Origin of the sequence: Pseudomonas sp. PS01297, assembly GCF_029959305.1 — a bacterium.
GTDB lineage: Bacteria > Pseudomonadota > Gammaproteobacteria > Pseudomonadales > Pseudomonadaceae > Aquipseudomonas > Aquipseudomonas helleri.
The window spans coordinates 112,105-161,606 of sequence record NZ_JASCPQ010000003.1 but is presented as its reverse complement, the minus strand read 5'-3'; the positions used below and the strand labels follow the sequence as shown (position 1 = coordinate 161,606).

Genomic DNA, 49,502 nt, shown 5'->3' with positions numbered 1-49,502 from the left:
TTTTTTTTTTTTTATATAAACCCCCCGCCCCCCCCACCCCCGCTCCTACAGCCGGTTCAAACCGTCACGCTGCTCGCTTGTAACAGCTCGCGGGTGTACGGGTGTTGCGGGTTGTCGAACAAGGTTTGCGCATCACCTTGTTCCACCACTTTGCCGTCCTTGATCACGATCATGTCGTGGGCCAGGGCATGCACCACCGCCAGATCGTGGCTGATAAACAGGTAGGTCAGACCGTGCCGGGCCTGCAAGTCACGGAGTAAATCCACCACTTGTTTTTGCACGGTGCGGTCCAGTGCCGAAGTCGGTTCGTCGAGGAGGATCAGGGCCGGTTCCATGATCAGCGCCCGGGCAATGGAGATGCGCTGGCGCTGGCCGCCCGAGAATTCGTGCGGGTAGCGGTGGCGGCTCTCCGGGTCGAGCCCCACCTCTTGCAGCACGCGAATCACTGCGGCTTCACGTTCTTGTTCGGTGCCGATGTCGTGAGCCAGCAAGCCCTCGCTGATGATCTGCTGCACCGACATGCGCGGGCTCAAGCTGCCGAAGGGGTCCTGGAACACCACCTGCATTTGCCGACGCAACGGCCGAAGCAGGTCCTGATTTAGCAGGTTGAGCTGTTTGTTGCCAAAACGGATATCACCCTCGGACTCCACCAACCGCAAGATCGCCTGGCCCAAGGTCGATTTGCCCGAGCCGGACTCGCCAACAATGCCCAGGGTCTTGCCTTTTTTCAGCTCAAAACTGACCCCGTCCACGGCCTTTACGTAATGCCGCTCGCGGCTGAACAGGGGCTTGGGCAGGGGAAACCAGACTTTCAAGTCGTCGACTTCCAGCAGGTTGTGCCGATAATCGCAGGGCACCGGGCTGCCGCTGGGTTCGGCCTCGATCAGCATGCGGCTGTAAGGGTGTTGCGGGTCTTTAAACAAAGCCTCACAGGTGGCTTGCTCGACAATTTCACCGCCGCGCATCACGCACACGCGCTGGGCGATTTTGCGGACCAGGTTGAGGTCGTGGCTGATCAGCAATAACGACATGCCCAGACGCTGTTGCAGGTCGATCAGCAGTTCCAGAATCTTCTGCTGCACGGTGACGTCCAGTGCGGTGGTCGGCTCGTCGGCGATCAACAGTTCAGGCTCGTTGGCCAGCGCCATGGCGATCATCACCCGTTGGCGCTGGCCGCCAGACAGCTGGTGCGGATACGCATTGAGGCGTTTGTGCGGGTCGCGAATGCCCACCAGGGTCAGCAGTTCCAGGGTACGTTCACGGGCGGCACGTTTTTTCAGACCTTTGTGGGTGATCAGCACTTCGCTGATTTGCTTTTCAACCGTGTGCAGCGGGTTGAGCGAGGTCATCGGCTCTTGAAAAATCATCGCGATGCGGTTGCCGCGCAAGCTGCGCAACTGGCTGTCGCTGGCGCTCACCAGGTCGGTGCCGTTGTAGCGGATGCTGCCTTGGGTTTCTACACTCTTGCCCGGTAACAGGCGCAGGATCGAGTGCGCCGTCACCGACTTGCCCGAGCCCGATTCGCCCACCAGCGCCAGGCACTCACCCCGGTGAATATCCAGGTTGATGCCGTGCACCACTTCTCGTCCGGCAAAGCCGACGCGCAGGTCACGTATTTCGATCAGTGTGTCGCTCATCTCAACTCCTTGGATCAAACGCGTCACGGCAGGCTTCGCCGATAAACACCAGTAGCGACAAAATCAGTGCCAGCACACAGAACGCAGTCAGGCCCAGCCAGGGGGCTTGCAGATTGCGTTTGGCCTGGCCGATCAATTCACCCAGCGAGGCGGTGCCGGGCGGCATGCCGAAACCGAGAAAATCCAGGGCGGTGAGGGTGGCAATCGCGCCGGTCAAAATGAACGGGATGTAGGTCAGCGTTGAGGTCATGGCGTTGGGCAGAATGTGCCGACGCATCAACGCGCCATTGGTCAGCCCCAGCGCCCGTGCGGCTTTGACGTATTCCAGGTTGCGCCCGCGCAAAAATTCGGCGCGCACCACGTCGACCAAGGCCAGCCAACTGAACAGCGCCATGATGCCCAGCAGCCACCAAAAACTCGGTGCCACAAAGCCCGACAAAATGATCAGCAAGTACAGCACCGGCAGCCCGGCCCAGACTTCTTGCAGCCGCTGGCCAATCAGGTCCACCAGGCCGCCATAAAAGCCCTGCAAGGCACCGGCGGTAATGCCGATCAAGGCGCTGACGGCGGTGAGGATCAAGGCAAACAGAATCGAAATTCGCGCGCCAAAAATCACCCGCGCCAGCACGTCACGGGCCTGTTCGTCAGTGCCCAGCCAGTTGGTCGCGCTCGGTGGGCTGGGCGCCGGTTCCTTGAGGTCGTAGTTGACCGTGTCGTAGCTGAACGGAATGGGCGCAAAGAGCATCCAGCCGCCCTGGTCGGTGATCAACTTGCGCACGTAATCGCTGCTGTAGTCCGGCTCAAAGGGCAGCTCGCCGCCAAAGTCGGTTTCGCTGTAGTGCGACACAATCGGAAAGTACCAATGGTCTTTGTAGTGCACGGCCAGGGGTTTGTCGTTGGCGATCAATTCGCCGCCCAGGCACAGCACAAACAGGCCGACAAATAACCACAGCGACCACCAGCCACGGCGGTTGGCCTTGAAGTGGGCGAGGCGTCGACGGCCCAGAGGAGAGAGGGTAAACATCAGGCATTCCTCGCCGAGAAGTCGATACGGGGGTCGAGCAGGGTGTAGCAAATATCGCCGATCAGTTTGATCAGCAGCCCGAACAGGGTGAACAGAAACAACGTGCCAAACACCACGGGATAGTCGCGTGACACCGCGGCTTCGTAGCTCATGCGGCCAATGCCGTCGAGGTTGAAGATGGTCTCGATCAGCAAGGAGCCGGCGAAGAACACCTCGATCAACGCCTGGGGAATCCCCGCCACCACCAGCAACATGGCGTTGCGCAGCACATGGCCGTACAGCACGCGTTTTTCGGTCAGGCCTTTGGCCCGTGCGGTGACCACGTACTGGCGGCTGATTTCATTCAAAAAGCTGTTTTTGGTGAGGATGGTCAGGGTCGCAAAGCCGCCGATCACCAGCGCGCTCACCGGCAGCACCATGTGCCACAGGTAGTCGGCGATCTTGCCGAAAAAGCTCAGGCTGTCGAAGTTATCCGAGACCAGCCCCTGAATCGGAAACCAGCTCAGGTAACTGCCGCCTGCGAAGACTACGATCAGCAAAATGGCGAACAGGAACGCGGGCATGGCGTAGCCGACGATGATCGCGGTGCTGGTCCACATGTCAAAGGCACTGCCGTTGTGAATGGCCTTGCGAATGCCCAGCGGGATCGACACCAGGTAGGTGATGAACGTGGCCCAGAACCCCAGCGAAATCGTCACCGGGAGCTTTTGCAAGATGAGGTCGGTGACCGTGGAACCGCGAAAAAAACTGCTGCCGAAATCCAGTTGCGCGTAGTTCTTGAGCATCAGCCACAAGCGCTCGTGCATCGGTTTGTCGAAGCCGTAATGCTTGGTGATTTCTTCGATAAGTGCCGGGTCAAGGCCGCGGCTGCTACGGCTGGCGCCCGCGCTGTGGGCGGCCATTTCGCCGCCACCGCCGCCCACGGAAGCGCCACTGAACCCCTGCAAGCGGGCAATGGCCTGATCCACCGGGCCACCGGGAGCGGCCTGCACGATCAAAAAGTTGACCACCAGAATGCACAGCAGGGTGGGGATGATGAGCAATAAGCGACGACTGATGTAATGCCACATCTTAATGATTCTCTGCCGGAGTGTTGGAAGCAGGCGCGTTGACCTTGTTGAACTGCGCGTTGCTTTGCGCGGTTTTGCTGACTTCCCACCAGGTGTTCAAGCCCTCGTCGTACTTGGGCTCCAGTGCCGGGCGACCGAAGCGGTTCTGGTACACGGTCGGGGTGCCGATGGAGTAGTAGTTGGGGATCATGTAATAACCCCACTGCAAGACCCGATCGAGGGCGCGGGCGTAATGCACCATTTCCTCGCGGCTGTTGGCTTGCACCAGCCCGTCCAGCAGCGTATCGACCGCCGGGTCACGCAGTACAAAGGCGTTGGACGCGCCGGGCTGGGTGGCGCTGCTGGAGCCGTACATGTCGTACATTTCGCGGCCCGGCGAGACGATGGGCTGGCCGCTGCGCGGGAAGCCCACCACGATCATGTCGTAGTCACGGGCGTTGAGGCGGTTGATGTACTGCGCAGAGTCGATCTTGCGGATGTCCATGTTGATGCCGATCTGCGCCAGGGTGCGCTTATACGGCATGATCATGCGGTCGAAGCCGCCCTGGCCGTCAAGAAAGGTGAAGCTCAGTTGCTCTCCCTTGGCGTTGACCAGTTTGTTGTCTTTGGGTGTCCAGCCGGCTTGCTTGAGCAATGCCAGGGCTTGCAGCTGTTTGTCGCGGATGTAGCCGCTGCCATCGGTTTTCGGCGCCTGATAGACCTGGGTAAACACCTCGTCGGGGATCTTGCCGCGCAGCGGTTCGAGAATTTCCAGCTCGCGGGCATCGGGCAGTTCAGTGGCGGCCATTTCACTCTTCGGGAAGTAGCTCTGCTGGCGCACATAGAAGTTGCGCATCATCTGCTTGTTGGTCCACTCAAAGTCCCACAGCAGGCTCAACGCCTGGCGAACGCGGCGGTCCTGAAAAAACGGGTTTTGCAGGTTGAAGGCAAAGCCTTGGGCGGCGCCGGGCTTGTCTTTAGCAAACACCCCGCGTTGCAGGCGCCCGTCGGTCAGCGCCGGGCTGTCGTAGCCAATGCTGAAACCGGTGGCCGAGAACTCGCGGTTGTAGTCAAACGCACCGGCCTTGAGCAGTTGTCGGGCGATGTCGGTGTCGCTGTAAAAGTTCACCGTCAGGCGGTCGAAGTTGTACATGCCCTTGCTCACGGGCAAGTCTTTGGCCCACCAGTTTTTGTTGCGTTCAAAGGTGATGCTGCGGCCGGGGTCGACGTGCGACACCGCATACGGGCCGCTGCCCAGAGGCGGTTCGAAGCCGCCGCCAGTGGCGAAGTCGCGGGTCTTCCACCAGTGTTCTGGCATGATCCGCAGGCTGGCCAGGTCGAGGGCCAGGGTGCGGTTCTGGTTGTTCTTGAAGTCGAAGCGGATTTGCAACGGGTCTTCGACGACCACGTCTTTGACCTCGCCATAGACCATGCGGTAGCCCAGGCTGCCCTTGGTCATCAGGGTGTTGTAGGTGAAGGCGACGTCTTGCGCGGTGATGGGAGTGTCATCGGCAAAGCGGGCCTTGGGGTTCAGGTAAAAGCGCACCCAGAGGCCGTCCGGGTCGCGTTCCATCTTTTGCGCGATCAGGCCATAGACGGTGTAAGGCTCGTCCAGAGAACGGAACGCCAGGGGCGCGTACAACCAGTCATCCACCTGTGCAACGCCGGTGCCTTGGTCGATGTAAGGGACGATGTAGTTGAACTGGCCGATTTCCATCGAGGCCCGGCTTAGCGAACCGCCTTTGGGCGCGTCGGGATTGACGTAATCGAAGTGCTGGAAGTTGTCCGGGTATTTGGCTGCTTCGCCGTACACCGTCAGCGCCTGGCTGGGCGCGGCGCTCACACTCAGGCACAGGCATGACAGCGCAGGCACCAGCAGTGAACGAAGCAGGGGCAGGAAGAGTGAAGACATGATGGGGTTTCCTTGTACCGCGTGTGGAGCCCTGCAGGAGCGAGTCTCGCGATCTTTATTGAAGGTCAAAAGATCGCGAGGCAAGCTCGCTCCTACAGGGGGGCTATCACTTAGAAGTGGTAAGTCGCACGGGCGAAGAAGGTACGGCCCATTGGGTCACCGTAACGAGGGTCGTAACCGCTCTGGAAGTTGTAAGCCTGGTTGGAGAACGGCGGGTTGCGGTCAAACATATTTTTGACGCCTACATCCAGGTCCACGGTTTTGTTGAAGGTGTAGCCACCCGAGATGTCCCACAGGGCGTAAGACGCTACGCGTGAGTGGGTGTCGGTGTCGTAGTCGTTGTAACCGCTGGTGAAGCGGTTAACCAGCGAGGCGCGGTATGGGCCCAGGTTCCAGGTACCGCTCAACACGTGTTTCCAGCGGGCGATCACGCCAGTGCCTTCAAACGCACCGACGTTGTCGGTGTAGTTGCCGCCAATGGTGGTCTGGTAGTCATAGCGTGACACGTAGGTGCCTTGCAGACCCAGGCCGAACTGGCCATACGGGGTGTTCGGGAACTTGTAGTCGAGGCTGACATCGACACCGCTGGTTTTCACTGCGCCCAGGTTGGCAAGGCCGGTCTGAACGTAGTTGAGCGAACCGTCAGCGTTGCGGATGTAGCGATCGGCGTAGGTGTTCGGATCGTCAAAGACGGTAGATTCCGGGAACTCGGCGATCTGGTTGGCGATGTGGATCCACCAGAAGTCCAGGCCCATCGACAGGTTGCGCACTGGCTGGTAGACAAAGCCCAGGGTCAGGTTGCGCGCCTTCTCGGGGGACAGGTCGGTGTTGCCGCCGGTGCGGTTATGGAACTGCTGGCCGCAGTCGCGTGCCGCGTTGCCGCCGGGTTGCACCACGCCGCCGGTACACAGTTTAGGGTCGTTGTAGTAGCCCTGGGTGTAGGTGGTGTATTGCGGGTTGTACAACTCATACAACGACGGCGCCCGGAAACCCTCGCTGTACGCGCCACGCACCACCAGTTCTTTGATCGGCTGGTAGCGGAACGAGTATTTCGGGTTGGTGGTGCTGCCAAAGTCGCTGTATTTGTCGTGACGCACGGCAGCCGACAGTTCGAGGCTGTCCAGTACCGGCACGTTCAACTCGGTGTACACCGCCTTGACGTTGCGATCGCCCTTGACGCTGCCGTCCGGGTCGACGCCGAGGCTGGAGATATCCGCCGCGTATTGCTCATAGCTCTGATGGAAGTTCTCCTGACGGAACTCGCCACCGATGGCCAGACCAGAAGGGCCGGCACCGAACCAGTCACCGATTTCACGGCTCATGCGTCCGTCCAGTCCGGTCACCCGGCCGACCGACGAGGAGTACTGGCCGTGGTATTGGTTGGCGTCAATCAACGCCTGGCCAGCGGCGGTTTGAGGGCCGAACGGGTTGATGATGCCGTCGGCGATGCCATTGATCATGGCCGCGTCGCTGACATAACCGCCGGTCACGCTGGAGATCACTTTGTTTTCGTTGTATGAGGCGCCGGCGTTGTAGTCCCAGCCCTGCACGGTGCCGTCAAAACTCAGCACCAAGCGCTGGCTGGTGTTCTGGTCGCGGGACTGGCGCGCACCGGCAGCGGTTTCACGCCAGTTAAAGTCGATCGGTTGGGTCGGATCGAAGTTGGGGTTGGTGGAAGCCGGGGTAATGCCTTTGCCGGGGTAGAACGGTGACGACGGGTCCATCGTCATGCCGGTCAGTGGTGCAGGGCCGACCTGGGTGGAGTTGTTGTTGCGGGCAAAGAAGTATTCGAGGTTGACGTTGTCATCATCGGTGAGCTTGCCGGTGGCCTTGCCGAAGAACGAGGTTTTTTCGGTGGCGGGCAGCAGGTCGATGTAGTTGCGGGTGTCGAAGCGGCACACGCCCTGGCGCGAGACCAGGTCAGGGCCATTACAGTTGCCCGAGGACAGCGGGTTGGAACTGACACCGTTCTGGCTGTAGTTGGCCGGGTATGAGGTGCCGGAGGTCTGGTCCAGGCCACGGCCCGGTGCATAGGTGGTGGCGAAGGTACGGTCTTTGGCGCGCAAATCGTCCTGTTTGTTGTAGCCGAACACGCCCATGACGTTGAAGCGGTCTTTATCTAGGTCGCCATAGCCCCAGCTGGCGCTGAGGTCTTTGGAGCCGCCGCCACCGCTGGCGTCAGCGCCTTCGCCGCCCAGCGAGAGGGTGCCGTCGGTCAAGGATTTTTTGGTGATGAAGTTGATCACCCCGCCGATGGCGTCAGTGCCGTACAGGGCGGATGCGCCGTCGCGCAGCACCTCGACACGGTCAATGGCGGCAAACGGAATGGTGTTCAGGTCGACGGCCGAGCCATCGATGGCGTTGTTGCCCAAGCGGCGGCCGTTGAGCAGCACCAGGGTTTTGTTGGCGCCAATACCGCGCATGTCGGCAAAACTCGAACCGCCTGTGGCGGCGCCTACGGAACTGGCCGGGTTGCGAATCGACTGGTTGCCCGAGACGCGCTGAAGGATCTGCTCAGTGGTGGTCACGCCTTCGTTGCGCAGTTGATCGGCGCGCAGAATGGTGATGGGCACGGCGGTTTCTGCGTCGACCCGGCGGATCGCCGAGCCGGTCACTTCAACACGGTCCAGCTGCGTGGTAGGGGCGGGGGCGGCCGTTGCATCGGCGCTCACGGCGGCGCTGCTGACGGCACTGCCCGCGTCGTCGGACACGGTGGCTTCTGCTGCCTGCAACTGGCCTGCGCTCATCCCCAGAGCAACCAGATACAGCGGCACAAAACGATGGCGCTGCAAGCTTGCAACGAGCGGTTTGAGGGTGAAACCTGAACTCTTCATCTGCATGGTTATTTCCGACTTTTTCAGACGATTATTGGAATGGCCTTGTGAGCCCTCATGACTCCAGTTGGGTTGTGTCGACCCGTGGCAAAACACTTTTTTCAAGCAAGCCGCTCCCCTGCGCGGACTGACAGCGTTCGCGCGCGGCATGGTTACAGCGGGAAGTCGGTCTCTGTGGCCGCTGCCGCAGGCTGCGATGGGTTGCGAAGCGACCCGCTTGAAGGTCCCTCGGCCCTTATCGCAACCTTCAGCAGCGGCTGCAGAGGTGAGCGTTACCGAGCAGTCATCACCGAAATTTTGGTGATGCCCGAGCGCTCAATCGAGGCCATGGCCTTGGCCACTTGCCCGTAATTGACGCCTTCGTCAGCCTGGAGCTGAACCCGTACTTCCGGGTCCTGGGCCTTGACGTCCTGCAGGCTTTTTTCCAGCAGCTCGGGGGCCACTTCGTTCTTGGCCAGGAAGAACTTGCCGTCCTGATCCACGCTGACCACCACCGGGTCTTTCTTTTTCTCGGTGGCCACGGCGTCGGTCTTGGGCAGGTTGATCTTGATGGCGTTGGTCATCATCGGCGTGGTCACGATGAACACCACCAGCAGTACCAGCATCACGTCCACCAGCGGGGTGACGTTCATTTCACTGAGTACTTCATCGCTGTCTTGAGTTGAGAAAGACATCAGCTTGCCTCCCGCACAGCGGTGCGCTTGGTGGAAATAGGTTGGCGGTCGATGGCGAAAGCGCTGCGCTGGGCGAGGGCGTCGAAGTCGTGGGCAAAGTCATCCATGGTGGCCGAGGCCATTTTCAGGCGACGCAGGAAGAAGTTGTAAATCAGCACCGCCGGTACGGCCACGGCAATCCCCACGCCGGTGGCAATCAGGGCGTGGCCGATGGGCCCGGCCACGGTTTCCAGGCTGGCGGAACCGCTGGCGCCGATGCTTTGCAAGGCTTCCATGATCCCCCAGACGGTGCCGAACAGGCCGATGAAGGGCGCGGTGCTGCCGATACTGGCGAGAATCGCCTGGCCGCTTTCCAGGGTGCGGCGTTCTTTCTGGATTTGCTGGCGCAGGTTGCGCTCCAGGCGATCGGCGCGGTTGATGGTGTTGGCCAGTTGCTGGGTGGTGCGCGGCGTGTCATCAACAATCATGGCTTCAAAGCCACTGTTGGCGATGCGCGCCAGGGCGCCGGGGTACTGGCTGGCGTGTTCGGCGGCGGTGAGCAGGTCGGGGGCGGCCCAGAAGGCTTTGGTGAACTGGTTGTTCTGGGATTTTTGACGCAGGTATTGCGATGACTTGATGAGCAGCAAGGCCCAACTCACCACCGAAAAAAGCACCAAGGCCCAAAGTACCCCAGGGACAATCATGGAAGACAGAGACTCGTTCATGGCTATACCTCGCACTGCGGTTAAATAACGCGCTAATTAATAAGTGTCGGAACCCGGCGGGGTTATTCCGGCAATTTGAAAGCAATGGTTTGGGTGGCGAACCCTTCTATGGGCGTGTCCCCGCGTTTGGCCGGGACAAACTTCCAGTTGCGTACAGCGGCGACGGCGGCGTCATCCAGCGCTTGTTTGCCGCTGGACTTGATGACCTCCACCGAGCCTGCGCGGCCGTTAGGCAGCACCTTGATCCGCAGCCCTACCGAGCCTTCCCAGTTACGCCGCAAGGCGATGGACGGGTATTCCGGTGGCGGGTTGCCGAGGCTGGCCAGCCCCGAAATGGCCGCTGTTTCCTTGGCCGGGCCTGGCGCTGCGGCCGGGGCGGCGGGTGCAGCAGGCGCCGCGGGTGCTGGTGGCGCTACCGGAGCCGGTGGCGCGGGCTTGACCGGTTGCGGCTTTTGCACCGGCTTGGGCTTGACCACCGGCTTGGGTTTCTCGATGGGCTTGGGCTTCTCCACGGGTTTGGGCGGTGGCTTGAGCGCATCTTCATCTTCTGGCGGCGCCACGGGCTCCGGCGGTGGCGGTGGTGGAGGCGGCTCTTCGACCGGCGGGGCCGGTGGCGCAGGGCTGCTCAGTTCTACGGTCATTTCCGGGATTTCGGGTGGCGTAATCACCGGCTCCGCCTTGGCGCGCTGGAAAAACCACCAGGCGCTGCCATGCAGCAGCACAACCACGCCCACCAACAACAAAATGTGCGGCTTGCTCAGCCCGCCTGGCTGTGAGGTGTTGGGCACATGGGGGATATGTGTCCACTGTTGAACATGCTCAGCCGTCAATAGCGGGGCTGGCCGTTCTTTATGTTTTACCTCGTCACTCATTAAGAGTCCCTCGACAAAATGAAGGGCAATAAGGCTCCGTTCGCCCTTGCGTGCAGGGACGAGAACTAGTCGTTCAACGGTTGTTTCAATGGCGCACTGACAGGTGAATGTTTGCCTGTCAAAAGGCCTTAATCACTACGGAGATAAAGGGTCATGTTGAGCTCCTGTTGGTTAAGTCAACGGATCCGGATTTTTGTAAGAATTCGTTAAATTGTGTATTGCAACGGCTATGCCAACAGGTAGGAAAAAGCCGATTTATCTGATGGATATTTAAGCGCCAAGAGACAGTTTTGTGCCTTAAGCCGCGTTAATAAGTGCTGAACTTAAGTAACGCGGCTTAATAGCGGTTTTGAACTTGAGTTATAAACGTTGATAATCAATTTCTTTGTCTGACAATCTGACGAAAGTTAAGCGTTGTCAAAAAAAGTGCACCAAAGTAAGAGTGCGTGCCTATAAACAGTGCGGCCTTATAAGGTCAGGGTTAAACGCTCGATTAGCGCGCCCGGCAGTACATGGCTGTTCAGGCTGCGGCGCTCGTATGTGCCCGAGTCGATACACAACGTTTGCTCGCGGGTCAGGGCCAGCAAGTTGCTGCCGAGCAGGTTGTACAGGCTGTCATCGAACCGCATGGTTTCGATGGGCGCGACGATGCGCCCGTTCTCCACCCAAAAGGTGGCAAAGCGGGTCATGCCGGTCAGGCTGGCAGAGCCCACATCCGAATAGTTCAGGTACCACAAGTTACTGATGTACAAGCCGGTTCCCAGTTCGCGCAGCACGTCGCTACTGGCCAGTTCGCCGGGGGCCATGACCAGCGAGTGGGGCATTTCCCTGCGGTCGGCACCATTGGCTTGCATGCCGTATTCAGCGGCCGAGCGCGAGCTGACCAGTTGCCCGACCAGCTTTCCGGCCTGGATCAGGTCGATGTCCTGGCGTGCTGTGCCGTCCGGGCCGAAGCCGGGCTCAAAGCCGGTGGACGGTTGTTCGCGCAGGCTGACCAAGGGCGACAATTGCTGTTTACCGAGTTGCAGTTGCTGCAATGCGCTTTGGCGGTTGGCAAATGCCTTGGCTGAAAATGCGTCATAACTGAGCAAACCCAGCACTTCGTCCAGTGCCGCAGGGGCCAGATAAGCGCGGTACTGCCCCGGTTTGAGGCTGATGCGCGGTGTGCTCAGGTGCTTGAGTTGCTCACGGGCCTGAACAAACACGTCACTTAACGCTTGAGCATCCCACGTGGCTGAACCGTAGGTGCTTTTAACTGCTTCACCACTGGCATCAAACAGGCTCCAGTCGAACAGCGCGTTGGCGCATTGATGCCAACCGTAGGCACCCCAGCTATTGGCGAAGCCGCGATACAGCGTGCCACCGGCATAAATGCCGACCATGTCCAGGCCCTGGCTCAAGTCGCAGATCGTGTCGATAACCTGTTGCAACTCGGGAACCTGCCCCGGCACTTGGCGCTCTGTGCTCCATTCTTGCGTGTCGAGTAATAAATACGGGTCGGCAGGCAACACATCGAGCAGTGCGCGAAGCTCGGTCAGGGTGTGCCCGAGGGTGACGGCATCCTGTGCAAAATCGCCACTGAGGTTGAGTTGCGCGCTGCTGTGGCGTTCGCCGCGGATCAGCCGTACGGTCAATTCAAGTTGCAGCACCGGGTAAGCCTGGCGCACTTTGCCGTGGTTGAAACGCACGAACTGGCTGTCTTCGGCTTCAAACCACAGGGTGAACTGTTCATCAGTGTGCAACTGGCCCTTGAGCCAGTGTTCCAGCGCCTTGAACGCGCTGGCGAAACGGCAATTGCTCATCAGGCCTGGCCTCCGAATACATCTATTTGACTGAACACACAGGCCGCAGAAGCGTGGCCCACGGTGACGACCTGGTTGGGTTCGCCTTTGCCGCAATTGGGTGTGCCCATGATCTGGTGGGTCGAGGCATCGCCCACGGCGCTCAAGTTGCGCCAGAACTGCGATGAAATGCCCCGATAATTCGGGTTTTTGACCACGGCCCCCAGCTCGCCGTTTTCGATTAACTGGCCCCATTCGCAGCCGAACTGGAACTTGTTGCGCGCATCATCGATCGACCACGAGCGGTTGCTGGCCATCAGGATGCCGTGCTCAATGCCGCCAATCAGTTGCTCCATCGACTTGTCGCCCGGTTCGATATTGAGGTTGGCCATGCGGTCAATCGGTGCCCGGTTCCAGCTGCATGCGCGGCTGTTGGCGACGCCCGGCAAGTCGCTACGGGCCTGAGACAGCGCGCCGCCCATGGGCCGCTGCAAAATTCCCTGGCTGATCAGCAAGTGTTTTTCGGCCGGCAAGCCTTCGTCATCGTGGCTGTAGCTCACCAGTTCGCCGGGCACGCCGGGGTCGAAGCTGACATTCAGCAGGTCAGAGCCATAACGGTAATGGCCAAACATGTCGGGCGTGACAAAGCTGGTGCCGGCGTAGTTGCGCTCATCACCGAGGATGCGGTCCAGTTCCAGCGGGTGACCGATGGATTCATGGATCTGCAGGATCATTTGATCCGGCATCAGCAGCACGTCCCGCGGGCCTTGCGGGGTGTTCGGGGCCAGTAGCAGTTGCAGGGCCTGGTCAGCGACGCGACGGGCCTGCTCGCTCAGTGCCGATTGAGTGACCACATTGGCGCCGCCTTGTTGGGCAAGGCTGTAGGTGCGGCGCTGGCTTTGCTGGCCGTCAAAAGCATTGACGCCCACCTCGGGGTACAGCTGCTGTTGGCTGCGCAAAATGTCATTGCCCTGGTTGTCCAGGTACAGCTGTTGTTCTTGCACCACACGCAAACGAGCAGACCAGTGCACCAGTCGCGGGTCGCCGGGTACGCTCTGCGAGGTTTCCATCAACAGGGCCAGCCAGTCGGCGGTGTCTGGCAACGGCAGGTCCAGATCGGGTGAGCGGTAATGCGCCTGGACATCCCGTGTTTGCGGGGCCGGGTAGTGCAGCAAGCTGCGCCCCAGCAGTGATTTGGCCGTATGTTGGGCGCGCTCAAGTGCCTGTTGCAATCCCGATAGACTGGTATCGCTGGTGGCTGCAAAAGCCTGTTGGCCATCAATGTGTACGCAGACCATGACCCCGCAACTATGGCGCAGTGAAGGAGGTTCAATAACATTGCGCGATACGCCCAATGTTTGCGCTTGTTGTTCAACCAGGCGCAATGAAATAAAACCGGGCATATCGGCACATGTTTGCATGAATCGTCTGAGTGACGATTGTGCGTGACTCATGATGAGTGTCCTTTCAAGTGCAAAGCACCGCGTGTTAATGGCGAGGGCTTTGGGTTAATAAGTTAAGAAAAGGGGGCCTTTAAAGTGCCGTGGAAGTTAGGTAACTAATATTTCATCTTCGCGGGCATTTTTTTCACTTAACAAACCGTCGGACTGGTGTTGCCACAACCGGTAATAGAGGCCTTTATGTTCCAGTAAGTGTGAGTGACTGCCGTCTTCAACAATCAGGCCTTTATCCAGCACCACGATCCGATCCAGATGCGCAATGGTCGATAGCCGGTGCGCAACAACCAGCACGGTTTTGTCCGCCATGATGTCGTCCAGGCTGCTTTGAATCAGGCTTTCAGTTTCGGAGTCGAGGCTGGCGGTGGCTTCGTCGAGTACCAGAATCGGCGCGTTCTTGAGCAAGGCGCGGGCAATGGCGATGCGCTGGCGCTGACCGCCCGACAACTTGACCCCGCGCTCACCGATCAAGGCGTCATAGCCGTCTTGCATGTGCAGGATGAAGTCATGGGCGTGGGCACGTTTGGCCGCCAGCACAATGGCCGATTCGTCGGCATCAACGTCGCCATAACCGATGTTTTCCCGCAGGGAGCGGTGAAACAGGCCCGGCTCTTGCGGGATCAAGCCGATGTGGCTGTGCAGCGATTGCTGGGTCATGCCCTGAATATCTACGCCGTCGACTTCGACCTGACCTTTTTGCGGGTCGTAGGCGCGCAGCAACAGGTTGAGCAACGTCGATTTGCCCGAGCCTGAAAGGCCGACAATCCCGACGCGCTGGCCGGCTGCAATGTTCAGGTTGAAGTGTTTGAAGATCGGCTTGTCCGGGCTGTAGCCGAAGTTCACGTCACGAAAGCGGATAGCGCCTTTTTCGATGCGTGCGGGCAGGGCATCGGTGCGGTCCGGCATTTCGTGGGGCTTGAGCAGGGTGTCGATGCTGTTCTGGATGTTGCCGATAAACTCGAAAAAGTGCATGAACTGCATGCTTAGAAAGCTGCACTGGGCCACGATCATCAGGCCCAAGGTGGCCACCATCACCAATTGGCCGACGTCGATCTTGCCCAGGTGCCACAGATACAGAGCAACGGCCACTAGGCCAACGCGCAACACAATCGACAGGCTGTCTTGCAGCAGGCGGATTTTCTCCTGATAGAAAAACGAGCGCTGCGCCGCGTGTTTTTCTTGGGTCTGGTAGCGGTTCAGGTAATCGAGTTCAAAGTCCTGGCGGGCAAACAGGCGGATGCTGGCCAGATTGCTGACCGCATCGACAATTTTGCCGGTGGTCACACTGCGTGCCTTGGCATGATCTGCGGCCAGTACTTGCGCCTTGCGTGACAGTACAAACGCCAGCAACGTATAGGCCAGCACCCACACCAGCAGGCCCAGCCCCAGCCAGGGTGAGGCCAATGTCAGCAGCACCAGGCTGGTGACCAGTACCACCAGAATGGGGAGCATTTCGACGACCAGTGCCCAAGTGATCTCCAGCAGGCCAATGCTGCCTTCGCCGATACGGTGGGCCAGGCTGCCGGCAAAATGCTCACCGAAATAGCGGGCCGAATGGCGCTGCAAATAGGCGAACAGATCACGCACGATGCGTATTTTTTGCTGCGGCCGGACCATGATCATGCACAGCGTGGCGCCACGGGCGCAGAGCATTTGCGCCACGGCCAGGCCAAACAGCAGGCCCAGCGCGGGCAAGCTGGCCTGCCACAGGTCGGCATGGTCCCACAGGCCGTCACTCACAGCACCGGTGATGCGGCCGATGGCATAAGGCATGAGGGTGGCGGTTATTGCCGCGCCGATTTGCAGCGCCGCGATTGCCCAATACCAGCGCGGGTACAGGCGCACGTAATGCCACACATAAGCCCAAGGCCGTTTGGGAGGAACGGTAATAGCGTCAAATTCAGACATGTCTGACCTTTTTTCAAAGCAAAGCGTTCCGCGTTGGCTGTTCGCGAAGAGACGGCCAATGAGGGGGGCGAGCAGGTGAAAAGCGCTTATCGGGTGATAGCGCAGCTCAGGCTATGTATCGATGCCGGGCGGGGTACACGAGGCGAACGCGCAGGCGTAAAGGCGGGGGAGTATTTGCAGCGAGTGCACATCAGACATCGTTGTTATTCCTTTTGTACAGCTGATCAATGGCATGACTTTTGGTCTGCCGTTGCACTGAATGTGGACAGTTTTTACGTCCGCGTTCGCAATTGGTGCGGGTTACGCACCCCGGAAGCTGTGTTTTCAACCGGTGAATTGCCAACGCCCAATGACAAGGAAAATCTGTGCCAGTTTTGGTAAAACTTTGTAAAAAATTAAAGTGTGCCTCGCGATCTTATCAACGATCAAAAGATCGCGAGGCAAGCTCGCTCCTACAGATTGGGTCAGGGGGTTACGCTGCTCGCTTGTAACAGCTCGCGGGTGTACGGGTGTTGCGGGTTGTCGAACAGGCTTTGCGCGTTGCCTTGCTCCACCACTTTGCCGTCCTTGATCACGATCATGTCGTGGGCCAGTGCATGCACCACCGCCAGGTCGTGGCTGATAAACAGGTAGGTCAGGCCGTGTTTGGCCTGTAAGTCACGGAGCAAGTCCACCACTTGTTTTTGCACGGTGCGGTCCAGCGCCGAGGTCGGTTCGTCGAGCAAGATCAACTCCGGTTCCATGATCAACGCCCGGGCGATGGAGATGCGCTGGCGCTGGCCGCCCGAAAATTCGTGCGGGTAGCGGTGGCGGCTTTCCGGGTCGAGCCCGACCTCTTGCAGCACGCGAATCACCGCGGCTTCACGTTCCTGCACGGTGCCGATGTTGTGGGCCAGCAACCCCTCGCTGATGATCTGCTGCACCGACATGCGCGGGCTCAGGCTGCCAAACGGGTCTTGAAATACCACCTGCATGTGGCGCCGCAACGGGCGCAGTTGGTCTTGGTTGAGGGCTCCGAGTTGCTGGCCGTCGAGTCGGATAGACCCCTGCGATTCCACCAGCCGCAGCACTGCCTGGCCGAGGGTGGATTTGCCTGAGCCCGACTCGCCGACAATGCCCAGGGTGCGGCCTTTTTTCAGCTCAAAACTGACCCCGTCCACGGCCTTGACGTAATGCCGCTCGCGGCTGAACAACGACTTGGGCAAAGGGAACCAGACCTTGAGGTCGTCGACCTGCAGCAGGTTGCTTTGATTGTCAGCTGGCACCGGGCTGCCGCTGGGCTCGGCCTCGATCAGCATGCGGCTGTAGGGGTGCTGCGGGGCTTTGAACAGCTCCTCGCAGGTGGCTTGCTCGACAATTTCACCGCCGCGCATCACGCACACCCGCTGGGCGATTTTGCGCACCAGGTTGAGGTCGTGGCTGATCAGCAGCAACGACATGCCCAGACGCTGTTGCAGGTCGATCAGCAGTTCAAGAATCTTCTGCTGCACGGTGACGTCCAGCGCGGTGGTCGGCTCGTCGGCGATCAACAGTTCAGGCTCGTTGGCCAGCGCCATGGCGATCATCACCCGCTGGCGCTGGCCGCCAGACAGTTGATGGGGGTAAGCATTGAGGCGATGTTGCGGGTCGCGAATCCCTACCAGTTCCAGCAGTTCAAGGGTTCTGGCTCGTGCTTCGCGTTTTTTCAGGCCCTTGTGGGTGATCAGCACTTCGCTGACTTGCTTTTCGACGGTGTGCAGCGGGTTGAGTGAGGTCATCGGCTCCTGGAAAATCATCGCAATGCGGTTGCCGCGCAAACTGCGCAGTTGCGCAGGGCTGGCGCTCACCAGGTCGATGCCGTTGTAGCGGATGCTGCCTTGGGTTTCGACGTTTTTGCCGGGCAGCAGGCGCAGGATCGAGTGCGCCGTCACCGACTTGCCCGAGCCCGATTCGCCCACCAGTGCCAGACACTCGCCACGGCGGATGTCCAGGTTGACCCCGTGCACCACTTCACGCCCGGCAAAGCCGACGCGCAGGTCACGTATTTCGATCAGTGTGTCGCTCATCTCAACTCCTTGGATCAAACGCGTCACGGCAGGCTTCGCCGATAAACACCAGTAGCGACAAAATCAGTGCCAGCACACAGAACGCAGTCAGGCCCAGCCAGGGGGCTTGCAGATTGCGTTTGGCCTGGCCAATCAGCTCTCCCAGCGAGGCGGTGCCGGGCGGCATGCCGAAGCCGAGAAAATCCAGGGCGGTGAGGGTGGCAATTGCGCCGGTCAAAATGAACGGGATGTAGGTCAAGGTCGAGGTCATGGCGTTGGGCAAAATGTGCCGACGCATCAGCGCGCCATTGGTCAAGCCCAAGGCCCGGGCGGCTTTGACGTATTCCAGATTGCGCCCGCGCAAAAACTCGGCGCGCACCACGTCGACCAAGGCCAGCCAGCTGAACAGCGCCATGATGCCCAGCAACCACCAAAAGCTTGGGGCGATAAAGCCCGAGAGGATGATCAGCAGGTACAGCACCGGCAACCCGGCCCAAACCTCTTGCAGGCGTTGGCCGATCAGGTCCACCAGGCCGCCGTAAAAGCCCTGTAAGGCGCCTGCCGTGATGCCCACCAGCGCACTGATGGCGGTGAGGATCAAGGCAAACAGGATCGAAATCCGCGCGCCAAAGATCACCCGCGCCAACACGTCACGGGCCTGCTCATCGGTGCCCAGCCAGTTACTGCTGCTGGGCGGGCTTGGGGAGGGCACCTTGAGGTCGTAGTTGACCGTATCGGAACTGAACGGGATGGGCGCAAAGAGCATCCAGCCGCCTTGCCCGGTGATGAGTGTCTGCACGTATTCGCTGCGGTAATCCGGCTCGAAAGGCAGTTCGCCGCCGAAGTCGGTTTCAAGGTGGCTGGAGACAATCGGGAAATACCACTGGTCTTTGAAGTGAATGGCCAAGGGTTTGTCGTTGGCGATCAATTCGCCGCACAGGCAGACCACAAACAGACCGATAAACAGCCACAGCGACCACCAGCCCCGACGGTTGGCCTTGAAGTGGGCGAAGCGCCGACGGCTCAGGGGAGAGAGGGTAAACATCAGGCGTTCCTCGCCGAGAAGTCGATACGGGGGTCGAGCAGGGTGTAGCAAATGTCGCCGATCAACTTGATCAACAGCCCGAACAGGGTGAACAGAAACAACGTGCCAAACACCACCGGGTAATCGCGGGATATCGCCGCCTCGTAGCTCATGCGGCCGATGCCATCGAGGTTGAAGATGGTTTCGATCAACAAGGAACCGGCAAAGAACACTTCGATCAGCGCCTGCGGCACGCCGGCCACGACCAGCAACATGGCGTTGCGCAGCACATGGCCGTAGAGCACGCGTTTTTCGGTCAGGCCTTTGGCCCGCGCAGTGACCACGTACTGGCGGCTGATTTCATTCAAGAAGCTGTTTTTGGTGAGGATGGTCAGGGTCGCAAAGCCGCCGATCACCAGCGCGCTTACCGGCAAGACCATGTGCCACAGGTAGTCGGCGATCTTGCCGAAAAAGCTCAGGCTGTCGAAGTCGTCCGAGACCATGCCCTGGATCGGAAACCAGCTCACATAACTGCCGCCCGCGAACACCACGATCAGCAAAATGGCAAACAGAAACGCGGGCATGGCGTAGCCAATGATGATCGCGGTGCTGGTCCACATATCAAATTTGCTGCCGTTGTGGATGGCCTTGCGAATGCCCAGCGGGATCGAGATCAGGTAGGTGATGAGGGTGGCCCACAAGCCTAGCGAGATCGACACCGGGAGCTTCTGCAAGATCAGGTCAGTGACCTTGGCCCCACGGAAAAAGCTGTTGCCGAAATCCAGTTGCGCGTAGTTCTTGAGCATCAGCCACAAGCGCTCGTGCATCGGTTTGTCGAAGCCGTAATGTTTGGTGATTTCTTCAATCAGGGCCGGGTCCAGGCCCCGGCTGCTGCGGCTGGCACCGGAACCCCCAGCGGCGATTTCGCCACCACCCGCGCCAACCCCACTGCCGCTGAAGCCCTGCAAACGGGCAATGGCTTGTTCAACCGGGCCGCCGGGTGCGGCCTGAACAATCAGAAAATTCACCACCAGAATGCACAGCAAGGTGGGGATGATGAGCAACAAACGTCGACTGATGTAATGCAGCATCTCAATGCTCCTTCAGCTGCGCATTGGTTTGCGCGGTTTTGCTGACTTCCCACCAGGTGTCCAGACCTTCATCGAACTTGGGTTCGGTGGCCGGGCGGCCGAAGCGGTTCTGGTACACGGTCGGGGTGCCGATGGAGTAGTAGTTGGGAATCATGTAGTAGCCCCATTGCAGCACGCGATCGAGGGCGCGGGCGTAATGCACCATCTCCTCGCGGCTGTTGGCTTGCACCAGCCCGTCGAGCAGGGTGTCGACCGCCGGGTCGCGCAGCACAAACGAGTTGGACGAGCCGACTTGGGTGGCGCTGCCTGAGCCGAACATGTCGTACATCTCGCGACCCGGCGAGACGATGGGCTGGCCGCTGCGCGGGAACGCCACCACGATCATGTCGTAGTCGCGCGCGTTGAGGCGGTTGATGTACTGCGCGGAGTCGACCTTGCGAATCTCCATGGTGATGCCGATCTGCGCCAGAGTGCGTTTGTACGGCATGACCATGCGGTCAAAACCGCCCTGGCCATCGAGGAAGGTGAACGTGAACGGTTCCCCTTGGGCATTCACCAGTTGGTTGTTCTTGGGCGTCCAGCCTGCCTCCTTGAGCAGTGCCAGGGCTTGCAGCTGTTTGTCGCGGATGTAGCCGCTGCCATCGGTTTTCGGCGCCTGATAGACCTGAGTGAATACTTCATCGGGGATCTTGCCGCGCAGCGGTTCAAGAATTTCCAGCTCGCGGGCGTCGGGCAGGGCGGTGGCGGCCATGTCGCTTTTCGGGAAGTAGCTCTGCAGACGCACATAGAAGTTGCGCATCATTTGTTTGTTGGTCCACTCAAAGTCCCACAGCAGGCTCAGCGCCTGGCGCACCCGGCGATCCTGGAACGCCGGGTTTTGCAGGTTGAAGGCAAAACCCTGGGGCGCGCCCGGTTTGTCCTTGGCAAACACACCCCGTTGCAGGCGCCCGTCGGTCAGGGCCGGGCTGTCGTAGCCGATGCTGAAGCCGGTGGCCGAGAATTCGCGGTTGTAATCAAATGCTCCGGCTTTGAGCAGTTGCCGGGCGATGTCAGTGTCACTGTAAAAATTCACCGTCAGGCGGTCGAAGTTGTACAAGCCCTTGCTCACGGGCAAATCCTTGGCCCACCAGTCGGGGTTGCGTGCAAACGTGATGCTGCGGCCCGGGTCGACGTTGGACACGGTGTACGGGCCGCTGCCCAAGGGCGGTTCGAAGCCGCCGCCATTGGCAAAGTCGCGGGTCTTCCACCAGTGTTCGGGGAGGACATGCAGGCTGGCCAGGTCCAGAGCCAGGGTGCGGTTCTGGTTGCTTTTAAAGTCGAAGCGAATTTGCCTCGGGCCTTCGATGACCACGTCTTTGACTTCGCCGTAGAGCATGCGATAGCTCAGGCTGCCTTGGGTCATCAGGGTGTTGTAGGTAAAGGCGACGTCTTGCGCGGTGATGGGTGTTCCGTCGCTAAAACGGGCGTTGGGGTTGAGGTAAAAACGTACCCAGAGGCCGTCAGGGTCGCGCTCCATCTGTTGCGCGATCAAGCCGTAGACCGTGTAGGGCTCGTCCAGTGAGCGAAAGGCCAGGGGCTCATAGACCCACTGATCAACTTGCACGACACCGGTGCCCTGGTCGACGTAGGGCACGATGTGGTTGAACTGGCCTATTTCCATCGCGGCCCGGCTCAGCGAGCCGCCTTTGGGCGCGTTGGGGTTCACAAATTCAAAATGCTTGAAGTCGGCGGGGTACTTGGCTGCCTCGCCATAGACCGTCATGGCCGGGCCGGGCGCAGCACTGACAGCCAGGCACACGTACGACAGCGCGGGCACCAGCAGCGAGCGGAGCAGGGGCATGAAAAATGAAGACATGATGGGGTTTCCTTGTGCCGCGTGTGGAGCCATCTACTGTGTTGAATAAACCAGCAGTCTTGCGATTGGCAAGGCTGCTGGAGTCACTGTGGGAGCGGGCTTGCTCGCGATTCAGGCGATAAGGTCCTGATCCAGCATCAGGTCGATGCCATCGCGGTCAAGCCCGGCTCCCACACAATCAACGTCGTGAACGAATCAGAAGTGGTAAGTCGCACGGGCGAAGAAGGTACGGCCCAGTGGGTCGGTGTAGCGTGGATCGTAACCGCTCTGGAAGTTATAGGCCTGGTTGGTGAACGGCGGGTCGCGGTCAAACAGGTTTTTCACGCCCACGTCCAGATCGACGGTTTTGTCGAAGGTGTAACCGGCCGAGATATCCCACAAGGTGTACGACGCCACGCGGCTGTGGGTGCTTGGGTCGAAGTCGTTGTAGGCGCTGGTGAAGCGGTTGACCAGCGAGCCACGGTAAGGCCCGAGGTTCCAGGTGCCGCTCAATACGTGTTTCCAGCGCGCTATTACGCCGACACCCTGGAAGTCACCCACGTTGTCGGTGTAGTTGCCGCCAATGGTGGTCTGGTAGTCGTAGCGAGTGACGTAGGTCCCTTGCAGGCCCAGGCCAAATTGACCGTAAGGCGTGTTAGGGAATTTGTAGTCGGCGCTGACATCGACACCACTGGTTTTAACCGCACCCAAGTTGGCGTTGCCGGTTTGCACGTAGTTGATCGAGCCATCGGGGTTACGGATGTAACGGTCGGCATAGGCGTTTGGATCGTCAAATACTGTCGATTCCGGGAACTCGGCAATCTGGTTGGCGATGTGGATCCACCAGAAATCCAGGCCTACCGACAGGTCACGAACCGGCTGATAGACAAAGCCCAGGGTCAGGTTGCGCGCGGTTTCTGGCGACAGGTTGGTGTTGCCGCCGGTGCGACGGTGGAACTGCTGACCGCAATCGCGGCCCGCATCGCCGCCCGGTTGCACGGTGCCGTTGGTGCACAGTTTAGGGTCGTTGTAGAAGCCCTGGGTGTAGGTCAGGTATTCCGGGTTGTACAGCTCATACAGCGAGGGCGCACGGAAGCCTTCGCTGTACGCGCCGCGCACCACCAGCTCTTTGAGGGGCTGGTAGCGGAACGAGTATTTCGGGTTGGTGGTGCTGCCAAAGTCGCTGTATTTGTCGTGACGCACGGCGGCCGACAGTTCCAGGGTATCGAGCACCGGTACGTTCAGTTCGGTGTACACCGCCTTCACGTTACGGTCTGCCGAGACGCGGGCGTTAGGGTCGACGCCGAGGCTGGCCAGGTCGTCTGCGAAGGCTGCGTAGCTCTGCTGGTAAGCCTCGTGGCGATACTCGCCACCGATGGCCAGCCCGGCCGGGCCTGCGCCGAACCAGTCGCCGACTTCGCGGCTGGCACGGCCATCGATGCCCGACACGCGCCCTACCGAAGAGATGTACTGGCCACGGTACTGGCTGGCGTCGATCAGGCGCTGTCCGGCTGCGCTTTGCGGGCCGAACGGGTTGATGATGCCATTAGCGATCCCGTCGAGCATGGCTGAGTCGCTGACAAAACCGCCCGTGAGGCTTTCGGTGACCTGGTTCTGGTTGTACGACGCGCCGAGGTTGTAGTCCCAGCCCTTGGCCACGCCGTCAAAGCTCAGCACCACGCGCTGGCTGGTGTTCTGGTCTTTGGTTGAGCGCCCGCCCGCAGCGGTTTCGCGCCAGTTAAGGCCCACCGGTTGGCTGGGGTCAAAGGACGCGCTGGTAGAGCCGGGCGTGATGCCATTGCCCGGGAAGTACGGCGACGTCGGGTCCAGGGTGACGCCGACCAGGTTCGCCGGGGCAATGTTCACCGAGTTGTTGTTGCGCGCCCAGAAGTACTCCAGGTTGACGTTGTCGTCATCGGTGATCTTGCCGGTGGCGCGGCCGAAGAAGGAGGTCTTCTCGGTTTCAGGCAACAGGTCCAGGTAAGTGCGCGTGTTGTAGCGGCACACACCCTGGCGCGCGACCAGGTTGGGACCGTCGCAGTTGCTGGCGGACAGCGGGTTGGTGGTCACGCCATTCTGGCTGTAGTTGGCCGGGTAGGAGACGCCCGAGGTCTGGTCCAGACCGCGGCCGGGGACGTAACTTTTCGAGAACGAACGATCTGTGGCTTTCAAGCTGTCCTGCTTGTTGTAGCCGATCACGCCAAACACGTTGAAGCGGTCTTGCTCCAGGTCGCCGTAACCCCAGCTGGCGTTCAGGTCGTGACTGTTGCCGCCACCGCTGTGGCCGGGGGCTTCGCCGCCGAGGGTGAGGGTGCCGTCAGTCAGGGACTTTTTGGTGATGAAGTTGATCACCCCGCCAATCGCGTCGGTACCGTACAACGCCGAGGCGCCGTCGCGCAGGATCTCTACGCGGTCAATGGCCGCGAAGGGAATCGTGTTGATGTCGACGGCAGAGCCATCGATGGCGTTGTTGCCCAGGCGGCGGCCGTTGAGCAGCACCAAGGTTTTATTGGAGCCGATGCCGCGCATGTCGGCAAAGCTTGCACCGCCCGATGAGGAACCCACGGAACTGGCCGCGTTGATCGTCGACTGGTTGCCGGTGACCCGTTGCAGGATTTGCGCCGTGGTGGTGACCCCTTCATTGCGCAGTTGTTCGATGTTGAGAATGGTAATGGGCACTGCCGTTTCGGCGTCTACCCGGCGAATAGCCGACCCGGTGACCTCGACGCGTTGCAGTTGTGTGGTGGGTGCAGCTGATTCATCTGTCGCAGGTGTTTCTGCGGCCTGAAGCTGGCCAGCGCTCATCCCCAGAGCGACCAGGTACAACGGCACCCAACGATGCCGTTGCAGGCTTGCAACCAATGGCTTTACGTTAAAACCAGAACGCTTACTCTGCATGGTTCCATCCGACTTTTTTAGATGTTTATTGGAATGGCCTTGTGGGCCCTCATGACTCCGGTTGGGTTGTGTCGACCCTGGCAAATCACTTTTTTCAAGCAAGCCGCTCCCCCAGTGCGGACAAACAGCGTCCGCACGCGGCCTTGGTAGTGCATGGTTACAACGGGAACTATTAACTAAGGCATGACAGCTCAATGTTAAGTTTTGTTAACTTTGATAAAGCAACCGGTGTGCCAATACGTTTAATTGATGTGAGTCATGTGAACTTTTTTATATTTTTTTATATAAATAAGCAGTGCGGGGTATGCAGAGGGTTTTGAGCGGGGTTTTAAACAGGAACGGGTAGCGTGCACATTGTCTGACAATCAGGCGGGCCGTGGCTTTGCTGTTAAAAATGGAACACCTTTGAAACACTTGTTTGACAGCTATGAGTACAGTGAAGTTATTGGGTTATAGCGTTAGTGTTAAAGGTTCTATGGTGCTAAGAGCGAGTTTGCCTCACGATCTTTTGAATGTTTAAAAGATCGCGAGGCAAGCTCGCTCCTACAGAGGGGTTTAAAGTTCGGTAATGGTTTCGGGTTGGTCACTATCGCTTAATAAACCATCCGACTGGTGTTGCCATAAACGGTAATACAGTCCTTGTTGTTCCAGCAGTTGTGCGTGGTTGCCATCTTCAACTATCGAGCCGTTATCCAGTACGACGATGCGGTCCAGGTGGGCGAGGGTGGACAGTCGATGGGCAACGACCAATACGGTCTTGTCGGCCATGATGTCGTCAAGGCTGTTCTGGATCAGGCTTTCGGTTTCGGAATCGAGGCTGGCGGTGGCTTCGTCCAGCACCAGAATCGGCGCGTTTTTAAGCAACGCCCGGGCAATGGCGATGCGCTGGCGTTGCCCCCCCGACAGCTTGACCCCGCGTTCGCCAATCAAGGCGTCGTAGCCTTCGGGCATTTGCAGAATAAACTCGTGGGCATGGGCCCGTTGCGCGGCCTGGGCGATTTGTTCGTCGCTGGCCTGCACGTCGCCATAACCAATGTTCTCGCGTAGTGAACGGTGGAACAGCCCCGGCTCTTGCGGGATCAAGGCGATGTGCGTGTGCAGCGATTGCTGGGTCATCCCCAGCACATTCAGGCCATCAACTTCGATGGTGCCGCCCTGGGGATCATAAGAGCGTAACAACAGGTTGAGCAGGGTGGATTTGCCCGAGCCCGACAGGCCGACAATCCCGACCCGTTGCCCGGCCGGGATGTCCAGATTGAAGTGCCGGAAAATCGGTTTGCCGGGGTTGTAGCTGAAATCCACATTGCGAAAGTGGATCGAGCCTTTATCGATCTGCGCCGGTTGGGCGTCTTGGCGATCCGGCATTTCGTGGGGTTGCAGCAGGGTATTGATGCTGTTTTCGATGTTGCCGACAAACTCGAAAAAGTGCATGAACTGCATGCTCAAGAAGCTGCACTGCGCCACGATCATCAGGCCCAGCGTGGCCACCATCACCAGTTGCCCGACATCAATCTTGCCCCGGTGCCATAGGTACAGCGCCAGTGCTACAAGGCCCACGCGCAGCACGATGGACAGGCTGTCTTGCAGTAGGCGGATTTTTTCCTGGTAGAAGAATGAGCGTTGCGCAGCCTTTTTTTCGGTGGACTGGTAGCGGCTCAAATAGCCGATTTCGAAGTCCTGGCGGGCGAACAGGCGGATGCTGCTGAGGTTGCTCACCGCGTCGACGATTTTGCCGGTGGTGACGCTGCGGGTCTTGGCGTGGTCATTGGCTAGCACTTGGGCTTTGCGTGACAGCACGTACGCGAGCAATGAGTAACTCACAACCCACACCAGCAGGCCCAGACCGAGCCAGGGCGAGGCGAGGGTAAGCAATACCAGGCTGGTGGTCAGCACCACCAGAATCGGCAACATCTCGACGATCAACACCCACGTGGCATCCAGCAGGCCGATGCTGCCTTCACTGATGCGCTGGGCCAGGCTGCCGGCAAAGTGTTCGCCAAAATAGCGCGGTGAGTGCTGTTGCAGGTAGGCAAACAGGTCGCGGGTGATCTGCACCTTCTGTTGCGGGCGCACCATGATCATGCAGAAGGTCGCGCCGCGGGCAAACACCATCTGCGCCACGGCCAGGCCGAACAACAGGCCGAGTGCCGGGAGGCTGGCCTGGAACAAATCGGTGTGGTCCCACAGCCCTTCACTGACGGCGCCGGTGATGCGCCCTATGGCATACGGCATGAGGGTGGCTGCCATGGCGGCGCCGACCTGGAGCAAGGCAATAGCCCAATACCAGCCGGGGTTTTGGCGGATGTAATGCCAGACGAAAGCCGCCGGCCGTTTAGGTGGAACAGTGATAGCACCAAACTCAGACATGACTTCCCTTTACGTAGTCGCAGAAATGCAAGCGCGCAAACGTAAGAAAGAAATGTGCCAAGTTGTTACTGAGGACAGAAAAAGACAATTTCGCCACGCACATCTTTGTAGCCGCTGCCGAAGGCTGCGATAAGGGCCGAAGGACCTTTGGGGGGCTGCGCCCCCATCGCAGCCTGCGGCAGCGGCTACAGGATGTGGTGATTAACCCACGTTGATCAGGCTTTGCCGGCAGTGCAGGGTCAGTCTGGCGCCACCGCCTTTACGGCTGCCGACTTCAAGGTTAAATCCGTGCAAATTGACGATGGCGGCCACGATGGACAGACCCAGGCCAAAGCCACTGTGTTTGTCGTCACAGCGGTAGAAGCGTTGGAACACCGCCTCACGTTCGGCCTCGGGAATACCTGGGCCGGTGTCGAGGACTTCAATCAGCGGGCTGCCGTCTTCGTTGGCAGCACGCAAGGTCACTTCGCCGCCCGGCGGGGTGAATTTGATCGAGTTACTCAACAGATTGGCCAGTGCCTCAAACAGCAAGGCGCGGTCACCGGTCATGCCGGGAAGCGCGGGCGGGGTGTCCAGAGTCAACGTGACCTGGCCTTCTTCCGCCAGTGGCAGGTAAAAATCGTACAGTTCCTGCAGCAAGGCCAACGGGTCCAGCGGCAGGAAACCTGAGCGCCGCTGGTGGTCTTCCAGTTCGGAAATCCGCAACAGCCCGCGAAAGCGTGCCATCAGGGTGTCGGTTTCACCAATCACTTCGTCCAGTTGCAGCGCCTCGGGCGAGCCTTCTGCTGCTTGCTGCTGGATCCGGTACAACTGCGCGCGCAGGCGGGTGAGCGGGGTGCGCAGGTCGTGGGCGATGTTGTCGCACACGCCTTTGACTTCGTGCATCAGCCGCTCAATGCGGTCGAGCATGGCGTTGACGATGGCGGCCAGCATGTCCAGCTCGTCACGCCGGTTGGACAGCGGCAAACGGTAGGTCAGGTCGCCCGAGACAATCGCCTCGGCACTGGCCTGAATGGCTCGAATGCGTTGCAACGGACGCCGACGCAGCAGGTGCCAGCCCGCAATGCCGGGGATGATGGTCAGCGACAGGCCCCAGAACAGCGCGTGCAAGATGATCCGCGTCACCGCGAACAAAGAGCCGTTATCGCGCACCAGCACCAGTAGGCGACCATCCTGGGTTTGGGTGGCTACCGCGTCGCAACTGTCGCGCGGCAGGTCAGGGTCGTCGGAGTTAATGCAGTTGGCCAGTTCGTGGATCTGGCCATCGAGGGGCAGGTCCGGCGGAATGGCCAGGATCGGCCCGCTGATGGGTCGATGTTGCGCATCGAACAGCCCATAAGCATCTACTGTTCGAAGATCGAACGTCATGCTGGTGGCGAGCGCGTCATCCAGTTGCTCGCCTTTAAAGCGGGCAAACAGGTGTTGGCGCTGCATCAGCGAATGCTTGGCCAGGTTGCCCAGGTAGTCCGAGACCTCGTAATACAGCACCCCCATGAGGATGCAGCTCCAGGCCACGAACAAAAAACTGTACAGCGCCAGCAGTCGGCTGCTGGAGGAGCGCCAGCCCTTAGAGGGGTTCGGCAATGACATAACCCGAGCCTCGAACGGTACGAATCAGGGGCACCAGGCCCGGCGGATCGATTTTCTTGCGCAGACGACCAATGTGCACGTCGATGAGGTTGGTGCCAGGGTCAAAGTGATAGCCCCAGACTTCTTCGAAAATCATCATGCGCGAGAGGATTTGCCCGGTGTTGCGCATCAAAAATTCCAGCAGCTTGTACTCGGTGGGCAGCAGGCTCAGTTGCTGCTCGGAGCGGCTGGCTTCACGGGTGATCAGGTTGAGCTCAAGGTCAGCGACCCGCAACGACGTTTCGTGCTTGTCGACCGGGCTTTTACGGCGCAGCAGAACTTCAACCCGGGCGGCCATTTCGTCGCTGGCAAAGGGTTTGGTCAGGTAGTCATCGCCGCCGGCGCGCAAGCCGCGTACCCGCTCGTCCACGTCGGAGAGGGCGCTGATCATCAGAATCGGTGTGCTGACCCCAATAGTGCGCAACGTGGTTACAATCGCCAGGCCGTCCAGCTCGGGGAGCATGCGGTCCAGGGTAATCAGGTCATAGTCGCCACTCACAGCGCGAACCAGGCCCTCACGGCCATTGGCGACCCAGTCAACTTCGAGCCCATGGCTACTCAGCTCAGCCACGATCTCTTTCGCCGTTACGGCATCATCTTCGATGGTCAAAATGCGCGTCATACCGTCACCTGATTGGCCTTTGTCAACAGTGAGCACATTTTGCCCACAAAAAGCTGAAACGTTTCTTAATTATTCTTCATGTTCAGCCCGGCGTCAGGATAGGGTAGCCGAGATCGTGTTTGATGCCCGTACACTGTCGCGTTGAGGTATAACCCGTCAGCGCTTTTGACTTAGGACCCTGTGTTATGCAAACCCCCACGCAACGGCCGCTGTGGCAGATCTATCTGATCTTTCTGGCGCCGATGGTGCTGTCCAATTTTCTGCAGAGTTTTTCCGGCACCCTCAACGGGATTTACGTAGGGCAATTGCTCGGTACCCAGGCGCTGGCAGCGGTCTCGGGTATGTTTCCGATTGTGTTTTTCTTTATTGCGCTGGTCATTGGCCTGGGTGCCGGTGCCTCGGTGCTGATCGGTCAGGCTTGGGGCGCACGCGAGACCTCGATGGTCAAACAGATCACCGGTGCCACGCTGACCTTGGGCGCGTTGGTCGGGTTGCTGGCAGCGGTGCTTGGCAGCCTCTTTGCGCGCCCGGCGATGCAAGCGCTGGGCACGCCGGTTGACGTGCTCGACGAAGCCGTTGGCTATGCGCGGGTGATGATGCTGATCATGCCGTTGCTGCTGGTGTTTATCCTGTTCACCCAGTTGCTGCGCGGGGTCAGTGACACCGTGTCGCCGTTGCTGGCGCTGATGGTTTCTACGGCCGTGGGCTTGCTGCTGACCCCGGCGCTGATCCTCGGCTGGGCCGGTTTGCCGCAGATGGGCATCCAGAGCGCGGCGGTGGCGGGGCTGTTCGGTAACGTGCTGGCGATGGTGTTTCTGGTGTTGCGCTTGCGCCATAAAAACCACGTGATGGCGCCGGATCGCGAGTTGTGGCTGGCGTTGCGCCTGAACCGCGAGATCCTCGCCAAAGTGCTGCGTATCGGTTTGCCGACGGGCCTGCAAATGGTGGTGCTGTCGCTGTCGGAGCTGGTGATTCTGGCGCTGGTCAATAGCCACGGCTCGCAAGCCACAGCGGCGTATGGGGCGGTGACGCAAATCGTCAACTACGTGCAGTTCCCGGCCCTGTCGATTGCCATTACCGCGTCCATTCTTGGCGCTCAAGCGATCGGTGCCGGGCGCATCGAGCGTATCGGGCCGATCTTGCGCACCGGTTTGCTGATCAACCTGTGCCTGACCGGCACCTTGATCCTGCTGGGGTATGTGTTGTCCGACTGGTTGCTGGGGCTGTTTATCACCGACGCGCAAGCGCACATGCGCGCCGAGCACCTGCTGCACATCATGCTCTGGAGCATTCTGGTGTTCGGCTTTCAGTCGGCCATTGGCGGCATCATGCGTGCCAGCGGCGTGGTGTTGGTACCGATGAGTATCACCGTGTTTTGCGTGCTGTGCATTGAACTGCCGGTGGCGTATGCACTCAACGCGCACTTCGGCCTGGAAGGCGTGTGGATGGCTTTTCCGGTGACGTACATCGCGATGCTGATCATGCAGACTGCCTATTACCGACTGGTTTGGCGGCATAAACCGATTCAGCGGTTGGTCTAGGGCTGGCTTTTTGACTGGCGCTGCTTAAGATGGCCGACACTTGACTGTCATCGGCCTGGGATCGGCGCCAATGTTGAACAAAGACACCATCTCTATCCAGTTGGTGCGTGAAGCGCTCTTGCAAAGCTGTGCAACCACCGGCGCCATGCACGAAGTGCTGCAAAAGGTCGGCATTGACCCGGCGTTGCTGGACGCGCCGCAAGCGCGTGTACCAGCCATTGCCTATGCACGCATGTGGCGGCTGCTGGCGCGGCGGCTGGATGACGAGTTTTTCGGCATGGACCCGCGCAAGCTGCGCGCCGGCAGCCTGGAGTTTATGTGCCGCTCGGCCATGGCCCAGCCCACCCTCGCGCAGGGCGTGGAACTGGTGTTGGGATTTCTATCGCTGATGCTTGAGCGGTTGCCGGCGCGGCTGGTACGCCAGCAAAGTGTGGCCGAAATTGTTTTGCATGAGTCTGAAGGCCAGTCCAGCCGTGCCTTCACCTACTTTGCCTACTGGATGATCGTGCACGGCGTGACCTGTTGGCTGGCGGGGCGGCGGATCCCGATTCTGGCCATAGAGTTGCGCTGTGCGCAGCCTGATTACTGCGGCGACTATGAGGTGATGTTTTCCGAAAACCTGCGTTTTGACCGGCCACGCACGCGGATGATTTTTGCGGCGGATTACCTGGATGCGCCGATCAAGCGCAGCAACGAAGAGTTGCAACGGTTTTTGGCCCAGGCCCCCGCCAATATCCTGGTCAAATACCGCGATCCGCAAAGCCTGGCGAGCCAGATCAAACAAGACCTTCGACAGCTACCCGCCGAGCAGTGGCCCGAAACCCAAGGCATGGCGCAAGGCCTGCACCTGTCGGCGTCTACTTTGCGCCGACGTCTGGCCGAAGAGGGGCAAACCTTCCAGGGGCTCAAGGACGGCGTGCGTAAAGAGTTGGCGATTGGTTGGCTGGCTGAACCGGACCTCAGTTTTGCGGACATCGCCCTGCGTTTGGGCTTTGCCGATACCAGCTCGTTTTACAAAGCCTTTCGCAAATGGTCCGGTACCAACCCGGGGCACTACCGCAGTCTGATTTTGAGCGGTAGCTGAAGGATTACTTGTTTGCCTTGATGGTTGCTACATCTGCGGCCTTGACCTTGATGTGCTTGCCGGCGATATCCTCGAACTCATAAAAGCCGCTGGTACTTTTGGTGTTTGGCATGTCTTTGGTCAGGTACTGCGTGCCGTTTTGCAAGGTCACCACAGTGGGGGTTGCGCAACCAGCCAGTGCCAAAACCGCCACCATGACCACTGGCAAACCGATAATGCTGATCTTCATACGACGTGTACCTTGAACTGTCTGCGAATTAAGTGTTGAGCCCGCTGAGCGCTACGTCTGGCTCTGCGTTGGGTATTGAAGCGCAATCATATACAAGACCAAGCGTGTGGCTTGCATGATTACCTGTCGGTTCCCTGTCAGTGCAGCTCGGTGCGTCTCCTCCTTGAGTGTGGTGATTATTAGACGCCTTTTTCAGACTTGGTTCGCTTAGACCTACGATTAAAACGGAATTTTCGTGTGGGTAGCTTCCTTAAAGCGCTTTACTGCATATATTTAACCCGCACCTATTTCTAAAAGGACTGTAGTGGATGTCTCGTGGGCCATTGGAAACGTCGAAAACCTCCCCGTTTGTGCGCGTGCGGGCCTTGCGTAACCGTGTGGGTTTGACGTTTGTCGCCTGTTTGTCGGTGCTGGCGGGGATGACCGATGCCATCGGTTTTCTGGCGGTCGGTGATTTCATTTCGTTTATGAGCGGTAACACCACGCGGCTGGCCGTGGCCATAGCGCAAGGTGATACCCAGGTGATCGTGCGCCTCGGGTTTGCGGTACTGGCGTTTGTCGCCGGGAATGCGCTGGGGGTGGTTTTTGCACGCTGGGGCGGCCGCCGGGCTTTGCCCTTGATGCTGCTGATTTCGGCGTTGCTGTGCACGGCGGCTTTGTTGCCGTTGCAGTCGCAAGTAACGGTATTGCTGACGGCAGTGCTGGCCATGGGCATGGTCAATGCGGCGGTCGAGCAGGTGAATGGCTTGCAGGTTGGGCTGACTTATGTGACGGGGGCGTTGTCACGTTTTGGCCGCAGCCTGGGGCGCTGGATATTGGGTGAGCGGCGGCCCAACTGGCATTTGCAGGTGGTGCCGTGGACGGGCATGTTGGCCGGTGCCGTCGCGGGGGCGGCGCTGGAGTCGCAATTTGGCATACGGGCCATGTTGTTCAGCGCGGGGCTGGCGGCGTTCCTGGGGTTGGTATCGCTAAAAATCCCGCGTAGCTGGCAGCGTGATTACATGCCGCGATAGCGCGTTCTTGTAGCAGTTGACGAGCCTTGCGAGGCTACGTCCGGTTGCGCAGCAGCCGTAAAGCCTTGGGGCCAAGATCAAAAGATCGCGAGGCAAGCTCGCTCCTACAGGCGGGAAGAGGGGCGTTCTTGTCTACACCTTGGATAATCCGGACTTAACTAAATAAAAGTACATCCCGTATATCTCGAAAAATTTTGGAACAATCTGCTGTCAGATCCTGGCTGTGGCTTTGTCAGTTAGCATGTAGTTTGCCCGACGTTGTTATTAATGCATTGGCTTAAAACAAAGTTAAAGGCCAATTGCTACTGTTTTGTTCAAGGGGCTAAACATGCTGAGTATTGCGTCAGGAAAAACGTTTATCGCTGCATGCTTTGTTTGCGTTGTTTCAACCAGCAGTGTGGCCAGTACGGCACCTGCGGACCCTCTGCATATTGCCGGTCACTATAAGTGCACGGGATTTGACAGTCATGACGGCCCTTTAAAGGGTGATCTTGTATTGACGCTTGATGATGAGGCCAGTCAGTTTGAGAAAGGTTTTGGCACTTATCGATTAACGCTCAATGTTGGAACTGAGCAAGTACCCATTACTTACTCGGGGTATGCCGCTGCGCAAGGGCAGTTATTGTCGATCTACTTTGCCAATGACAGCGCTGAGGCGCCAACAGACCGCGGTGTGGGGCTTGGCGTCATCACCCACGATCAGGACAGTCAAGGTCATTACACGACGACCCTGCATAAATCCTATTACCTGCCCGACTATATGCGCGGTAGCCAAGAGGGTTATGGGCCTGGTGGTCGAGGCACTGAAACGTGTATTAAAACGCCGTCTATTTAAAACCCATAAAAAACCCCGGAGGTTATCCGGGGTTTTTTATGGGCGGGCGTTATCAGCTGTAGCTGTTAACTTTAACCAGGGCTTGCTCGGTTTGAGCTTTTTCCCAGGTCAGTGTCAATGTTTGCAGCACGCGCGCAATAAACTCTTTATCGGCAGCGGCTTTTTTGCCCACGTAGCCTTGGCCACGACGGTACATCTTGAGATGAGCTCGCATGTGTGGGCGCTCTTTCTCGAATTGGGTTTCTTCCTTGCACGCAACAACCGGTTCAATACGTACAGTGCCTTCATCGCACACCCACAGAATGTGGTCGTTCAGCGTGTCTTTCTGAGCAGCGAAGAGTCGAGCCAGCTCGTTAACAGTCGGTTGATTATTCAGGTTCATAGCTAACTCCTTGACCACTCGTTGATCTGTCTAATTGATTCGCGCAACTGCACATGCAGCGCTACGTAATATCCATCTAAAGCAGATCTGGCCTTGAGTCCGGCAGATGTAGTAGTGAAATAAAACACTACAACATGCTGCGTACAGCGAGGGAGAGCAACGTTAACCAGGATGCTTGAGCGACATGTCGCATCACCACAAGCCTCTTGAGGACGTTTCGCTAGCCTCTCACGCCTTAAACTCGGACGATCAAGCCAGGTCAGCTTCATCAATTCTGCCTTGTGGGCAGTACCTATCCCGGAACAGCCCGACAGCTCGTCGAGCATGCTTGCAACAACCCTTTCCAGCGCTTCCGGTGGGGAAGACGTCTGCATAATGCGATGGGAAATTCGTGTCGTCAACAAATATGTAGTGTTTATTTTTAAGCACTACATATGTGACTGGCGGGTCGTATTTGAGCAAGCCGGTCATCCCCGGCAAGCGCTTGCGCCCGCTGTAGCAGGCTTAAAGAGGGCGCGGTTTTTTGATTGGCCAAAACAGTCAGCCAGCTTGAGCGGTTTGACTATTGTTGTAGAGCCTTGCCGAGGCGACTATCAGTGGGACTTTTCACGGTTCCCACTCCAACAATAAAGACCGAGGGATTCTGCTGATGCGCGACTATCTGACCGCGATGAATGACTTTGACTACCAACGGACGGTGGCTGGTGCACTGAACGGCCATTTATCTGCCCTCAATGCCTGCGTTGAGTGCTGCGACCGGCACGCTTTGCCAGGGCGTATTGCACTGTTCTGGGAAGGGCGCGACGGCAGTAGCGCCACGTACACCTTCACTGATTTGCAGGACAAGGCCGCGCGCTTTGCCAACTTCTTGCTGGCCCAGGGCGTGAAGCAAGGCGACAAGGTGGCGGGCTTGTTGCCGCGTAATGTCGAGTTGCTGGTGGTGGTCTTTGCCACTTGGCGCATCGGCGCGATCTATCAACCTCTGTTCACTGCCTTCGGGCCCAAGGCCATTGAGCACCGTCTTAACAGTTCAGGCGCTGCGCTGGTGGTCACCGACGCGGTCAACCGGCCCAAACTCGATGAAGTCAACGACTGCCCGGCCATCGTCACGGTGGCTGGCGCTAAAGGCCAGGGACTGGTGCGCGGCGATTTCAGTTTCTGGGCCGAGCTGGACAATTATCCGGCGGTCTGTGAGCCGGTGCTGCTGAGCGGGGAAGACCCGTTTCTGTTGATGTTTACCTCGGGCACCACCGGCCCGGCCAAGCCGCTGCTGGTGCCGCTCAAGGCCGTCGTCGCATTCCAGAGTTACACCCGCGATGCGGTGGATCTGCGCCCTGAGGACTCCTTCTGGAACCTCGCAGACCCAGGCTGGGCCTACGGGATTTACTTCGGGATCACCGGGCCGTTGTCCATGGGCCATCCGATCACGCTTTACGACGGGCCGTTTACCGTTGAAAGCACCTGCCGGGTCATCAAGAAATACGGCATTACCAACCTCACGGGCTCTCCGACCGCCTACCGCATGCTGATCGCTGCTGGCGAGGCGTTTTCAAGCAAGATCAAAGGCCAGTTGCGGGCTGTCAGCAGCGCCGGTGAGCCGCTCAACCCGGAAGTCATTCGCTGGTTCGGCGAAGAGCTCAACGTCACCATTCACGATCACTACGGGCAGACCGAAGTGGGCATGGTGCTGTGCAATCACCATGGCCTGGAGCACCCGGTGCATATGGGTGCAGCCGGCTTTGCTTCGCCCGGCCACCGGATTGTGGTGCTGGATGACAACCATCAGGAACTGCCTGTTGGGCAGCCGGGGATTCTGGCCGTCGATCGCAGCCAGTCGCCGATGTGCTGGTTTGGTGGCTATGAAGGTTTCACTACCAAAGCGTTTGTCGGCAATTACTACTTGAGTGGCGACACCGTGGAGTTGAACCCGGACGGCAGTATCAGCTTTGTAGGGCGCAGCGATGATGTGATCACCACCTCGGGCTATCGCGTCGGCCCGTTCGACGTAGAAAGCGCCTTGATCGAACACCCGGCTGTGGTCGAAGCCGCGGTCGTCGGCAAACCCTGCCCGGAGCGTACCGAAGTGGTCAAAGCGTTTGTGGTGCTGAGCCCTCAATACCTCGGCGATGCGCAACTGGCCGAAACCTTGCGCTTGCACGTGCGCCAGCGGCTGGCGGCGCATGCCTACCCCCGTGAAGTTGAATTTGTCAGCGAATTGCCGAAGACCCCTAGCGGCAAGTTGCAGCGCTTTATTTTGCGCAACCAAGAAATCGCCAAGGCTGAACAGGCGCTAAGCGCCAAGGTTACAGCCTGAAATCCAGTCGTCAGGAACCCTTATGCAAATTGAAAACAAGGTATTTATCGTCACCGGTGGTGCGTCCGGTTTAGGCGCCGCAACGGCCCAAATGCTGATTAAAGCGGGCGCCAAAGTGATGCTGGTTGATCTGAATGCCGATGCTGTGGCCGCACAGGCGCGCGCGTTAGGCGCGCAGAGCACGGTCGCCGATATCAGCCAGGCGGAGGCCGCTCAGGCTGCCGTGGAGGCCACCGTTGCCGCGTTTGGGGGGGTTAATGGCCTGGTCAACTGCGCCGGTATTGTGCGCGGTGAAAAAATCCTCGGTAAAAACGGTCCGCATGCCCTGGAGAGCTTCAGTCAGGTGATTAACGTCAACCTGATCGGCAGTTTCAACATGCTGCGTCTGGCGACTGCAGCCATTGCCGAAACCGCTGCAGATGCTGACGGCGAACGCGGAGTCATCATCAACACCGCGTCGGTGGCAGCCTTTGACGGGCAGATTGGTCAGGCCGCTTATGCTGCTTCCAAGGGCGCCATCGCCAGCCTGACCTTGCCTGCCGCACGCGAGCTGGCCCGTTTCGGTATCCGTGTGATGACCATCGCCCCCGGCATTTTTGAAACGCCGATGATGGCCGGCATGACCCCTGACGTCCGTGATTCGCTGGCCGCCGGTGTGCCGTTTCCGCCGCGCTTGGGCAAGCCTGCCGAGTACGCATCGCTGGTACGCCACATCATTGAAAACAGCATGCTCAATGGCGAGGTTATCCGTCTCGACGGTGCCTTGCGCATGGCCGCCAAATAAGAGGTGAGAAATGACTTTAGCCAATGATCCGATTGTCATTGTCAGCGCGGTACGAACGCCCATGGGCGGGTTTCAGGGCGACTTCAAAGGCTTGACCTCACCGCAGCTTGGCGCTGCAGCCATCAGTGCGGCGGTTGAGCGTGCGGGCATTGAGCCGAGTAATGTGGATGAGGTGCTGTTTGGTTGCGTGCTGTCTGCCGGGTTGGGCCAGGCACCTGCGCGTCAAGCCGCTTTGGGCGCCGGGCTGGACAAGGGCACGCGCTGCACCACGCTGAACAAAATGTGTGGCTCGGGCATGCAGGCAGCCATTCTGGCCCATGATCAACTGCTGGCGGGCAGTGCCGAGGTGATTGTCGCGGGCGGCATGGAGAGCATGTCCAACGCGCCATATTTGCTGGACCGGGCACGCAGTGGGTATCGCATGGGCCACGGTCGGGTGCTCGATCACATGTTCCTCGATGGCCTCGAAGACGCTTACGACCGAGGCCGCTTGATGGGCACCTTTGCTGAAGATTGCGCACAGGCCCATGGTTTTAGCCGCGAGGCTCAGGATGATTTTGCGGTGGCGTCGCTGACCCGTGCCCAGCAAGCGATCAAGGACGGCAGCTTCAGCGCCGAGATCGTGCCGGTGCAGGTCACGGTGGGTAAAGAACAGCGCCTGATCAGCGATGACGAACAACCTCCCAAGGCCAATCTGGCGAAAATCCCGACGTTGAAACCGGCGTTCCGTGAGGGCGGTACGGTGACAGCGGCCAACTCCAGTTCGATCTCTGATGGTGCGGCGGCTTTGGTGCTGATGCGCCGCTCCGAAGCGCAGAAACGTGGCCTCAAGCCGCTGGCGGTGATCCATGGGCATGCAGCGTTTGCCGACGAGCCGGGGCTGTTCCCGACTGCGCCGATCGGCGCGATCAAGCGGTTGTTGAGCAAGACCGGCTGGGACCTGTCCGAGGTCGACCTGTTTGAAATCAATGAAGCGTTTGCGGTGGTGACTCTAGTGACCATGAGCGAGCTGGACATCCCCCATGACAAGGTCAACGTCTACGGCGGGGCTTGCGCGCTGGGGCATCCTATCGGCGCTTCGGGCGCACGGATTCTTGTGACATTGCTCTCGGCCTTGCGCCAGAAACAGTTGAAGCACGGTATTGCAGCTGTCTGCATTGGCGGCGGCGAAGCCACGGCGATTGCCGTGGAATGCCTGTATTAAGGAGTTTTATGCTGCCTACATCTGAACACATACAAATTCGCGAAGCGGCCCGGCAGTTTGCCCAAGAGCGCTTGAAACCCTTTGCAGCAGAGTGGGACAAGCAGCATCGCTTCCCCCGTGAAGCGGTCAACGAAATGGCCGAGCTGGGCTTTTTCGGCATGTTGGTGCCCGAAGAGTGGGGCGGTTGCGACACGGGCTATCAAGCCTACGCGATGGCCCTGGAAGAAATCGCCGCCGGTGATGGCGCCTGCTCGACGATCATGAGCGTGCACAACTCGGTGGGCTGCGTGCCGATTCTGAAATACGGCACTGAGCAGCAGAAGCGTGAGTTCCTCATGCCTTTGGCCAGCGGTGGCATGCTCGGCGCGTTTGCCTTGACTGAACCGCAAGCCGGTTCTGATGCCAGCGACCTGAAAACCCGCGCACGCCTTGAGGGCGATCATTACGTGCTTAATGGCTGCAAACAGTTCATCACCTCGGGGCAAAACGCCGGGGTGGTGATTGTGTTTGCGGTGACGGATCCGGCAGCGGGCAAGCGCGGCATCAGCGCGTTTATCGTGCCCACCGACTCACCCGGCTACAGCGTGGCGCGGGTAGAAGACAAGCTCGGGCAACATGCCTCGGACACCTGCCAAATCCTTTTTACCGATCTCAAAGTGCCGGTGGCCAATCGCTTGGGCGAGGAAGGGCAGGGCTACAAAATCGCCTTGAGCAACCTTGAAGGCGGGCGCATTGGCATTGCTTCGCAGGCGGTCGGCATGGCCCGCGCAGCCTTTGAAGCGGCGCGTGATTATGCCCGTGAGCGGGTGACCTTCGGCCAGCCGTTGGTTGGGCATCAGGCGGTAGCGTTTCGCCTGGCAGATATGTCGACTGAAATCGCCGTCGCCCGGCAAATGGTCCAGTACGCGGCGGCCCTGCGCGACAGCGGCCAGTCGGCCCTGGTCGAAGCGTCCCAGGCCAAGCTGTTCGCCTCGGAGATGGCCGAGCGGGTGTGTTCCAAGGCGTTGCAAACCTTGGGAGGTTATGGCTATTTGAACGACTTCCCGCTGGAGCGGATCTATCGCGATGTGCGGGTGTGCCAGATCTACGAAGGCACCAGCGATATTCAGCGCATGGTCATTTCGCGCAATCTTTGAATTGAGGACGTTAACGATGAGCTACGAAACCATTTTGTTGGACATTCACGGGCAAGTGGGCCTGATCACGCTGAACCGGCCGCAGGCGTTGAATGCGCTCAACGCGCAGTTGGTAAGCGAAGTGAATCACGCTCTGGACGGCCTGGAAGCGGATAACAACATTGGCTGCATCGTGATCACCGGCTCGAAAAAAGCTTTTGCTGCCGGGGCCGATATCAAGGAAATGGCGGAGTTGACCTACCCGCAGATCTACCTTGAAGACCTGTTCTCGGACAGCGACCGGGTATCGACCCGACGCAAGCCGATCATTGCGGCGGTGGCCGGTTTTGCCTTGGGCGGCGGCTGTGAGTTGGCGATGATGTGCGACTTTATTCTGGCCGGTGACAATGCCAAATTTGGCCAGCCGGAAATCAACCTCGGCGTATTGCCGGGCATGGGCGGCACCCAGCGCCTGACCCGCGCGGTAGGCAAGGCCAAGGCCATGGAAATGTGCCTGAGCGGGCGTTTGATGGATGCAAATGAGGCCGAGCGTTCGGGCCTGGTGGCGCGGGTAATCCCGGTGGATGAGTTGCTGGATGAAGCCCTGAAAGTGGCCGCGACCATTGCCAAAAAATCCCTGCCGGTGCTGATGCTGACCAAGGAAAGCGTTAACCGTGCGTTTGAAGTTAACCTGACCGAAGGCGTGCGTTTTGAGCGGCGGGTTTTCCACTCGCTGTTCGCCACCCATGACCAGAAAGAGGGCATGGCGGCGTTCGTCGGCAAGCGCGAAGCGCAGTTCAAGAACAGCTAAGGCCTTAAAAGCCCCTCACCCCAACCCTCTCCCGGAGGGAGAAGGAGCTTTACCGAGGGGTTTTCAGATTCAGCGCAGTACCGCCAGAGTGCAGAAAACCTTCAATTTCCCCCAGTCAGTCCCCTCTCCCGGAGGGAGAGGGCTAGGGTGAGGGTGGCGGGCAACACGCATCAGATCAGGTAGTTCTTCAGCTCGCGGGCAATCACCATGCGTTGGATCTCGCTCGAGCCTTCGTAGATCTGGGTGATCCGCGCGTCTCGGTAATAACGCTCCACCGGGTAGTCTTCCAGGTAGCCATAACCGCCATGAATCTGGATGGCTTTGGAGCAGACGAACTCGGCTATTTCCGACGCGAACAGTTTGGCTTGCGAGGCTTCTGACAAACACGGTTTGCCAGCGCTGCGCAGGCGCGCGGCGTGCAGGATCAACAGGCGGGCGGCGTTCAGGCGGGTTTGCATGTCGGCCAGCATATTGGCCACGCTTTGGTGCTCGATAATCGCTTTATCGAACTGGACTCGATCACGGGCGTAGCCCAGCGCTGCTTCAAAAGCTGCCCGTGCAATGCCCAGCGCCTGGGCGGCAATACCGATGCGTCCGCCTTCCAGGTTGGACAGAGCGATGGCCAGCCCTTTGCCGCGTTCGCCCAGCAGATTGGCTTCGGGCACGCTGCAGTTGTTGAGGGTGACGGCGCAGGTGTCTGATGCGCGAATGCCCATTTTGTGTTCGGTACGATCGACGATAAAACCCGGTGTTTCGGTGGGCACAAGAAAGGCCGAGATGCCTTTTTTGCCCAGCTCCGGGTCGGTCACGGCAAACACAATGGCCAGTTTGGCGCGCTTGCCGTTGCTGACAAATTGCTTGGCCCCGTTGATGATCCATTGGCCGTCATGCAGTTCGGCGCGGGTACGCAAGTTGTGCGCCTCGGAGCCCGCTTGCGGTTCTGTCAGGCAGAAACAGCCGATGGCCTGGCCGCTCGCCAAGTCGGCTAGCCAAGTTTGTTTTTGCGCTTCGCTGCCATAGTTGAGAATCGGCCCGCAGCCTACCGAGTTGTGGATGCTCATCAGCGCACCCGTCGCACCATCCCCGGCCGAAATTTCTTCGACGGCCAGCGCGTAGGCGACGTAGTCAATATAGGTGCCGCCCCATTCCTCGGGGACGACCATGCCGAGCAGGCCCAGCTCGCCCATTTTTGACACCAGCGCGTCGTCTATCCAGCCTGCTTTTTCCCAGGCTTGTGCGTGGGGGGCAATTTCACCACGGGCAAAATCACGCGCCATGTCACGAATCATCACTTGTTCTTCAGTCAGTTCGAGGTCTTGCATGACTTACACCTCCCTCTTTTTGAAGTCGGTGAAGAAACTGGCGACGTGCTTGGGGTCCAGTTCGCTCAAGGTCGGCGGGTTCCAGTGCGGAGTCTTGTCCTTGTCGATAATCAGTGCACGCACGCCTTCGATCAGGTCGCCGCGATCAAACCACTGGCGGTCCAGGTGCAATTCCAGCTCGAAGCATTGCTCAAGGGTCAGATGACGGCCGTGGCGGAGCATTTCGAGGGTGACGGCCATGCCCAGCGGAGAACGGGTTTCCAGCAGGTTGGCAGTTTCGGTGGCCCATTCGCGGTGTTGCGGTGCAGTCACGGCGCGCAGGTGAGCGACGATCTCGGGCACGCTGTTGTGGGCAAACACCTCATCAATCAAGGGCCGCAAGTTGGCCAGCGGCGCGTCGGGCAAGGTTTGCACGGCAAAGGTGGCCAGCAGCGCCTGGAGGTCTTCAAGGGGCGATTGGCGCCACTGGAGGTGGTTGAGGCTTTGATCCAGTTCAGGCAGTTTGCTGCTGTCGGTGTACCAGTCGGCCAGCCCGCAATACAACGCATCGCTGGCGCGGATTTGCACGCCGCTGACGCCCAGGTAGGTGCCGATCTGGCCAGGGGTGCGGGTCAGGAAGTAACTGCCGCCGACGTCAGGGAAGTACCCAATGGCCACTTCCGGCATGGCCAGACGGCTGCGTTCGGTGATCAGGCGCAGATCGCAGCCTTGTGCCAGGCCCATGCCGCCACCCAAAACGTAGCCATCGAGCAACGCGAGTAGCGGTTTTGGGTAGTGGTGCAGCGTGCGGTCAAGGGCGTATTCCTCTTCGAAGAACACGGTGTGCAGGGTGTCTTTGCTTTTGTAGCTGTCGTACAGCGAGCGAATGTCGCCGCCCGCACAAAAGGCTTTTTCGCCAGCGCCGCGCAATACCACGGCCTTGATGTTGGCATCGCCTGCCCAGGCATCGAGCTGCTGTTGCAGGCTGCGGACCATGGGCAGGTCGAGGGCGTTGAGGCCGCTGGGGCGGTTGAGGGTCAGGTGGCCAATATGGTTGCGGACCTCGGCCAGTACCGTGCTTTGGGTCGGCTCGACATCCTGTGTCGGCGAGGATGAAACCTGAGCAGTCATCACTAACTCCCTGCTGTGCTTTATTTTTAGAATGTGTTCGCGGGCGAACGATGGTCGATGCTAACAGTGCAAATTTGCTGATGACAACCCGGATGTGTGCAGGCTTGGCATGCATTTTTGCATGGCTAACAAGCAGGATTGCGCGCCTGCTATTGCGCCAACCAACCGCCATCGACGTTCCAGGCCGCGCCGCGCACCTGGCTGCCAGCTTCACTGCACAGAAACAGCACCAACTCGCCGAGTTGCGGCGGGGTGACGAACTCCAGAGACGGTTGTTTCTCGGCCAGCAGGTCATGCTGGGCCTGGTACGGGTCGATGCCCTGGCTGATGCGCTGGTCGATTTGCTTTTGCACCAGCGGCGTGAGTACCCAGCCGGGGCAGATGGCGTTGCAGGTGATATTGCTGGTGGCGGTTTCAAGGCCGACCACTTTGGTCAGGCCGATGACCCCGTGCTTGGCAGCCACATAGGCGGCTTTGCCGACCGAGCCGACCAAACCATGAACCGAGGCGATATTGACGATGCGGCCCCAGCCGCGCTTGCGCATGCCGGGCAGGGTGAGGCGGGTACTGTGGAACACCGAGGACAGGTTGATCGCGATGATCGAGTCCCACCGCTCAACCGGGAATTCTTCGACGCTGGACACGTGCTGAATGCCCGCGTTGTTGACCAGTATGTCGATGCCGCCGAATTCGCGTTCGGCGTAGTGGATCATGTCGGCGATTTGCGCCGGGTCGCTGACATCGGCCGGGTGGTGCCCCACCTTGCCGCCAAACTGCTGCAGTTCGGCAATGACTTTGCTGGCGTCGCCAAAACCATTGAGTATCAGGTCGGCGCCCGCCTTGGCCAGGCTTTGCGCGATACCCAGACCAATACCGCTGGTGGAACCGGTAACCAAGGCGGTTTTACCTTTCAGGCTCATGATCAATTCCTCAGGTGAGACACGGTGATTTCATCGATGAGGAAACTTAGCACGCGTTTCGCGACTGCGGATACGAAACGGCCCACCAAAAGGTGGGCCGTTTTCACGCAGAGCCTGGGGGATTAGTCCTGGCGGCTGGTGACTTCCAGCAGGTGGTAACCGAACTGGGTTTTAACCGGGCCTTGCACCACGTTGATTGGCGCGCTGAAGACCACGGTGTCGAATTCTTTAACCATCTGGCCTGGACCGAACGAACCCAGGTCGCCGCCTTGACGGCTGGACGGGCAAGAGGAGTTGGCCTTTGCAACTTCGGCGAAATCAGCGCCGCCTTCGATTTGTGCTTTCAGTTCGTTGCACTTGGCTTCGCTGGAAACCAGGATGTGACGGGCAGTGGCTTTGGCCATGGGGAGTTACTCCTTTCAAGAAAGTGGTGAGCCTACCGGATTCAGTGGCTTTTTTCTCGGCAAAGTTCCCATGGATTAAAGATCCCGACTTCAGCCTCAAAGGCCTTGGTTCTTCAAGCGTTGCGCATGCTCGATATACAGCGCCACGGGGTTGGCCTTGCGGCGAGTCATGCCGGCCATTTGATTGATGGTGTCCAGGTGGTCCATCTCATAATCCGATTGAATGACCGTGCCCAGGTGCGAGCTGAAGCGGCCTACCAGGCCGTCATTGGCTTTGCTTTCACGGGTGAAGAAGCTGGAAAACACGCGGCAGGCGTTGTGCATGGGATCAAACAGGTTCATAGATTCCGAGAGTAACGAGCCTTTGATAATGCCGCTCCAGGAGTAATAGAACACGTCATTGACCTGCGCTGCCCCCATTCCGCCCCACGTTGCTGGCAGGCCTTGCGGGTATTTTTTGTTGAAGTCGGCAACACCCTTTGAGGTCAGCGCATTGAGGGCTTCAAGTGAATGCTGGGGCAGTTTGGGTTTGCCGCTGAGTATCGACATGAAGGTGCTGAAGGCGGTGATCAGGGCTGCCGCCGCAGTCTCTGGCAATTGGCCGGGAGTGAAGGCCAGGCGCAGTCGATCGGCAAGCTCGGAGCCGTGATTGGGGCCGCTGACGGAGGTCACCGAGGCCACCGATTCAGGGTCGACAGCAGCGGCATAGCGTGCGGTGAGGGCGCCCTGGCTGTGCCCGATCAAATTGACCCGCTTGGCGCCCGTTTGCTGGCGCAGGTCATGGATGTGCGCGAGCAATTGTTCGCCACGGGTTTCGTTGTTGTGGGCGGCGGACACGGAGGCCGTGAATACGTGGGCGCCTGAATCGTGCAGCGCTTCCTTGATGCCGTTGAAGTAATGCAGTGGCCCGATCCGTTCAAAGCCGAACAGTCCATGGACCAATAAAAGGGGGTAGCGAGTGCTGGGGGTGCGGTGCATGTTGTTTCTCCAGAGAGTGTTTTGAGGTCATAAAAACACCTTAGTCGACAACATGAAGCGGGCAGATTGGGTTGCAGGGTATTACCGTCGGCCGCGCCAGGCTGTGGGCCTACAGGCAGAGCGGGCGCTGGATGATTCCAGGTGCGCGAGGGCGGTAATCGTTTAAAGTCGGGAGTGTTTCAGACGGCATCTGTCGGCTTGCCTGTCAGACGGGATCGACTTCGCGCAACCGTGGGCAGTGCCCAGCGGTGCGCATTCAGTCAGGCAGGACGATTTTTAGCTGGCGGCCAGCAGCGCACGGCGTTGCAGTTGCAGTTGGCTTGCCGCATCGCGCAGTAACTGCTCGGTGGCTTCCCATCCCAGGCAGCCGTCAGTCACAGAGACGCCGTAGCGCAGGTCGTTGCCCAGCGCTTGGCAACCCTCGAAAAGATGGCTTTCGAGCATCACGCCAATCAGCGAGTGATCACCTTCCAGGCGTTGCGCCAATACGTCTTTGAACACGTGCGGCTGGCGCAGAGGGTCTTTGCCGCTGTTGGCGTGGCTGCAGTCAACCATCAGGCGCGCAGGGATGGCGTTTTTTTCTAGACCGGCGCGGGCCTTGGCCACGCTGCTGCGGTCGTAGTTCGGGCCGCTGTGGCCGCCGCGCAAGACCAAGTGGGTGTCCGGGTTGCCGGAGGTCATGATGATGGCCGGATGCCCTTGGCTGTCGACACCGAAGTGGCGGTGGCCGTGGGCGGATGAACGCATGGCGTCGCACGCGATGCCTACGCCGCCGTCAGTACCGTTTTTGAAGCCTACAGGCAGGTCCAGGCCGCTGGCCATTTCGCGGTGGATTTGGGATTCGGTGGTGCGCGCACCAATCGCCGCCCAACCCAGCACGTCATCTAAGTAGCCGGCCGCCATGGGTTGCAGCAGTTCGGTAGATACGGGCAAGCCCATGCGCAGCATTTCAATCATCAGCTCGCGCGACAGAGTCAGGCCGTGGGCCATGTCGTCGCTGCCGTCCAGATGCGGGTCGTACGCCAGGCCTTTCCAGCCGATGGTAGTGCGGGGTTTTTCGACGTAGGCACGCATCACCAACAACAGGTCATCGCTCAGGTCGCGAGACAGGGCGGCCAGTTGGCTGGCGTATTCCAGTGCCGAGACCGGATCGTGAAGGGAGCAAGGGCCAACGACCACTAACAGGCGGGAGTCTTCGCCATTGAGGATGGCGCGGATGGCTTGGCGCTGCTGACTCACCAGCAGGCTGAGTTCTGTGCTGAGTGGCAGTTGCTGCTTGAGCTGTGAGGCGCTGGGCAGGCGCTGGGTCAGGGCAGCTTTGGTGTCGGTGTGAGCGGTGTTTGGCAGAGCAGATACAGATGCGTTCATGATGTGTGCTTCCTGGGCAGGCGGCGGGTTTTCCCGCGCGCTCAGCCCTACTGGGGTGTTCGACAATTGGCCAGACTGGCTGTGAGTTCATGCGTGCCACCGATGTGGGTCCGTTCGGAGGCGGCAGGCTGTCCCGAACGGCGGCTGATAAATCGCCAGGCAGTGCAAAGGTCGAAGCGGTAATAAGTGGCGTAGTTCATGTGTGCATTCCTCAAATAAGTCATTTTTGCAGGGGCTAAAAAAACAAAACCCCCGGTCGGGTAGCCGACCGGGGGTGAGAATTCTCTGGTAGGCGACCCCTTGAAAGTGGCCGCCGGATGGGTATCAGGCGCGCCAGTGGCTAAACCAATACCCAAAATAAAATCGTGCAGTCGAGTGTGCATTATGCGTGCACACAGCAGCAGCCTGGCACTGGGTAGCGACCTGCTTGCTAATGGCTGTGTGTACGTTATGCAACATGTGTGTTCTCCACTGAATGGTCAGGAGCTTACTCGAGAGCGGTAGCGCGATTCAATTAAAAATTGCTATCGGCATCATGTCTTTAAACCTGCGGCTTTGGCACCGTATCTGCGACAGAGCGAGGTGGATGAGCAGATAGTGCTACTCTGATTGCAGGTTCCTCGCTTGTACCTTAGAACAGTTGATCCGTTCAATCAGGTTTGTCTTTTTCACTACCTGTTGATTCGCTGATAGACGGAGCAATGATGCCGTCCTTCATTCCCAGAAGAACAGCCACCTTGTGGGCCTCTCCACGCTTCCCTTTTTTTCGGCCCGCGAGCACTTGATAGGTCGTTGCTGCGTCGACGCCGTGTTCTCGAGCGAACTCTTGAACAGATTTTCCTTGATGTTCAAGCCAGGCCTTGGCTTGTGCGGCAGTGCGGATTCCGGGCATAGTTCAAAACCGTTCAAAAAGGTTCAATTCCAGCGAATTATACCATCCTTATGGGTGTTTAAAATGGGATCTAGTATTCAAATGAGTGAAATCGGTTCGCGTTTGAGGCAAGAAAGAGAACGTCTTGGCCTTTCGCAGAAAGTTTTTGGTGAGATCGGAGGCGTTGAGGCCAATGCCCAAGGTAAGTATGAACATGGTGATCGTGCGCCAAAAGCCGATTATTTGTCACGTGTAGCGCAGCGGGGTGTAGACGTTTTTATATGTATTGACCGGTACACGTACCCCAACGCTGGTCGATAATTTGACTCAACTGGAAGAAAAAGTTTTGGTCAATTACCGGGGCCTTCATAAAGATGATCAGGATGCCATTCGCCAGTTGACTACCACCCTGGCGAAAGTGTCGGTTACTCAATCAGTGAGAAAGCTTCAAGAACCTAATGATGTATAAGTCGTTCTAAGTGAATCGTTTTTGTATTGTTCGACGAATGGGATTGAGCCACGCGAGAATGATAGAGAGGTCGACGCAACTATTTTTTGTTAAGGTAGGCGGCACCAACTTAGACGCAATTTGCGAGGTGTCGACTTGATTCGGGTTCTGGTGGTCGATGATCACGATCTTGTGCGTACGGGCATTACACGAATGCTGTCGGATATCGATGGTCTGCAGGTCGTCGGTCAAGCCGAGTCTGGCGAAGAGGCACTCGCCAAGGCGCGCGAGTTGAAACCGGATGTCGTCCTGATGGATGTCAAAATGCCCGGAATTGGTGGCCTGGAAGCGACGCGCAAAATGATGCGCAGCCATCCGGACATCAAAGTCGTCGCGGTAACAGTGTGTGAAGAGGACCCGTTCCCGACGCGTTTGTTGCAGGCAGGCGCTGCGGGTTATATGACCAAAGGGGCTGGTTTGGCCGAAATGGTTCAGGCCATTCGCCTGGTGTTTGCCGGGCAGCGCTATATCAGCCCGCAAGTGGCTCAGCAGCTGGCGCTCAAGTCTTTCCAGCCTGCCAGTGATTCTCCTTTTGATGCCTTGTCTGAACGCGAGATCCAGATCGCGTTGATGATTGTCGGCTGTCAAAAGGTCCAGGTCATTTCCGACAAGCTTTGCCTGTCGCCCAAAACAGTCAACACCTACCGCTATCGCATTTATGAAAAACTCTCGGTCAAAAGTGATGTTGAACTGGCCTTGCTGGCCGTTCGTCATGGCATGGTTGATGCTGGCTGACGATGACTGACGTGTTTGATTCCAGTGCATTTCTGTCGACGTGTAGCGGCAGGCCCGGCGTGTATCGCATGTTCGACAGTGAGGCGCGCCTGCTTTATGTGGGCAAAGCCAAGAACCTGAAAAAACGCCTGGCCAGCTATTTCCGCAAAACCGGGCTGGCGCCTAAAACAGCGGCGCTGGTTAGCCGTATCGCGCAAATCGAAACCACGATCACCGCCAACGAAACCGAAGCGTTGCTGCTTGAGCAGACGCTGATCAAGGAATGGCGCCCGCCGTACAACATTCTGCTGCGCGACGATAAGTCTTATCCGTATGTGTTTCTGTCGGATGGTCAATACCCGCGCCTGAGCATTCATCGCGGTGCCAAGAAGCAGAAGGGCAAGTATTTCGGGCCTTACCCCAGCGCGGGGGCGATCCGTGAAAGTTTGAGCCTGTTGCAAAAAACCTTCATGGTCCGTCAATGCGAAGACAGCTATTTCAAGAACCGCACCCGGCCGTGCTTGCAGTACCAGATAAAGCGTTGCAAGGGACCGTGTGTCGGTCTGGTTGAGCCAGAGGTCTATGCCCAGGATGTGCGCCACTCGGTGATGTTCCTTGAGGGGCGCAGCAGTGCGTTGACGGAAGAACTCGGTA

The 49,502-nt window shown here is 58.9% G+C and carries 39 protein-coding genes and 1 pseudogene (1 of these 40 running past the window's edge); 12 read left to right on the top strand and 28 right to left on the bottom strand.

Annotated features, from left to right (window positions below; all coding sequences use genetic code 11):
- Positions 1-56: 56 nt before the first annotated feature.
- The 19 genes from QMX84_RS02610 to QMX84_RS02520 all read right to left on the bottom strand — a co-directional run bounded on the left by QMX84_RS02610 (position 57) and on the right by QMX84_RS02520 (position 29,341).
- Complete coding sequence (locus QMX84_RS02610; protein ID WP_282363027.1) at positions 57-1,637, bottom strand: ABC transporter ATP-binding protein; 1,581 nt, start codon at positions 1,635-1,637, stop codon at positions 57-59.
- Between the two features lies 1 nt (position 1,638).
- The gene (locus tag QMX84_RS02605; protein ID WP_048369961.1) at positions 1,639-2,661 is read right to left on the bottom strand and encodes an ABC transporter permease; all 1,023 of its coding nucleotides are present in this window, start codon (positions 2,659-2,661) and stop codon (positions 1,639-1,641) included.
- The gene (yejB, locus tag QMX84_RS02600; RefSeq protein WP_048369962.1) at positions 2,661-3,731 is read right to left on the bottom strand and encodes a microcin C ABC transporter permease YejB; all 1,071 of its coding nucleotides are present in this window, start codon (positions 3,729-3,731) and stop codon (positions 2,661-2,663) included. The genes QMX84_RS02605 and yejB (QMX84_RS02600) overlap by 1 nt, the downstream gene beginning before the upstream one ends.
- A gap of 1 nt (position 3,732) precedes the next feature.
- Complete coding sequence (locus tag QMX84_RS02595) at positions 3,733-5,622, bottom strand: extracellular solute-binding protein (protein WP_282363026.1); 1,890 nt, start codon at positions 5,620-5,622, stop codon at positions 3,733-3,735.
- A gap of 110 nt (positions 5,623-5,732) precedes the next feature.
- A complete protein-coding gene (locus QMX84_RS02590; RefSeq protein ID WP_048391467.1) occupies positions 5,733-8,462 on the bottom strand; it encodes a TonB-dependent receptor in 2,730 nt (909 codons plus the stop codon).
- Positions 8,463-8,728: 266 nt separating this feature from the next.
- On the bottom strand, positions 8,729-9,130 hold the full coding sequence (locus QMX84_RS02585) for a biopolymer transporter ExbD (RefSeq protein ID WP_048369966.1): 402 nt from the start codon (positions 9,128-9,130) through the stop codon (positions 8,729-8,731).
- Positions 9,130-9,834, bottom strand: a complete 705-nt coding sequence (locus tag QMX84_RS02580) for a MotA/TolQ/ExbB proton channel family protein (protein WP_282363025.1) — start codon at positions 9,832-9,834, stop codon at positions 9,130-9,132. The genes QMX84_RS02585 and QMX84_RS02580 overlap by 1 nt, the downstream gene beginning before the upstream one ends.
- Before the next feature lie 62 nt (positions 9,835-9,896).
- Complete coding sequence (locus QMX84_RS02575; RefSeq protein WP_262123032.1) at positions 9,897-10,706, bottom strand: energy transducer TonB; 810 nt, start codon at positions 10,704-10,706, stop codon at positions 9,897-9,899.
- Between the two features lie 467 nt (positions 10,707-11,173).
- Positions 11,174-12,508: a TldD/PmbA family protein gene (locus QMX84_RS02570; RefSeq protein ID WP_262123033.1), complete on the bottom strand. Its 1,335-nt coding sequence runs from the start codon at positions 12,506-12,508 to the stop codon at positions 11,174-11,176.
- Positions 12,508-13,908 (bottom strand): TldD/PmbA family protein, encoded by a 1,401-nt coding sequence (locus QMX84_RS02565; protein WP_262123164.1) that lies wholly within the window; start codon positions 13,906-13,908, stop codon positions 12,508-12,510. The genes QMX84_RS02570 and QMX84_RS02565 overlap by 1 nt, the downstream gene beginning before the upstream one ends.
- A gap of 129 nt (positions 13,909-14,037) precedes the next feature.
- Positions 14,038-15,852, bottom strand: coding sequence for an ABC transporter ATP-binding protein (locus tag QMX84_RS02560; RefSeq protein WP_282363024.1), 1,815 nt, complete (start codon positions 15,850-15,852; stop codon positions 14,038-14,040).
- A 464-nt stretch (positions 15,853-16,316) separates the two neighbouring features.
- Positions 16,317-17,897, bottom strand: coding sequence for an ABC transporter ATP-binding protein (locus QMX84_RS02555; protein WP_282363023.1), 1,581 nt, complete (start codon positions 17,895-17,897; stop codon positions 16,317-16,319).
- Position 17,898: 1 nt separating this feature from the next.
- Positions 17,899-18,921 carry an ABC transporter permease gene (locus QMX84_RS02550; protein ID WP_048369974.1) on the bottom strand — a complete coding sequence of 341 codons (1,023 nt, stop codon included), beginning with the start codon at positions 18,919-18,921 and terminating at the stop codon, positions 17,899-17,901.
- Complete coding sequence (gene yejB, locus QMX84_RS02545; protein ID WP_262123038.1) at positions 18,921-19,991, bottom strand: microcin C ABC transporter permease YejB; 1,071 nt, start codon at positions 19,989-19,991, stop codon at positions 18,921-18,923. Before yejB (QMX84_RS02545) ends, QMX84_RS02550 begins: the two co-directional genes overlap by 1 nt.
- A 1-nt stretch (position 19,992) precedes the next feature.
- Entirely contained in the window at positions 19,993-21,831 is a 1,839-nt protein-coding gene (locus QMX84_RS02540) for an extracellular solute-binding protein (protein ID WP_282363028.1), read from the bottom strand.
- Positions 21,832-22,041: 210 nt separating this feature from the next.
- Positions 22,042-24,825: a TonB-dependent receptor gene (locus QMX84_RS02535; protein ID WP_282363022.1), complete on the bottom strand. Its 2,784-nt coding sequence runs from the start codon at positions 24,823-24,825 to the stop codon at positions 22,042-22,044.
- 453 nt (positions 24,826-25,278) lie between these two features.
- Entirely contained in the window at positions 25,279-27,090 is a 1,812-nt protein-coding gene (locus QMX84_RS02530; RefSeq protein WP_282363021.1) for an ABC transporter ATP-binding protein, read from the bottom strand.
- Between the two features lie 201 nt (positions 27,091-27,291).
- On the bottom strand, positions 27,292-28,680 hold the full coding sequence (locus QMX84_RS02525) for a HAMP domain-containing sensor histidine kinase (RefSeq protein ID WP_282363020.1): 1,389 nt from the start codon (positions 28,678-28,680) through the stop codon (positions 27,292-27,294).
- Positions 28,658-29,341 (bottom strand): response regulator transcription factor, encoded by a 684-nt coding sequence (locus QMX84_RS02520; protein WP_153330680.1) that lies wholly within the window; start codon positions 29,339-29,341, stop codon positions 28,658-28,660. The genes QMX84_RS02525 and QMX84_RS02520 overlap by 23 nt, the downstream gene beginning before the upstream one ends.
- Positions 29,342-29,526: 185 nt before the next feature.
- Between QMX84_RS02520 and QMX84_RS02515 the strand changes: the two genes are divergently transcribed.
- Entirely contained in the window at positions 29,527-30,882 is a 1,356-nt protein-coding gene (locus QMX84_RS02515; protein WP_262123048.1) for an MATE family efflux transporter, read from the top strand.
- Positions 30,883-30,952: 70 nt separating this feature from the next.
- On the top strand, positions 30,953-31,966 hold the full coding sequence (locus QMX84_RS02510; RefSeq protein ID WP_282363019.1) for an AraC family transcriptional regulator: 1,014 nt from the start codon (positions 30,953-30,955) through the stop codon (positions 31,964-31,966).
- A 4-nt stretch (positions 31,967-31,970) separates the two neighbouring features.
- Here the strand turns inward: QMX84_RS02510 and QMX84_RS02505 are convergent, their stop codons facing one another.
- A complete protein-coding gene (locus tag QMX84_RS02505) occupies positions 31,971-32,195 on the bottom strand; it encodes a YgdI/YgdR family lipoprotein (protein WP_048391386.1) in 225 nt (74 codons plus the stop codon).
- Between the two features lie 308 nt (positions 32,196-32,503).
- On the opposite strand from QMX84_RS02505, the gene QMX84_RS02500 reads away from it, so the two are divergent.
- Both QMX84_RS02500 and QMX84_RS02495 read left to right on the top strand, forming a co-directional pair.
- Positions 32,504-33,208: a YoaK family protein gene (locus QMX84_RS02500; protein ID WP_282363018.1), complete on the top strand. Its 705-nt coding sequence runs from the start codon at positions 32,504-32,506 to the stop codon at positions 33,206-33,208.
- Between the two features lie 328 nt (positions 33,209-33,536).
- Positions 33,537-34,043, top strand: a complete 507-nt coding sequence (locus QMX84_RS02495) for a hypothetical protein (RefSeq protein WP_262123055.1) — start codon at positions 33,537-33,539, stop codon at positions 34,041-34,043.
- A 52-nt stretch (positions 34,044-34,095) separates the two neighbouring features.
- Here the strand turns inward: QMX84_RS02495 and QMX84_RS02490 are convergent, their stop codons facing one another.
- A complete protein-coding gene (locus QMX84_RS02490; protein ID WP_262123057.1) occupies positions 34,096-34,425 on the bottom strand; it encodes a hypothetical protein in 330 nt (109 codons plus the stop codon).
- Positions 34,426-35,074: 649 nt separating this feature from the next.
- On the opposite strand from QMX84_RS02490, the gene QMX84_RS02485 reads away from it, so the two are divergent.
- Genes QMX84_RS02485 through QMX84_RS02465 form a run of 5 tightly spaced genes read left to right on the top strand, consistent with a single transcriptional unit; the run spans position 35,075 to position 40,653 of the window.
- Complete coding sequence (locus QMX84_RS02485; RefSeq protein ID WP_282363017.1) at positions 35,075-36,739, top strand: AMP-binding protein; 1,665 nt, start codon at positions 35,075-35,077, stop codon at positions 36,737-36,739.
- A gap of 22 nt (positions 36,740-36,761) precedes the next feature.
- Entirely contained in the window at positions 36,762-37,523 is a 762-nt protein-coding gene (locus QMX84_RS02480) for an SDR family NAD(P)-dependent oxidoreductase (protein ID WP_262123061.1), read from the top strand.
- 10 nt (positions 37,524-37,533) lie between these two features.
- Positions 37,534-38,727, top strand: a complete 1,194-nt coding sequence (locus tag QMX84_RS02475) for an acetyl-CoA C-acyltransferase (RefSeq protein WP_262123063.1) — start codon at positions 37,534-37,536, stop codon at positions 38,725-38,727.
- Between the two features lie 8 nt (positions 38,728-38,735).
- Positions 38,736-39,863, top strand: coding sequence for an acyl-CoA dehydrogenase (locus QMX84_RS02470; protein ID WP_262123065.1), 1,128 nt, complete (start codon positions 38,736-38,738; stop codon positions 39,861-39,863).
- A 16-nt stretch (positions 39,864-39,879) separates the two neighbouring features.
- Positions 39,880-40,653, top strand: a complete 774-nt coding sequence (locus tag QMX84_RS02465; RefSeq protein WP_262123067.1) for an enoyl-CoA hydratase — start codon at positions 39,880-39,882, stop codon at positions 40,651-40,653.
- 170 nt (positions 40,654-40,823) lie between these two features.
- Here the strand turns inward: QMX84_RS02465 and QMX84_RS02460 are convergent, their stop codons facing one another.
- The 7 genes from QMX84_RS02460 to QMX84_RS02430 form a co-directional block, all read right to left on the bottom strand.
- Positions 40,824-41,975, bottom strand: coding sequence for an acyl-CoA dehydrogenase family protein (locus QMX84_RS02460; RefSeq protein WP_282363016.1), 1,152 nt, complete (start codon positions 41,973-41,975; stop codon positions 40,824-40,826).
- Positions 41,976-41,978: 3 nt separating this feature from the next.
- Entirely contained in the window at positions 41,979-43,085 is a 1,107-nt protein-coding gene (locus QMX84_RS02455; protein WP_282363015.1) for an enoyl-CoA hydratase/isomerase family protein, read from the bottom strand.
- Positions 43,086-43,234: 149 nt separating this feature from the next.
- A complete protein-coding gene (locus tag QMX84_RS02450; protein WP_082148725.1) occupies positions 43,235-44,005 on the bottom strand; it encodes a 3-hydroxybutyrate dehydrogenase in 771 nt (256 codons plus the stop codon).
- Positions 44,006-44,127: 122 nt separating this feature from the next.
- Positions 44,128-44,409, bottom strand: a complete 282-nt coding sequence (locus QMX84_RS02445; protein ID WP_048370005.1) for a peptidylprolyl isomerase — start codon at positions 44,407-44,409, stop codon at positions 44,128-44,130.
- 96 nt (positions 44,410-44,505) lie between these two features.
- On the bottom strand, positions 44,506-45,387 hold the full coding sequence (locus QMX84_RS02440; RefSeq protein ID WP_153374629.1) for a triacylglycerol lipase: 882 nt from the start codon (positions 45,385-45,387) through the stop codon (positions 44,506-44,508).
- Between the two features lie 276 nt (positions 45,388-45,663).
- Positions 45,664-46,755 (bottom strand): 3-deoxy-7-phosphoheptulonate synthase, encoded by a 1,092-nt coding sequence (locus tag QMX84_RS02435; protein WP_282363014.1) that lies wholly within the window; start codon positions 46,753-46,755, stop codon positions 45,664-45,666.
- Between the two features lie 649 nt (positions 46,756-47,404).
- Positions 47,405-47,647, bottom strand: a complete 243-nt coding sequence (locus tag QMX84_RS02430; protein ID WP_048391702.1) for a DNA-binding protein — start codon at positions 47,645-47,647, stop codon at positions 47,405-47,407.
- 81 nt (positions 47,648-47,728) lie between these two features.
- Here QMX84_RS02430 and QMX84_RS02425 point away from each other — a divergent pair.
- From QMX84_RS02425 to uvrC, 3 genes and pseudogenes are all read left to right on the top strand, one after another.
- A pseudogene (locus QMX84_RS02425) lies at positions 47,729-48,095 on the top strand (helix-turn-helix transcriptional regulator).
- A 135-nt stretch (positions 48,096-48,230) separates the two neighbouring features.
- The gene (uvrY, locus tag QMX84_RS02420; protein ID WP_082148726.1) at positions 48,231-48,869 is read left to right on the top strand and encodes a UvrY/SirA/GacA family response regulator transcription factor; all 639 of its coding nucleotides are present in this window, start codon (positions 48,231-48,233) and stop codon (positions 48,867-48,869) included.
- Positions 48,870-48,871: 2 nt separating this feature from the next.
- Positions 48,872-49,502 carry the beginning of an excinuclease ABC subunit UvrC gene (gene uvrC, locus QMX84_RS02415; protein WP_262123082.1) on the top strand. It continues 1,193 nt past the right edge of the window, so 631 of the gene's 1,824 nt are visible here — the first part of the coding sequence; it begins with the start codon at positions 48,872-48,874; the stop codon falls past the right edge of the window.

Coding starts and splice junctions, on each gene's coding strand:
- QMX84_RS02510 (WP_282363019.1), top strand. CDS start 30,953: ATGTTGAACAAAGACACCATCTCTATCCAGTTGGTGCGTGAAGCGCTC.
- yejB (WP_262123038.1), bottom strand. CDS start 19,991: ATGCTGCATTACATCAGTCGACGTTTGTTGCTCATCATCCCCACCTTG.
- QMX84_RS02595 (WP_282363026.1), bottom strand. CDS start 5,622: ATGTCTTCACTCTTCCTGCCCCTGCTTCGTTCACTGCTGGTGCCTGCG.
- QMX84_RS02605 (WP_048369961.1), bottom strand. CDS start 2,661: ATGTTTACCCTCTCTCCTCTGGGCCGTCGACGCCTCGCCCACTTCAAG.
- QMX84_RS02585 (WP_048369966.1), bottom strand. CDS start 9,130: ATGTCTTTCTCAACTCAAGACAGCGATGAAGTACTCAGTGAAATGAAC.
- QMX84_RS02560 (WP_282363024.1), bottom strand. CDS start 15,852: ATGTCTGAATTTGACGCTATTACCGTTCCTCCCAAACGGCCTTGGGCT.
- QMX84_RS02525 (WP_282363020.1), bottom strand. CDS start 28,680: ATGTCATTGCCGAACCCCTCTAAGGGCTGGCGCTCCTCCAGCAGCCGA.
- QMX84_RS02565 (WP_262123164.1), bottom strand. CDS start 13,908: ATGCAAACATGTGCCGATATGCCCGGTTTTATTTCATTGCGCCTGGTT.
- QMX84_RS02450 (WP_082148725.1), bottom strand. CDS start 44,005: ATGAGCCTGAAAGGTAAAACCGCCTTGGTTACCGGTTCCACCAGCGGT.
- QMX84_RS02470 (WP_262123065.1), top strand. CDS start 38,736: ATGCTGCCTACATCTGAACACATACAAATTCGCGAAGCGGCCCGGCAG.
- QMX84_RS02435 (WP_282363014.1), bottom strand. CDS start 46,755: ATGAACGCATCTGTATCTGCTCTGCCAAACACCGCTCACACCGACACC.
- QMX84_RS02485 (WP_282363017.1), top strand. CDS start 35,075: ATGCGCGACTATCTGACCGCGATGAATGACTTTGACTACCAACGGACG.
- QMX84_RS02460 (WP_282363016.1), bottom strand. CDS start 41,975: ATGCAAGACCTCGAACTGACTGAAGAACAAGTGATGATTCGTGACATG.
- QMX84_RS02445 (WP_048370005.1), bottom strand. CDS start 44,409: ATGGCCAAAGCCACTGCCCGTCACATCCTGGTTTCCAGCGAAGCCAAG.
- QMX84_RS02505 (WP_048391386.1), bottom strand. CDS start 32,195: ATGAAGATCAGCATTATCGGTTTGCCAGTGGTCATGGTGGCGGTTTTG.
- QMX84_RS02515 (WP_262123048.1), top strand. CDS start 29,527: ATGCAAACCCCCACGCAACGGCCGCTGTGGCAGATCTATCTGATCTTT.
- QMX84_RS02440 (WP_153374629.1), bottom strand. CDS start 45,387: ATGCACCGCACCCCCAGCACTCGCTACCCCCTTTTATTGGTCCATGGA.
- QMX84_RS02480 (WP_262123061.1), top strand. CDS start 36,762: ATGCAAATTGAAAACAAGGTATTTATCGTCACCGGTGGTGCGTCCGGT.
- QMX84_RS02590 (WP_048391467.1), bottom strand. CDS start 8,462: ATGCAGATGAAGAGTTCAGGTTTCACCCTCAAACCGCTCGTTGCAAGC.
- QMX84_RS02555 (WP_282363023.1), bottom strand. CDS start 17,897: ATGAGCGACACACTGATCGAAATACGTGACCTGCGCGTCGGCTTTGCC.
- QMX84_RS02465 (WP_262123067.1), top strand. CDS start 39,880: ATGAGCTACGAAACCATTTTGTTGGACATTCACGGGCAAGTGGGCCTG.
- QMX84_RS02575 (WP_262123032.1), bottom strand. CDS start 10,706: ATGAGTGACGAGGTAAAACATAAAGAACGGCCAGCCCCGCTATTGACG.
- QMX84_RS02490 (WP_262123057.1), bottom strand. CDS start 34,425: ATGAACCTGAATAATCAACCGACTGTTAACGAGCTGGCTCGACTCTTC.
- QMX84_RS02500 (WP_282363018.1), top strand. CDS start 32,504: ATGTCTCGTGGGCCATTGGAAACGTCGAAAACCTCCCCGTTTGTGCGC.
- QMX84_RS02570 (WP_262123033.1), bottom strand. CDS start 12,508: ATGAGCAATTGCCGTTTCGCCAGCGCGTTCAAGGCGCTGGAACACTGG.
- QMX84_RS02610 (WP_282363027.1), bottom strand. CDS start 1,637: ATGAGCGACACACTGATCGAAATACGTGACCTGCGCGTCGGCTTTGCC.
- QMX84_RS02520 (WP_153330680.1), bottom strand. CDS start 29,341: ATGACGCGCATTTTGACCATCGAAGATGATGCCGTAACGGCGAAAGAG.
- QMX84_RS02550 (WP_048369974.1), bottom strand. CDS start 18,921: ATGTTTACCCTCTCTCCCCTGAGCCGTCGGCGCTTCGCCCACTTCAAG.
- QMX84_RS02430 (WP_048391702.1), bottom strand. CDS start 47,647: ATGCCCGGAATCCGCACTGCCGCACAAGCCAAGGCCTGGCTTGAACAT.
- QMX84_RS02455 (WP_282363015.1), bottom strand. CDS start 43,085: ATGACTGCTCAGGTTTCATCCTCGCCGACACAGGATGTCGAGCCGACC.
- QMX84_RS02540 (WP_282363028.1), bottom strand. CDS start 21,831: ATGCCCCTGCTCCGCTCGCTGCTGGTGCCCGCGCTGTCGTACGTGTGC.
- QMX84_RS02530 (WP_282363021.1), bottom strand. CDS start 27,090: ATGTCTGAGTTTGGTGCTATCACTGTTCCACCTAAACGGCCGGCGGCT.
- QMX84_RS02475 (WP_262123063.1), top strand. CDS start 37,534: ATGACTTTAGCCAATGATCCGATTGTCATTGTCAGCGCGGTACGAACG.
- QMX84_RS02495 (WP_262123055.1), top strand. CDS start 33,537: ATGCTGAGTATTGCGTCAGGAAAAACGTTTATCGCTGCATGCTTTGTT.
- yejB (WP_048369962.1), bottom strand. CDS start 3,731: ATGTGGCATTACATCAGTCGTCGCTTATTGCTCATCATCCCCACCCTG.
- QMX84_RS02580 (WP_282363025.1), bottom strand. CDS start 9,834: ATGAACGAGTCTCTGTCTTCCATGATTGTCCCTGGGGTACTTTGGGCC.